This is a genomic window from Paracoccus sp. L-17, assembly GCF_056857655.1.
Map to the genome: position 1 here is coordinate 1 of NZ_JBSXNM010000041.1, position 57671 is coordinate 57671.

Genomic DNA, 57671 nt, shown 5'->3' on the forward strand with positions numbered 1-57671 from the left:
CCATGTTGGTTTTGGTCATCGGGGTCTCCGTAGGGTTCGTGGTTGAAGCGTCGAAACTCCACCTCGACCATACACCTCGATGGCCACCCGGGATTGCACCGATGAAGGCGCAGAAATTACACCACGTCCTCGGACGCTAACTCCTGCATCGTAACGATGTTCTCGACCTCGGACGAGGCCTTTGCCTCCTGCAGGGCCAGGGTGACGATCAGGATACCCTGGTTCGGGATCGTTCTCGCCTGACCCTTCAAGGTGGCCAATGCACTGGAAGCGCGGTTCAAGCTCTTCAAGACCCGCACGGTCTCCAGATCCATGAGACCATCGACATGTTCGATAAATCTGTTTTTCTTAACATGACACGCAGCATATGTTCGCTCAGGCCGGTTTGCGCGAACATGAAAAGAACATGCCTCGCGGAAATGAGACCCGCACCCGTGCCGGAAGGAGAGGCGCATGTTGTCCGACGCTTCCAGCACCACCCTGCCCCCTTTCCGATCTCCGGTTCATCCCCGCACGTGCGGGGAACAGGAGCAACAGCGAGTAACAGGTCTGTAACGGGAGGGTTCATCCCCGCACGTACAGGGAACAGGGCGCCAAGATCGGCTATGTCGATACGGAGAACGGTTCATCCCCGCACGTACAGGGAACAGATGCAATGCGGACATCGGTTTTGGCGATCCCGCGGTTCATCCCCGCACGTACAGGGAACAGACTTCTCAGAACTCCTTGTCAGGAAACGATATTCACGATGTCCCCGGATCCACCGGCATTTCCGACCCTTTGCGCAGCCTATTTCCGGGGGGAAAGGGATACCAGCTTCAACCCGTCGAAATCGACGGGCAGGCGGTTGCGGCCCGGCGTAAGGAAATCGGAACCCTGAGCCTCGGCAGCACTCGAAGGTATCGAGGTCGCGACCATGATCCGCTAGGGTCAGCTGACGCCCGGACTGTGCCCGTTTGCCCAATTCGCCGCGCTGGCCGCATAACCGGCCGAAAACAAAGGCATCATCTGATCGGCGCCGGAGTTTGCGACAAAAGCCATCGGGACGGGGTCTGATGCTCGTGTCATCAGTCTCGGATCGGCCCATCGTCCGGCGACAGAGCCGTGCCGCCCATGGACATGACCGCGCCCAGCGGATCGGTCACGGCGGCAAGCGCCAGACGGGTATATTCGTCGCAGACCTCGACTTCAGACAGCGGGCCATCGGAATCGAACCAGGCGGTCACCCCTGACAGCAGCGACAGGATGCCATAGGCCGCGACGCGAGCATCGGCGCGCCGCATGATGCCGGTTTCGATCCCTTCGCGGATGATGCCGATCAGGACATGTTCATAGATGCCGCGCAGTTTCGTCACGCGGGCATGGTTGTCGGGGTTCAGGCTGCGCAATTCGGAATAGCAGATGAAGACTTCTCGATGACGGCGCAGATGATAGGCCAGATGAAACCGCACGAAGGCCAGGAAACGGGGAAGCGGCGGACCTGCCTCGGGAACATGGCGGCGCAGGCTGGTCAGCAAATCGTCCATGTGCAGGCAGATCAGATCCAGCAGAAGATCCTGCTTGGTCGCGAAATGGCCGTAGAGGGTGCTTTGCCCGATGCCCGCCTTCCGTGCCAGAAGCCGCAACCCCATTCCTTCGTAGCCGCGTTCATAGATCAGTTGCAGGCCGGCCGCGCGGATCTGGTCAATTGTGCGCTGGCGCAGCTTGCCATCCTCGGCTGAAACCTGCGGCAGGCGATCAATCGTTCGCATTTTCCATCGACCCTCCGCCTCCCGACTTCCTTATTGACAGTAATTGGCCCCGCAATCTAGCGTCGGATCGATCAAGTGATCGCCGCGTGGGGCGCGGACATGACCGGTGGGAGGGAGATCAGTCTTGCAGGGACGGGCGATGTCGGCGGCGGAACTGCCGGACTTCGCATGGCGGGTGCCACGGCATTTCAACATCGGTGAGGCGGTCTGCGATCACTGGATCGGCCGCGATCCGGGCCGGGTCGCGATCATCGAGGTCGACGAGGATGGTCACAGCACGCGGCACAGCTATCGCGAACTTGGCCAGCGCGCAGCCCGCCTGTCGCATGTTCTGGCGAGGCACGGTATCGCGCTGCGACGGACGGATGCGCCCGGCGACCGGGTCGGCGTGCTGTTGCCGCAATCGATCGAGACCGCCGTCGCTCATGTCGCGGTGACCCGGATGGGCGGCATCTCCTTGCCGCTGTTCACGCTCTTCGGTCCCCAGGCGCTGTTGCATCGTATGCGCGATTCCGGGGCCCGTGCAATCGTCACCGACGCCGCGCGTCTGGAACTTCTGGCCGGCATTGCCACCGACCTGCCCGACCTGACGCTGATCCTGTGCAAGGGCTTGCCGCCTGACGCGGCCGCGGGTTTCGGAAAGGTCGCGGTCCTTGATCTGGACGATGCCTGTGCCGTCATGCCCGATACTTATCCCGCCGAGCCGACCCTGGCCGACGATCCGGCCATGATCATCTATACCTCGGGGACCACTGGCAGCCCCAAGGGAGCTTTGCACGCACACCGGGTTCTGCTGGGTCATCTGCCGGGAGTCGAGGTCAGCCACAACCTGATGCCGCAGCCCGGCGACCGCTTGTGGACGCCCGCGGACTGGGCCTGGATCGGGGGTCTGCTGGATGTCCTGATGCCAGGGCTCTATCACGGCATTCCGGTCGTCGCGTGCCGGTTTCGCAAGTTCACGGCCCGCGCGGCCTTCGATCTGATGCGCGATCACGGCGTTCGCAATGCATTTCTTCCGCCCACCGCGTTGAAGATGATGCGCCTGGAACCGGACGCCGGAAGGTGGAACCTGACGCTGCGGTCGGTCGCCAGCGGAGGCGAGCCGCTGGGCGCCGAACTGCTGGAATGGGGCCGGCGGGTCTTTGGCACCACGATCAATGAATTCTACGGCCAGACCGAATGCAACATGACGGTTTCGTGCTGCGATGCGGTCGAGCCGGCGGTCCCGGGTGCGATGGGTCGTGCCGCGCCCGGCCACGACGTCGCGGTGATAGACGCGGCCACCGGCAACGTCTTGCCCGACGAAACCGAGGGAGAGATCGCGGTGCGTTGGCCTGACCCGGTGATGTTCCTTCGCTATTGGAACAATCCCCGGGCGACAGAGGCCAAGTTTCTCAGCGCGCCATCGGGACGCTGGCTGCTGACCGGCGACCGGGGCAGGCGGCGTGCCGACGGGCGGCTGCACTTCGTCGGCCGCGACGACGACGTGATCTCGTCCGCCGGCTACCGGATTGGCCCGGCCGAGATCGAGGATTGCCTGCTGCGCCATCCCGCTGTGCATCTGGCGGGCGTGGTGGGGCAGCCCGACCCAATCCGAGGGCACATCGTGGCGGCGTTCGTGACGCTGACGCCGGGCCATGTGGCCAGCGCCGACCTGGCCGACCAGATCTCGGACCATGTGCGGCGGCATCTGGCGGCCTATGAATATCCGCGCGCTGTTCATTTCATCGACGAGATGCCGATGACCACCACCGGCAAGATCATCCGCGCCGAATTGCGTGCCCGCGCCGCGCTGTCGGCGCAGGCGACAAAGCCCGCCGATGGCTGAGCCGATCCTGTTCCAGGTCGATGGCGCCATCGCCACCGTCACGCTGAATCGCCCGGCTGCCCGCAATGCGATCAATGCGGAGCTGAACGACGCGATGACTGCAGCCTTTGACCGGATCGAGGCGGATGACGATATCCGCATCGCGATTCTCGCTGCCAGCGGTCCGGCCTTTTCTGCCGGCCTGGATCTGCGGGCCTTTTCCGAAGGCAAGGCCGGCGCGATTCTGGACGGGCCTTTCGGCTTTGGTGGTCTGGCACGGCGGATGCGCAAGAAACCCCTGATCGCCGCCGTGGCGGGTCCGGCGCTGGCGGGAGGGTTCGAACTGGCACTGGCCTGCGACATGATCGTGGCCGGACCGGGGGCGCGGTTCGGCCTGCCGGAACCGCAGCGCGGCCTGATCGCGGGCGCGGGAGGGGTGTTTCGGCTGGCCGCCCGCATCCCGCAAGCCCGTGCTGCCGAGATTCTCTTGTCTGCGCGCGCTTTCGATCGGGACGAGGCGATGGAACTGGGTCTGATAAGCCTTGCATCCGCTGACGATCCGTTGCCCGACGCGCGGGCCCTGGCGCATCGGATCGTCGCCAACGCCCCCTTGTCCGTGACCGCGACGCTGGCTTTGCTGAATGCCGCCCGGAACAGGGACGAGGCGGAATTGTGGCGCCGCAATGACAGCATCTTCGCGCCCGTCGCCGCCTCGGCCGATGCGAAGGAGGGTGCCTTGGCCTTTGCCGAAAAACGGCCCGCCAGATGGCGCGGATGCTGATAGGGTTCGAATTGCGCGACGCCCTGAAACCGGCGGACCGCATCAACGCAGGGGGAATTACCACATGCCGCTGATCCGCCTTATCGACTCGATAAACGAGGCTGTTGGCCGCGTCGTATCGGTCGTGGCCGTGCTGTTTGCGGGAATCATCATCTATGATGTCGTCATGCGCTATGTGTTCGGGCAGCCGACGCGATGGGCCTTTGACCTGACCAAGCAACTCTACGGGTTCTACTTTATCTTGCTTGGCGGGTATGCCCTTCGCCATCAGGCCCATGTGCGCGTCGATCTGGTCACGGCGCGCTTGCGTCCCGCCCTGCGCCGCTGGGTCGAGATTGCGGGCTACATCATCTTCTTCCTGCCCTTCGCCTGGGTTTTTGCCCGCCGCAGCTGGGATTTCGCCATGACCTCGTGGCAACAGGGAGAGGTGACGTATGGTGCCGTGCAATTGCCGGTCTATCCGCTGAAGATGGCGATGTTCGTGGCGGCGGTCCTGCTGCTGCTGCAGGGTATCAGCGAAATTCTGAAACTGGCCCTGCGCAAGACCGACGATCTTCAACCGATGGAGCCGCTGGATGTCCGGTGAAACGATTGCGCTGGTCATGTCCGGCCTGCTGCTGCTGGGCCTGTTCATGGGCCATCCGCTGGCGCTGGTGCTGGGCGGAACGGCGGTTCTGGGGGCACTGATCGCCGGAAAGCCGATGGTTCTGGGCATCGTCATCAACCGGATCTTCGGAGACGTCCTGGACAATTACGTCCTGATAGCGATCCCGCTCTTCGTGCTGATGGCGCGGTTCCTGTCCGACAGCGGCGTTACCGACAAGATGTTCGAGGCCCTGCGCCACCTGATGGCGCGGGTGACCGGCGGGCTGGGCCTGGCGGTCGTGTTCATCTCGATCCTGCTGGCCGCGACGACCGGCATTATCGGCGCGTCAATTACCGTGATGGGAATGATGGCCCTGCGCCCCATGCTGCAATACGGCTATGACCGCCGCATGGCGTCCGGACTGATTGCGGCCTCGGGCTGTCTGGGCATCCTGATTCCGCCCTCGATCATGCTGATCCTGATGGCATCCTATGCGCCCGGCCTGTCGGTGGGCCAGTTGTTTGCGGGTGCGATGATTCCGGGTATTCTTCTGGGAATGATGTATGCGGTCTATGTCGTCATCATCGCCTGGCTGAAGCCCGAATGGGCTCCGCCGATCCGGGACGAGGAACAGATCAGCCGTAGCGCGATGTGGCGGATGCTGATCGTCGAAGCGGTGCCGCCGCTGATCCTGATCCTGGGCATCTTGGGATCGCTGCTCGCAGGGATCGCCACCGCGACCGAGGCCAGCGCCATCGGGGCCGTGTTGGCCCTGCTGATCGTGATCGCGCGTCGCCGGTTCGGATGGGCGACCTTCTATTCGGCGCTGTTGGAAACCGGCCGGACATCGGCGATGATCCTGTTCATCGTCGTGGGGGCCACGGCCTTCACCGGGGTCTTCAACATCACCGGCGGGCTTCGCGCCAGTCAGGATCTGATGCGCGGACTGGCCAGCGATCCCTATACGCTGATCGCGGCGATGCTGGTCGCGGTCTTCATCCTGGGAATGTTTCTGGACTGGACCGGGATCGTGTTGTTGTCCTTCCCGATCTTCCTGCCTCTGGTGGCCGAGATGAACGTCGATCCCTTGTGGTTCGTCGTGTTGATGGCGGTGGTGCTGCAGACCAGCTTCCTGTCGCCGCCCTTCGGATATGCGCTGTTCTACATGCGAGCCATATCGCCGCCGGAGATCACGACCGGCGACATCATCCTGGGCGTCCTGCCGTTCATCATTCTGATCGTCATGATGTGCGCGCTGATAATCGTGTTTCCGTCGCTGGTCACCTGGCTGCCGGCGGCGATCTATGGCGGCTGACACGCCGCCACCACTTTTTTTCAATGGGAGAGGAATACATGAAAAGACTTCTGACAAGCGCCGCGTTGACGGTTGCAATGGTGGCACCCGCGATGGCCGAGAAATGGACCATGACGTCGGTCTGGCCGTCCAGCCTTGAACTGATCGAGATCGACAAGCACTGGGTCGAGACGGTCAAGAAGCTGGTCGATCCCGACAAGCTGACGATCGAATTCTATGACGGCGGCAGCCTCGTTCCGGCGGGCGAAGTCTTCGGTGCCGTCGAAAGCGGCACGATCCAGGCAGGCGCGGACTGGCCGGGCTACTGGGCCGGGCGCGATGCCGCATTCTCGCCGCTGGCTACCACGTCGAGCCTGTTCAACGCCGTCGATTACATCAATTGGATCACCGAATGGGGCGGCCAGGAAATGTATGATGAGACCTATGGCAGGTTCGGCATGGTCTATCTACCCTATGGCGTGACCAACAACGAATCCGGCTTTCGCACGGTCAACAAGCCGATCAGCAAGATCGAGGATCTGCAAGGCATGCGGCTGCGCCTGTCCGGCCTTGAACAGGGTCGTCTGCTGGAAAAGCTGGGCGGCAGCCAGGTCAGTATCGCCGGTGGAGAGATCTATCAGTCGCTTGAACGCGGCGTGGTGGACGGAGCCGAGTTCTCGACCCCCAACGTCGATTTCTCGGGGGGTTTCCAGCAGGTCACCAAATACTGGTCGACGCCGGGCTGGCACCAGTCATCCTCTGTCTTCGGGGTGATGATCAACAAGGCGGCTTGGGACGCGCTGGACGAACAGACGCAGGAACAGCTGCGCGTTGCCGCCGAATCCACCATGCTGTGGAGCCTGTCATTCACCGAAAAGCGGGCCACCGAAGCCTATGCAAAGTTCCAGGATGCGGGGATCGAGATCACGCGGATGGACGATGCCTCGCTGGAGAAGATTCAGCAAACCGCAAACGAGACCATTCAGGAGGTCGCCTGCGAGAACCCGACCGCAGCCAAGGTGTATGCCAGCCAGATCGAGTATCTGGAAAATTATGCTCTGTGGCGGGACGCCTCGGTTCCGTTCAACCTGGGACGCACGCCGAAGGGACCCGATCTGGCTGCCATTCAGGAATGCGCCAAGTAGCCCTTCCCGTGAACGGGAGGCGCTCGGCACACCGGACTAAATGCTCCGGCGTGCCGAGCGTTGCACCGGATCGATGACGGTCCATGCGGCTTCAGAAGAGGTAGTCCCGGATTTTCGACCGGCTTTCCGCCGGGTCAAGCTATCGTATCGGTTTCATGATCGGCCTCTTTGCCTATCTGCGCCCATCTCGGATCGGCTATGGCATCGGTCGAGGGAGTTTCGCAAAACAGGACCCACTGCCCTGCCAGGGAGTGGGTCATTCCTTCGGTGCCGGACGCCACCGGACGGAATAAGGTGCCTTGAGATATTCGCTTGTCGACGAGTCAGCGAAGCAACAAGCGTTGAATCATGTGCAGCGAAAAAATTCCTGCTGCACACTTGCGCTAGAGTGCAGCAATTATAGCTGTGATGCACACAGACTTGAGGGCGCCCATGACCGTCATATCCGATTCTCGAATCGCGCAGGTGGCCTATCAGGACCTGTGGCGCATGCATCTCGACGAAACTGCTTCCGATCGTAAGCATCCGGCGTGGATCGCACGCGGTCAGCGCGCGCGCTCGCGGTCCATTTCGATGAGCTCTCTCAGGTTTTCGATACCGGACGGGGTGAATGCGATGATGCTGCTGTCGCCAGGGCCATGATCATGCGGCCTCGGCGAGGGACCGGGTTTTCCAGTTCCAGGGCAGAGGTTCAGGCACGCGCGAGACGGGCATGTCAGGCAGCCGGGTGAGAACATCGGCGTGCAGGGTCTACGGGTCGATGTCGTTCATTTTGGCCGTGACGATGGGGGTATGCATGGCGGTGGCCCGATCACCACCGCGTTCGGAACCCGCAAAAAGCCATGACTTTCTGCCCAAAGCCACGCCGCGCAGGGCGCGTTCGGCCGCATTGTTCGTCAGGCAGATGCGCCCGTCATCGAGGAATGCCGTGAAGGCCTGCCATCGGCCGTCTTTCTCGAACATGGAGTTGATGGTCATGTCTCGGAAGTGGTGGAAATTGTTTGGCGGCGCAATCTCCGGGTGACTTGAACCCACCCAACCGGCGGCTGGCACCGCCAGGGAGATTACGCCATGACCAAGATACCAGACACCGACACGCATGCGCTACTGCCCGGTGCGACGGGCTACGATCCGATCGAGGATCGGCTTCGGCAGAACATTCGGGCGACCATCGAGACGCTCTTTGAGGAAGAATCCGAGGCCTTCATCGGGCGCTGCCACTATGGCCGCGGCGGCGGATCAAAGAAGGGCTGCCGCCACGGACATCGCGACCGCCGGCTCACCGCCACATTCGGCACCGGGACGGTGCGCGTGCCGCGCGCCCGGATCGAGGACGATGCGGGCAAGATCAGCGAATGGCGCTCAACCCGGCGCCGCCCGCAGCGCCCAACCACGACATCTCGACCGACACGGCCAACCCACCCTCATTCCAGGTGCTGGACGACACCCGCGCAGGGGCGAGCAATACGCTTGGATACGCTGGTCCCGAACTGGCGGCGGCCCAAGCCGCCGCCTATCCCGACATCGCACCGCTCGCAACAGACCTGCCCGCAGATGCGGCGTATCTGCGCGCTCTCAAAATCGCCGAGGACATGGGCTGGGAAATCGTTGCGAAAGACCCCGAGCGCCTCTGCTTCGAGGCAACAGCCCGAACCCCTGACTTCTACTTCGCGGACGATGTCGTGGTCGTCGTGACGTCACGGGAAGGCGGAAGTCGCGTCGATATGCGCAGCGTCTCAAGGGTCGGGCGCAGCGACCAGGGCGTCAATGCAGCCCGTATCCGCGCCTTTCAGCAGCAGTTCCGCGACTGATCACCGGACTTCCTGATCACCGCTTCATTCAGCCCGAACAATCTTCAAGGTTCGTTTGCCTCGGGTCGAGACCCGATCAGGTCCGGCAGAGACTGCTGGCCGCGATGGCGACGGCGGTTTCGAAGTTTCGGGCACGCTTGTCATGGCGGGTGGCGATGCGGCGCCAGTCCTCACACGGGCTTTTCTGGGTCAAGCGCTTCTTCGTTCGGCTTTTCATTGCGGTCGATCCCTTCGCTGAGCTTGGATGCGGTTCCTGAAGGACGGGCTGAGACCTGGGGAAGCGAGACAGCGCGATTGCAAATCTCAGGCAGGAACACCCCGAGGCCGGCACGACCGAAGGCCGCGGCCCCGTCGGTGCGCGCACCAACACGCTGGCGACGGCGGGGCCGCGGCCAGTGCAGCTTCGTACGCCGGGTCGGATGTCGATGGCTTCAGGCTGCGGGCCTCCGCCCGGCAAGGTCCCGGCGCGCGAGTCACGCGATTTCCCCGCGTCGGCGCATCGCCTGGCGCTTTCTTCGATGCCCTTCGATCCAGGGACGGAGCCCGATTGCATGACGCGGCCCGATGGCCCGGGCACGATCAACCTCACATCCGGTCGCCGCCAGGGACGGCTGCACCAATATCCCGCGTGCGGCGGGCGGGGCTCGGAGGGGGCGACACCCTTCTTGTTAACGGTCCTGTTGTCAGGCCACGGACTGGTACGGCTCGCCCGCCTGGACCGATCCGGGCTGATCAGGCCCGGGCCGGTATTCGACGCATCAATGGGGACGGCAGGCTCAGGGGGTGCTCGGCTTCATGGCGGCACCCTCGATCATCACGCCCGATGTGACGTATTTCCACAGCGCCACCAGCAGCTTCCGGGCCAGCGCGACGATCGCCGTTTTGCGCAGGCGACCGCCATTCTGCTCGACGCGCGCGCGAAACCAGCGGGTGAGCGCCGACTGCGGCTGGTGCCCCAGCCAGAGCCAGGCGAGTTGGATCATCGTGGAGCGCAATCGCGGATTGCCCGCCTTCGACACACCCTGCTCGCGGCTCACCGCGCCGCTCTGCCATGGCGTCGGAGCCAGCCCCGCATAGGCCGCTACCTGCCTTCGGTTGTCGAAATGGCGAAACAGCCCCTCCGACCAGAGAAGTGCGGCGAACTCCGGGCCGATGCCCCTGATGTCCAGCAGCATCTTCGCCGCCGCGGGCGTCTCGCCATCCTGCGGCTCCTCGGCGAGCGCGGCATCGCGCTCGGCCTCCACCGCCTTGATCTGCTCGAGCAGGAGTTCCAGCCGGTCGAGCTCGCGGAGGATCTGCGCCTTCAGGTGGGGCGGCAGATCGCGGCCGTCTCCGGTGCGCAGATCCTCCAACCGCGCGCGCCGGTCCCGGCGCAGCGGCTCGTAGCCGCGGATGCCCTGCGCGAACAGCAGGCCCTTGATGCGGTTGACGTGCTCCACGCGCTCCGCGATCAGCACCTTGCGCTCGCGCGTGATGCGCCGGCGATCCTCGTCCTCGGGGCTCGGTGCGCGGACCATGGCGCAGACCCGCGGCTCGCCGCGCTTGAAGGCGAGCAGGGTCCGGACCAGCGTCTCGCCATCGAGCCGGTCGGTCTTCGCCCGGCGCCTTCGTCGCGACGTGGCAATCGAGGCGGGATCGACAACGTGGCTCTCGACCCCCTCGTTCACCAGCGCGCGGTGGATCCAGAATCCGTCGAGCCCGGCTTCCTGGATCACGATGATCGGGAAATGGCGCCCCGTGCGCGCCTGCGCCTTGTCCCGCAGCTGCGCGAACCGGGCCAGCAGGCCCGCAATGTCGCCGCCCGGGATGCCGTGGCGAGACATCTTCTCGCCGCCGCCCGGCAGCAGCGCGGTGACGACCCAACTCGAACGGCTGAGTTCCAACGAGACGAAGATTGCGCCAAGATCGGTGCGGACGGCGGTCGGTTCGGCGGGGCGGTCGGCGATTTTTTCCATGAGCGTCTCCAGAGTGGTCGGTCCGATGAACAACCCCACTCTGTCAGCGAGCCGGACGCCGTCCACCTGCCCATGGGATCTTGTTGCGGCGAAAGGCGCGCCGATGGCCGGAACCTGCGCCCCACCCTTTTCCGCCGCGCGCGCGGAGCCAAACGCGCACGGCAATGCTGTCCATGCTCAAGTCGTCGGGCAGTTCCGGCCATGCCATTTCAATCGGCTGATCGGGTCTTGACGCTAGCCTTCATCCAGCGACGCGAACAGATCCGGGTTTTCCTCGCCCTCGACCATCAGATATCCCGCCAGACCCTTTTCCGCCCGCGACAACGCATGATCGACCAATACGAACCGTCCGGGAACATCGCATGTGAACTCGACCATCGCCGAGCCGCCGGCCGGCACCGTGACGGTCTGGACATCCTTCAGCGGCGGTGTCTCCAGCGATCCGTGCACATAGACCCGATCGAAGATTTCGCCGATGACGTGGAAGGACGACGTATAATTGGGCCCGCCGACACCGAAGAAGATGCGCACCGTCTCGCCGACCTTGGCCTTGAGAGGATAGTGATCGGTCAGCGCGCCGGTATGGCCGTTGAAGACGAAATATTCGGGACGCTCGTCGACGAGCTTGTCGTAGCTTTCGGTCAGCAGGCCCGGGGTGCCGATGCGTTCCTCGGTATAAAGTTCGCCCTGCATGACATAATATTCCCGATCGACCGGCGGCAGCCCGCCTTCCGGCTCGACCAGGATCAGGCCATACATGCCGTTCGAGATGTGCTGAGCCACGGGCGCGACCGCGCAGTGATAGACGTAGAGCCCGGCATTGAGCGCCTTGAACCTGAAGCTGTAGCTTTCGCCCGGCCCCGGCGAGCCGAGCGCCGCGCCGCCGCCCGGTCCGGTTACGGCGTGCAGGTCGATATTGTGGGCAAACCAGCTATCCTCGTTGTTCTTGAGATAGACCTCGACGGTATCGCCGACCCGGACGCGCGCGAAGGGACCGGGCACCTTGCCGTTGAAGGTCCAGAACCGGTAGCTGGTATTGCCGTCAAGATGCGCCTCGATCTCGATGGTCTCGTATTCCAGACGGATCGTCGCGGGCTCGGTGCGGGTGATCGGCGGCGGGACATTGGCCGGGTTCTCGCTGATATCGGCCATGCTGGGATGGGTCGGGTTCGCGGTATAGAGCCGGTTGCCCAGCATCCCCGGAGCCAGCCCATGCCCGGCCGTCTGGGCCTGTCCGGACCGGACGGACTGCGCGGCGGCGGGCGAATATGCCAGAACGCTTCCCGCAGCCAGGCCGGCCGAGCCGACCAGAAGGCTTCGACGACCGACGCGCAGAGCCTCGTCCCCCGCCGATGCGGCATGGGCTTTCGGGCCCGCGGCCCCTGCCTTGTCGCTGGATATTGTCATGGCGATTTCTCCTTTCCGTGTTGAAATCGGGATGGCCCCGAAGGGCCGCATTGATCAGAAACGGTCCGCCTGGCCGGCCACGAAGACGCGGCCTGCAGGTCTTGATCCATCACAGCCGACCGGCGGCGGATCATCCGTCCGGGGGCGCGGCCTGAAGGCCGTCGCGGTCGCGAGGGGTCCGGATCGGCGGCGCGGACATGCTGTGGACAAGGGCATCCGCGATGTTTCGGCGCACCAGATCCAGGATCGCCGCCGCATCGCGGGGATCAAGGCCCAGGGCCTGGGCTGCCTTCCGGGTCGGCTGGCCTGCAAGATCGACCCGGCGAAACAGCTCGCATGCCATCGTCCCGATCCGGAACCCGACCTCTTCCCCGCAATCGCAGAAGACGTTTGTCAGCAGTTCCGCGACCACCGCGCGGTCGGCCGGTGTCTTTCCGATGGCCTGATTCGATCCGCACAAGCGCGACGGCGTCATTCCTTCCTCCCGCATCAGCATCGAAATGATGACGCCGCGAAAGGCGCTTGGTTACAGGCCGGCCGTCACAGGGCCAGCAATTCATCTTCGCAATCCGTGTCTTCCACGGGATGCGCGCAGCCCGAAGGCGGGCAGGAACAATCGTCGAAGCCGTGGCGACAGCAGGGTCCGCAATGCGCCAGCAACGCCTCGCCTAGCGCGACACGGGCGCGGTGCAGCCGGACGTTCAGGGTTCCGGGCCGCAGCCCCAGATCCGCGGCAACCTCGGCCCGCTGGGTCTCGTCGATGTCGATGCGCCGGATCAGATCGGCGTCGGCCGGGCGCAGTTCGCCCAGCAGCCCCTTGATGCATTGGCAGAGGACATCCATCCCCTCGACGCCATCCTCGACCACCACGGCCGATTTGGCCTCCAGCGCCATCGCGCTGTCGAGGCGCCTTGCCCGGCCCGCCTTCCGGAAGTGATCATTGAGGGTCGAGCGCAGCACCGCATAGAGCCAGGCGTCCATCCGCTCGGCCTCGCGCAATTGATCCCGACGCGCAAGAACCCGGATGCAGAATTCCTGCAGGACATCCTCGGCATCCGGGCGGTTGCCCAATCGCTTCATCAGGAAGCCCAGAAACGTCTTTCGGCTGGTGATCAGCGTCCGCTCCAGCCGCGCGTGGTCACGGCTGGCATGGTCGCGAACGAGGTTTCCGGATTGGTCCATGATCGCTCTCCTTTCTCGCGCGGCTGGAAAACCGGCTATGCGAACAGGACAGGACATTCGCGCGCGCATTTGTTTCGCGCTATGATGTAGATCAAATGCAGGGTGCCAAGACCGGCCAAAAGGCAGAAAAACGAGATATAGGCATAGCGCAGGAACAGGATGTCCACCACGACCACCGCGACGATGGTCAGCGCGAACCAGCGCATGTGCAGATAGGTCGAGATCGCCGGCGGCACGATGATCAGGAAAAGGTAGATCGCATAGGTCATCCAGCGCGGCATCAGGTAGTCAAGCAGCATGGTGCCGTCGTAGGCCAGCGAATCCTGATTGACCGTCACCTCGATCCAGCCGGGATTGACCAGATGCGGCACATAGAGCGCCAGTCCGAAGGCAAGCCCCGCGACCGACATGGCAGCCATCCAGGGCCGGCGCCGGCTGCCGGGCGGCTCCAGCACCCAGGAGGCCAGCGGGATCCAGAACGGCCACATGAACCAGGTGAAGAAGATGAACCCCAGTGCCCCCAGCAGGGTCGCGCCCGGATCGCCGGTATTCACCCCCCACCAGACGTTGCCCTCCATGAATTGCTGAAGTCCGGCAAAGACCGGCATCAGCGCCACCGGCAGATACCGCGGATTGATCGCCCAGGCGCGCGTGACGGCATGACCGCCACCCACCACGAGAAAGGCGCTGGCAGTAAAGCTGACGGTCTGGGAAAGGCACATGGCGAAAATCTCTCCGTGACGGGTCGCGCAACGCCCGTTCACGGTAGCAGGCCTTGCGGCGATTGCCACTGCGCCTGCCGTGCCTTCGGGCGGCGGTCCGGCGCGATGACGTGCAAACGGCGGATCGCCCTCGGGCCGGCCGCACCCTTGATCCCCAGCCGCGTCTTCAAGATTGGCTCGTGCGGATCCGGCCACCGATCAAGTCCGCCAATCCGGCATTGCCCGGTCAAGGATGCCGGCAAAGCTGTCACTTTTGTAAGAACCGGGTAAAAGTGACGGTCGGTGGATATCATATCCTTCCCCTGGACGATGTGCCGACGAGGAAGAAGCAGATGCCGACAGCAGAGCGGAACGTCCTGGTGCTGCAAGGCGGCGGTGCCCTTGGGGCCTATCAGGCCGGCGCCTATGAAAAACTGGCCCAAAGCAGGCTGGAAATCGACTGGGTCGCGGGAATTTCCATCGGCGCCATCAACGCGGCGATCATCTGCGGCAACCCGGTCGAGACGCGGGTCGAGCGGCTTCGCAGCTTCTGGGAACAGATCACCTCGGATCTGACCTACGCCCCCTGGATGTGGGGCCCGAAGCCGCGCCGCATCTATTCGGAAATTGCCGCCGCCGAAGTGGCGCTGGCAGGCGCGCCCGGCTTTTTCCGGCCGCGCCCGCTGCTGGCGCTCTGGCCGTTCGCGGCCCATCCGGCGCTCAGCTTCTATGACACCGCGCCGCTTGCGGCGACGCTGAATGAGACGGTCGATTTCGACTATCTCAACGAAAAGGGTCCGCGCCTCAGCGTTGGCACGACCGATATCGAGACCGGCAACTTCGCCTATTTCGACAGCACCGAGATGCGCCTCGACATGCGGCACATCATGGCCAGCGGCGCCTTGCCGCCGGGTTTTCCGCCGGTCGAGATCGACGGCCATTTCTATTGGGACGGCGGCCTCGTCTCCAACACACCGCTGCAATACGTGATGGAGAACGCCGGCACCGAGGCGCTGTGCATCTTTCAGATCGACCTGTTCAGCGCCCGCGGTGATCTGCCGGTCGACATCGCCGATGTCCAGCAACGCGAGAAGGACATCCGCTATTCCAGCCGGACCCGCCTGACCACCGATCGCTACCGCCACCTGCATGACATCCGGGCTGCGGCCGAACGGCTGGCGGCGAAGCTGCCGAAGGAGATGCAATCCGATCCCGATCTGGCCCTGCTGCGCGACGCCGGTCCCGATTGCCCGGTCACGCTGGTCCATTTCATTCACCGCAAGGAGGGGTTCGAGCGCAATTCCAAGGACTACGAATTCTCGCGGCTGTCGATGACCGAACACTGGACGGCGGGGATCGCCGATGTCGGCCGCACGCTGGCGCACAGGAAATGGAAGAGCCGCGAGATCGGCAAGGACGGCCTGCAGGTCTTCGATCTGGGCTCACGGAACACGTGAAGGGAAACGAAATGAAACCGAGCGATGTCGCCAAACAGGCTTTCGCCATGCCGCTGACAAGTCCCTCCTACCCAAAGGGCCCCTACCGGTTCATCGACCGCGAGTTCCTGACGATCACCTACCGCACGGACATCGATGCATTGCGGGCGGTCGTGCCCGAGCCGCTGGAAATCACCGACCCGCTGGTCAAATACGAATTCATCCGGATGCCGGATTCGACGGGGTTTGGCGATTATACCGAAAGCGGACAGGTCATCCCGGTGACGCTGGACGGCGTTGCGGGCGGCTACGTCCATGCGATGTTTCTGAACGACGAGGCGCCGATTGCGGGCGGTCGCGAAATTTGGGGCTTTCCGAAAAAGCTGGCCGACCCCGCGCTGCGGATCGAGAAGGACACGCTGATCGGCACGCTTGATGTCGGCTCGGTCCGGGTGGCGACCGGCACGATGGGCTACAAGCATCGCGAGTTGGACAAGAACAAGGTGATCAAGGCGCTCGAGGCGCCGAATTTTCTTCTCAAGATCATTCCCCATGTCGATTGCAGCCCGCGGATCTGCGAACTCGTCCGCTACTACACGACCGACATCGCGCTGAAAGGCGCATGGGAAGGCCCCGCCGGGCTGGAACTGCACCATCATGCGCTGGCGCCCGTGGCCGCCCTGCCGGTTCTCGAGGTGATCTCGGCCGTTCATCTCTTGACCGATCTGACCCTCGGATTGGGTGAGGTCATGCATGACTATCTGGAATGATCAGGATGCCGTTCCTGCATTCGCGTCCGGTCTTTCGCAACCTCGACGCCCCCGCAAGGCAGAGGTTTCTCGGAGAAGGGTTCCGTCCATGAGACGCCGCTTGAAATGGTCCGGCCTGATATTTGCCGCCACGACGCTGGGCGCGATCCAGGCGTTTGCAGAACCTTGCCAGCCCAAGGACCGTCCGCTGGCGGCGGGATACAGGATCGGCACCTATTCGGTGCCGTCCATCGACATGAACCCGGCCTCATCCGTCGTCGTGCTCGAGCCAGAGACCGATGAACCTGTATCGGGCCGGCCCCTGCTGGTTCTTCTCCACGGGCTTGGCGGCACAGGCTGCGACTGGGTCCGTCTGGGCCAGGTGGATGCGACACTCGCCGCGATGCCCGATACGGGCGCCCGGCCGATTGTCGTCATGCCGAGCCTGGGAAACAACTGGTATGTCGATGCCGGCCCCGGCCGCGACGCGGAAGCGGCATTTGACGCCATAATCGATTGGGTGGATGCGAAATGGCGGATCGATGAACGCCCCCGGGCCAACTCGATCCTGGGCCTTTCCATGGGTGGATATGGTGCGCTTCGCCTGGCGATGGCAAGGCCCCGTTTCGGCTCGATCGCGGCTTTGTCACCCGCGATCTGGCAGAACGTTCCGCAGGAAGATCTGAATCTGCCGGCCGAAAAGCTCAATCTGATCCGCGATGCGGTCTATTTCGATGTCGAACCCGACGGGATGTTCGAGACCGGTATCGATCTGCCAAATCCGGGACCGCACTTTTCCGGCGCTTTCGGCGATCCCTTCGACGGCCGCCGCTTCAATGCGTTGAACGTGTTCACCCTGCTGAATGACAAGACAAGGCCCGAAACGATGCCCCGTCTCCTTCTTGCCATTGGCGACCACGATTCGCTTGGCCTCTGGCGGGGAACATTTGCGCTGTATCAGACGCTGAAGGCAAGAAACGTCGCTGTTCACCTGCGGGTCGCAGAGGGCGATCACAACTGGAAATTCTGGCGTTCGGCGCTTCCCGACGCGCTGGCCTTCCTTGCTGCGGGCGATCCTCCGCTGCGCTAGGCATGTGGGAGCCGGGGGCGGGGGCGGGCGTTGTGGACATATCTGGAAACGGTCGCGGCGCATCCTTGTCGCCGCGCCATTGGAAAAAGGAAGACGTGAAATGAACCTCAAGGACAAGGTCTGCATCATCACCGGCGCGGCCAGCGGCATCGGCCACGGCATCGCCGAACGCTTCATCGCCGATGGCGCGAAGGTCGTCATCGCCGATCTCAAGCTGGACGCCGCGCAGAAGACGGCCGACGCGCTGACGGCGCAAGGTCCCGGTACGGCGATGGCGGTCGAAATGGACGTGACCGACGAGGCGCAGGTCAATGCCGGCATCGAGGCGGTCGTCACGAAATGGGGCAAGATCGACGTCCTGGTGTCCAATGCGGGAATCCAGATCGTCCACCCGTTGCAGGACTTTCCGTTCGCCGACTGGAAGAAATTGCTGTCGATCCATCTTGACGGCGCATTCCTGACATCCAGGGCCTGTCTGCCGCATATGTACAAGGCCGGATCGGGTTCGATCATCTTCATGGGCTCGGTCCATTCCAAGGAAGCCTCGCCGTTGAAATCGGCCTATGTCACCGCCAAGCACGGGCTTCTGGGCCTTGCGCGCGTGATCTCGAAGGAAGGCGGCGAACGTGGCGTGCGCGCCAATGTGATCTGCCCCGGCTTCGTCAAGACGCCGCTGGTGGAAAAGCAGATCCCCGAACAGGCGCGCGATCTGGGCATCTCCGAGGACGAGGTCGTCAACCGCGTGATGCTGGGCGAGACCGTCGATCAGGAATTCACCACGATCGCCGACGTCGCCGAGGTCGCCCACATCTTCGCCGCCTTTCCCACCAACGCGCTGACCGGCCAGTCGCTTGTCGTCAGCCACGGCTGGTACATGAACTAGCCCCCGAAAGGACAGGAGAACCGGACGGGCGGCGCTTTTCCGGCCGGGCCTCGTGGTCCGGCGCCGCCCGAACCGACACCTCGGGCGATCCTGACGGGCCACAATCGCCATCGCGAAAAGGACGCCTTCCGGCTGGCCGGACACGCCGCCGCTGCGAGGATGCCGATTGGCCGCGATCGGACAGACCCCTCCGGGGTTGAATTTCCCGGCAAACGATAGTCCGCTCGTCATGTCGGCCCGGGCGGCGAAGGATGAGGTATGGCATGATCGACCCGGTTTCCACCCGGACTGCCGGAAAGTCCGTCTGCCACGTCTGCGGACGATCCTTTCCGGCGCCCAGGCTGCGCCCATGGATTTCGGTTCGTCCGGGCGTGTCCGAACTGATCGCCGCCACGGCGCCCGGCTGGGGCGAGGGCAAGCAGATCTGCCAGCCGGACCTTGCACGGTTCCGACGGGATTATGTCGAACGGCTGCTGGCCGACGAACGCGGTGAACTGGCCGATCTTGACCGGCAGGTGATCGCCAGCCTCGAAGCGGGCGAACCGGTATCGCGCAACCCCGAGAACGAGGCAGAGGACACCTACACGTTCGGCGAGAGGCTTGCCGACGGCGTGGCCGAATTCGGCGGCAGCTGGACCTTCATCCTGTCCTTTCTGGCGGTGCTGATCTTCTGGATGCTGCTGAACGTTCTGTTCCTCGGCGCCAGGCCGTTCGATCCCTATCCCTTCATCCTGCTGAACCTCGTCCTGTCCTGTCTGGCCGCCCTTCAGGCGCCGGTGATCATGATGAGCCAGCGCCGGCAGGAGAAAAAGGACCGTCTGCGGGCCGAGAACGATTATCGCGTCAACCTCAAATCCGAACTGGAAATCCGGCAATTGCACGAAAAGATCGACCATCAGCTTGCCCACCAATGGGAAAAGCTGGTCGAATTGCAGCAGATCCAGATCGAACTGCTGGAGGAAAACGCCGATGGCCGCCGATGATAAAGGATGCTCAACGCTGTATCCCGGTGAACCGCTGCCGCTCAAATCATCCGGAGGGATTGACCTTGAACTGCGCGGGCATGTTCTTCGTCTTTCAAGGCCGGTACCGAACCGGGCCGCAGGAATTGCATGGAAAAACCCGAGATCCTGAGGCGGTTGCGGGACTGGGCTGGTCTGGTAAAGCGCGATGTCGTGGCGCTCTACCTGGCGGCCCGCGATCCCCGTGTTCCGTGGCTTGCGAAGGTTGTCGCCGTCGGCGTCGTCACCTATGCACTCAGTCCGATAGACCTGATCCCGGATTTTATTCCGGTGCTGGGCTATCTCGACGATGCCATTCTCGTTCCGCTTGGGATTTTGCTGGCTGTCCGCCTGGTGCCGGGTGACGTGATGGACGATCTCAGGGCCAAGGCGGACAGACTGGCAGCCCTGCCCAGAAGTCGCGCGGGTGCAATCGCGGTCGTTGGGATCTGGGCTGCCGCCCTTGCTGCCATCGCCTGGTGGATCGGCCCCTTCTAGAACCGTCGCCAAGGGCGATTTCCTCCGTTCTGGGGCCGATCGCCCCCGGCCCGCAGCGCCCTGAAAGCAGGCGGCGAGCAGAAGCCCGGCCTTACAAATTTGCAATATGGCGGACAGATCCCGCGCAGATCCGCGATCTATAAACATCGGTGAAAGGGCAATCGGCCGCTACAGTTTCCGGTCATCGTTGCGGTTTCAACCTGTCCTAGATGGTTGCGCAGAGAAACCGGGACGCAGCCAGGCAAGCCCCGGCAGAAAGGAAACAGAATGACGAACCGTCGAAAAAACCTTGTGACGACCGTTCTTGCGGCAAGCACCATCATGGCGTCGCTGGCGATCCCGATCAGCAGCGTCGCGCAGGGTGCGCCGCTGGCACCGCGCGAGACCGCCGTCGCCCCCGAGACCAATCCGCCGGGCGACATTCCCGACAATCAGGTCTTCATCGATTATACCGCGCCCGCAGGTTTCTCGATGCAGGTGCCCGAGGGCTGGTCGCGCAGCGACACCGCCACGGGGGTCAGCTTCGCCGACAAATACGGCACGATCGACATCGCCACGGCCAAGGCCGACAAGGCGCCCACGCCGCAGTCCATCCAGCAGCGCGAAGTCCCCGATCTGGTCGCCGGCGGGCACGCGGTCGAGGTGACCGATGTCCGGGCCATGACGCTGCCCGCCGGGGAAGCGGTCGCGCTGGACTATCTGTCGAACTCTGCGATCAACCCGGTCACCAACCGCCGGATCCGGCTGGAAAACCGCCGCATCTATCTGTTCCATGCCGGGCAGGAGGCAATCGTCACCTTTTCGGCCCCCGCCGGCGCCGACAACGTCGATGCGTGGAAGATGATGGCGGAATCGCTGCGGTGGCCGTCGTGACCCTGCTTGTCGCCGAAGACCTGTTCCGGTTCTACCATGTCGGCGACGCCGAGATCCGTGCGCTCAAGGGCGTCAGTCTGCAAGTTCGCGCGGGCGAGATCGTGGCCCTCACCGGTCCTTCGGGCAGTGGCAAATCGACGCTGCTGTCCTGCCTGTGCGGGCTGGACGACCCCGATGGCGGCACGGTCGAGATCGACGGCCGCCGAATGACCCGGCGGCCCGAGGCGGAAAAGGCGGCGATCCGGTCGTCGTTGCTGGGCATCATGGCGCAGCGCGACAACCTGTTCGCGCATCTGACAGTCGCCGAAAACGTCGCCTTTGCCCTGTCTCGCAGACAGGGCGCGGAGCTGCCCGAAATCGGGGCCATCCTGCAATCCGTCGGCATGAACGCCCGCGCGGCCGCCTATCCCGCCACCCTGTCGGGGGGCGAGATTGCGCGCGCGGGGCTGGCGGTCGCGCTGGCGCTTGATGCGGCCCTGCTGGTGGCGGACGAGCCGACCGCAGAGGTCGATGCACAGACCGAACGGCTGATCCTGGACATGCTGGTCGCACGCAGCCGCGCCGGTCGCGGGGCGTTGATCGCAACGCATAGCCGCGCGGTCGAAGCCATCGCCACGCGCGTCCTGCACCTGCGCGACGGACGGCTGTCCGCGCGCCCCGCGCCCGATGGCGGTCAGGCGGTCTCGCCCGATGCAGAGCGGGCGGCCAGCCCGACCTTGCGCGCGCCCCTGCGATCCTCCGCCGGGGACAATGCCGCGCTGATCGAGGCGCGGCATGTAAGCCGGATCTACCATCCGGGCGGCGATCCGGTCCATGCCGTCGAGGATGCCAGCATGGACCTGCACCGGGGCGCCCGGATCGCCGTCACCGGCCCGTCGGGCAGCGGCAAATCCACTCTGCTGAAGATGCTGGCGGGGATCGAACGGCCAAGCTCGGGCGGGTTGTCGTGGTTCGGCGCGGCCAAACCCGACATGCTGCGCCCCCGCCGGATCGGCGTCGTGTTCCAGGAACCCAGCCTGATCGCGTCGCTTACCGTGCGCGAGAATGTCGAACTGCCGCTGCAATTGGCGTCGTTCCTTCCCGCCCGCCCGCATCCGGGCGCCGATGATGCGCTGCGCCTGCTGGATCTGTCCGATCTGGCCGACAAGCTGCCCGACGAATTGTCGGGCGGGCAGATGCAGCGGGTCGCCTTTGCCCGCGCCCTCGTCACCAATCCCGAAATCATTCTGGCCGACGAGCCGACCGGACAGCTTGACCAGCCGACAGGGCGCGCGGTGATGCAGGCCGTCCTGAAGGCCCTCGACCAGGCTGATGCCGCGCTGCTGATGACGACCCACGACGCGGCTCTTGCCGCCACCATGCCGACCCGGTTCCACATGGATCACGGCCGCCTGGTGAATGCCGCCTGAAAGGAGGCCCGACATGTTCCCGCTATGGATCAAAGGCGTGCTCAAGCACCGCCTCGTGCAGATCGCCCTGGCCTATTCGGGCGTCGCGATCGCCATCACCCTGGTCGCGCTGATCGGCGTCTTCTCGGTCATCAGCGCCTCGACGATGACCGATCGGGCGGTGTCGCAGGTCGTCGTGGACTGGCAGGTCCAGCCCAGGCCCGGAACGGACAATGCCGGGATCGGGGCGGCGTTGGCCGCCCTGCCCGACCTTCGCAGGGTGCAGAAGGTCGGCTATGGCGATGTCTCGGCGCTCAGCGCGAATACGGGCGGCACGGTCCAGACCACCGGGGCGGCCAAGGTGCTGGGGCTGGATCCCGGCTACCGGACGGATTTCCCGGAACAGATGCGTCTGCTTCTGGGCCGCTATGACGGCCCGCTTCTGGCCCAGCAGACGGCCGCGAACCTGCATGCCGGGATCGGCGACACCATCATTGTCAAGGCCGCCGGCGGCGACGTTCCGGTGACGATCGCCGGGATCGTCGAACTTCCCAATGCCGACGCGCTGTTCCAGACCGTCGGCGCCCCCGCCGGGGCCGGGCCGACCGCCCCGCCCGACAACGTCGTCATCCTGCCGATGGCTCAGTGGACCAGCCTGTTCGCGGCCGATCCGGCCCGGACGACCACGCAGTTCCATGCCGGGTTCACCCATGCCGCGCTGCCCCGCCAGCCCGATCAGGCCTATATCCAGGAGGCCCGCAGCGCCCGCAATTTCGAGGCCGGGATCGCGGGCGCCGCGCTGGTCGGCGACAATCTGGGCGCGCGGCTGGATGCGGTGCGGGGCGACGCGATCTATGCCCGCGTCATCTTCCTGTTCCTCGGCCTGCCGGCGGCGATGCTGGCGATCCTGCTGACCGTGTCGCTGTTGTCGGCGGACCGTGAAAGCAAGGGCCGCAGCGAGGCGCTGCTGCGGATGCGCGGACTGGACCGGGGGTCGATCCTGCGGCTCGTCGCGTCTGAAGAAACGATCGGCGCGGTCGGGGCCGCTGTCTTCGGCGCGCTGGCCGCCCTGGCGCTGGCGGTCGTCCAGTTCGGCGGCGCGGCGCTGGCGCCTGCCGCCCTGGCCTGGATCGGTCTGGCCGGGCTCGGCGGTTTCGCGATCGCCCTTCTCTGCGGTCTGCTGCCCGCCCTGTCCCGCTTGCGCGACCAGACCATCGTCGGCGGCCGGAGCTATTTCACCAGGGGCAAGGTGCCGCTGTGGCAGCGGCTGTGGCTGGACGTGATCTGCCTGGCCGCCGCCGCCGTCATCTTCCTGCGATCGGCAAGCTCCAACTACCAGGTCGTGCTGGCTCCGGAAGGGGTCACGGCCACCGCCGTCGATTACACCGCCTTCCTGTCGCCGCTGCTGTTCTGGACCGGGGCGGTGCTGCTGACGATCCGGCTGACCTCGTGGCTGATCGGCCGGTCTTCGGGCGGCCTGGCGACGATGATCGGCCGCAGCGGTCTGGCCTCGGGCACGGCGCCCAGCATCGCCGCCAGCCTGTCGCGGCAGAACCGGCGGCTTGCGGGCGGGATCGCGCTGGTATCGCTTGCCTTTTCCTTCGCCTTCGCCATCGCGATCTTCAACCTCACCTATAACGGCCAGACCCGGGTCGATGCCCTGCTGACCAACGGGGCGGATGTGACGGTGACCGGATCGACCTCGACGCCGGTCGAGCCGGTGGTGACAAAGGTCGCGGCCCTTCCCGGCGTCGCGGCGACCGTGCCGATGCAGCATCGCTTCGCCTATGTCGGCAACGACCTGCAGGACATCTACGGCATCGACCCCGCCACGATCACAGATGCCACGTCGATCGTCGACGCCTATTTCGCCAATCGCGATGCGGCGGCCACGCTGAAGGCGCTGGCCGCGACACCGGACGGCGTTCTGGTGTCGCAGGAAACCGTGAACGATTTTCAGCTCGCGCTTGGCGATACCGTGAACCTGCGGCTTCAGGATGCCACCACCCACCAATACAAGGCGATTCCGTTCACCTTCGTGGGCGTCGCGCTGGAATTTCCGACCGCACCCAAGGATTCCTTTCTGGTCGCCAACGCGGCCTACATCGCCGCGCAGACCGGCACCCCCGGCCACGAGGTTCTGCTGATCCGGGGCAAGACCGATCCCGGAACGCTGGCCGCTGATATCCGCAACACCCTGGGGCCGGCCTCGGGCTACAAAGTCTCGGATCTTCAATCCGCGTTCCACATCATCGCCTCCAGCCTGACCGCCGTCGATCTTGGCCGGCTGACCAATGTCGAGATCGCCTTCGCGGTCCTGCTGCTGGCGGCGGCGACGGGAATGCTGCTGTATCTGGGCTTTGCCGAGCGTCGCCGGGCGGCGGCCATTCTCTTGGCGCTCGGCGCGTCGGGATCCGAGATCGCGGGATTTCTGTGGAGCGAGGCGCTGATCATCCTCGTTCCCGGCGCCGTCATCGGCGCGGCGATCGGCGTCGCCGCGGCCGACATGCTGGTCAAGCTTCTGTCGGGCATCTTCGATCCGCCGCCCGATGCCCTGTCCTATCCCGTGACGGCCCTGGCCGGGTTCGTCATCGTCAGCATCCTTGCCACATTCGCCGCCGTCCGCATCGCGCGGCACCGGCTGTCGCGGACCCGTGTCGGGTAGACCCGGCGCTGGCGATGCGGATGGTGGTCCCGCCTATCGCGCCCTTCGCCGCGACAGGCGGGTTTCCAGTTGAACCATCGCGTCATAGATCAGCACCGCGAACAACCCCACGATCAGCCCGCCCTGCAACACATAGGCGGTGTTGTTCGTCAGCAGCCCCGAGATGATCACCTCGCCCAGGGTCCTGGCCGCGACGGTCGAGCCGATCGTGGCCGTGCCAAGAGAGATGACCACCGACAGCCGGATGCCCGTCAGGATGACCGGCAGCGCCAGCGGCAATTCCACCCGGACCAGCCGTTGCCGGCGGTTGAGGCCGATCCCGCGCGCGGCCTCCATCGTGGCGGGCGGCAGGGTCAGAAGCCCGGTCATGGCGTTCTCGAAGATCGGCAGCAGGCCATAAAGGAACAGCGCCACGACCGTCGGCCCGGCGCCGAAGCCAAGCGAGGGCACCGCCAGCGCCAGAACCGCGACGGGCGGGAATGTCTGGCCCATGTTGGTGATGGTGCGCGACAGGGGACGGAAGGCCGCCCCCGCCGGCCGCGTGACCAGGATCGCCAGCATCACCGAAACCAGCGTCGCCGCCGTGGATGCCAGCGCCACGAGGCCCAGATGGCTCAGCGACAGCGACAGCAGCGACGAGCGATCGTAGATGACCGGCCCGCCCTCGGGCGCGAAGGGCGCGAAGACCGGCGTGAACCAGACCGGACGCAGGACCAGGGCCAGAAGCAGCGCGATCAGCGCCCCCCGCAAGAGGTTCTGCCACCTCATGTCCGGCCTTCGGCCCGCGCACGGATCGCGTCCAGGGTGATCCTCTGCTGGCCGGCCCCGTCGCGGGTCACCGGCAGCGCCTCGCGGCCGGTCCACAGGCAGATTGCCAGGGCGTCGCGCAGGCTGGTCTCCGCCGCCACGGCCTCGCCCTCGGCGGATCCGTTCTCGACCACATCGGAGACCGGGATCAGTGACAGCAGGCGCAGCGGACGTTCGACGCCGCCGACCATTTCCGCCACGAAATCCGTCGCCGGCTGCCGGATGATCTGCGCCGGCGTGCCGTGCTGGACAAGGCGGCCCTTGTCCATCACCGCGATCCTGTCGCCCAGATGGATCGCCTCTTCCATGTCATGCGTGACCAGCATGATGGTCGATCCCAGGGCCTGCTGGATGCGGCGCAGATCCTGCTGCGCGCGCGCCCGGATGATCGGATCCAGCGCCCCGAAGGGTTCGTCCATCAGCATCAGATCGGGACGCGAGGCCAGGGCCCGCGCAACGCCCACCCGCTGCTGCTGCCCGCCGGACAATTCATAGGGAAAGCGGTCGCGGAACCGGGCCGGCTCCATCGAGAACAGGTTCAGCAATTCGTCCACGCGGGCGCTGATCTTCTGGCGGGGCCAGCCCAGCAATTCGGGCACCGCGCCGATATTGCGCGCGACGGTGTGATGCGGGAACAATCCGTGACCCTGAATGGCATAGCCGATGCGCCGCCGCAGCACGTGTTTGTGCAGGCTGGACGTAGGCTCGCCATTGATCCGGACCTCGCCCGAGCTGGGCTCGACCAGCCGGTTGATCATGCGCAGCAGCGTGGTCTTGCCGGATCCCGACGTGCCCACGATGACGGTGATCGTGGCTTCCTCGACCGTCATCGAGACGGAATCCACCGCCGGGCGCCCGTCATAGAGTTTGGTGATCCGGTCGATTTCGATCATGATCCGCCCTCCGGTATCGGTCGGGCCAGTTCGACCAGGATGTCCATCACGATCGCCGCCACGAGCGCCAGGGCGACGGTGGGCAGCGCGCCCAGCAGAATCAGGTCGGTTGCGGTCTGGTTCAGGCCCTGGAAGACAAAGGTGCCAAAGCCGCCGCCGCCGATCAGCCCGGCGATCACCGCAAGGCCGATATTCTGCAACAGCACGATCCGCATCCCGGCAAGGATGACCGGCAGGCCAAGCGGCAGGTCGATCCGAATAAGGCGCTGCCGTTCCGTCATGCCCATGCCGCGCGCCGCCTCTTGCGCGGCTGGCGGAGTGCTTTGCAGGCCCGCGACGGTATTGGCGACGACGGGCAGCAGCGAATACAGCACAAGCGCCAGAAACGCGGGGGCAAAGCCGATGCCGGCAATGCCCATCGCGCGCGCACCCGGCACGCTGTCGCCGACCCAGCCCAGCAGCGGGATCATGATCCCGAACATCGCCAGCGAAGGGATGGTCTGCAAGAAGCTCAGCACCGGCAGCAGGGCGGCGCGCAGCCTGGCGCGACGGTAACATGCCAGGCCCAGCGGCAGGCCGATCACCGCCGCCGCCGCCAGCGAACCGAACGCAAGGCCAAGATGGCGCAGCGCCGCATCGCGGAACGCGCCCTGCCGGCTGGCATATTCCTGCATCACCGACAGGTCCGACAATGCCCCCGATCCAAGCAGCAGCGCCAGCAAAGCCAGAACCGCGGCAAGCAGGCCCGCCCGTGCCAGCGGGCCCGGTGAAAGGCCGTTCAGCGCGTCCGCCGCCAGAAGCGCCAGGATGACCAGCAGCGACCAGAATCCGGCACCGGGCGAGACGCGCGCGTATTGGCCCGCGCCCGCCAGCAGCGTGGCGGCGCCCTGCGACAAAAGCCAGGGCAGCGCCGCAAGCCCCAACGCGGCGCCCAGCAGGCGAAGGACCGGGCGGATCTGCAGCACGCCAAGCGCCAGCCCCGCCGACAGCGCGGCCAGGCCCGGCAGCGTCACGCCCGGCCCGGCCGATTGCCAGATCGGAACCCCCTCGCCGGCCACGATACGGTTGGCCGCCAGCGTCATGAAAGGCGCCAGGAACGCGCCCAGTCCAAGCACCATGAACAGAAGCCCCGGCGCCGACAGCGCCGGCCAGCCGACGCGCGTCTGTGTCGCGGCGCGGATCAGTCCAGCACTCCGGTCCGGGTCAGGTAATCGCGCGCCACGGCCTCGGCAGGCTCTCCGCCGACCTGGATGCGGCCGTTCAGATCCTGCAGCGTCTTCAGATCAAGGCCGCTGAAGATCGGGTTCAGGACATCCGCGATGGCCGGGTATTCGCCCAGCACCTCTTCGCGGACGATGGGCGTGGGCTGATAGACGGGCTGCACGCCCTTGTCGTCCTCCATCACCACAAGCCCGGTCGCCCCGACGCCGCCATCGGTGCCATAGACCATCGCCGCGTTCACGCCCGACGTGCCCCGTGCCGCGGCCTGAATCGTCGCAGCAGTATCGCCGCCCGACAGGATCACCGTCTGATCGGGCGACAATTCGAAACCATAGGTCTTCTGCATCGCGGGCAGCACCGCGGGCGATGACACGAACTCGGTCGAGGCGGCCAGCTTGACGTCACCGCCGCCGGCGACCCAGGCGCCGAAATCGGTCATCGTGGCCAGGCCGTTCTGCTCGGCCACCGGGCCCGTCACCGCGATGGCCCAGGTGTTGTTGGCGGGCGCCGCGTCCAGCCAGATCACCTGGTTTTCAGCCGCGTCCAGTTCTGCCGCGCGGGCATGGGCGGCCTCGGGGCTTTTCCAGACATCGCTGTCGGCCTCGTTGAAGAAGAAGGCGGCGTTGCCGGTATATTCGGGATAGATGTCGATCTGACCCGCCAGCAAAGCCTCGCGCACGACCTGCGTGCCGCCCAGTTGCAGCCGCCGTTCGACCGGCAGTCCCGCATCCTCCAGCGCCAGCGCGATGATATTGCCAAGAAGTCCGCCCTCGGTGTCGATCTTCGACGAGACGGTGATATTGGCCAAGGCGGGGCTGGCCAGCGCGCCCGCCAGTCCGACAGCCGCAAGAACGAGATTGGTTTTCATGGTGAGGTAGGCTCCCTAAAATTGCCTGCGCTTGGGTTGGCCGAAACCGTGGACGTGAAACCGTGACGGATTCAAGGCCGCTGCGGGGTCGGCGGGTCTGCTCCTGCGGGGCCCTTGGCCGGCATGACCGGCCGAGGGCGACGAATCGTGTCGTATTGAACGCCCGGACAGGGGCCCGGTTCCCTTGCCGTGCAGGGCTGGCGCCAGCGACCACGCCAATTCCCGCGGCCGGCCGCCAAACCGTTTGCCTCCCCCGGTTGCTTTTGCTTTAATCAAGGGAAATCAGGCCCCGCCGCTGCCATTCTCCGGCACAAGGTTCCGGAAATGCCAGCGCGCCCTGCCCCGTTCCGCGACCGACAGGAAACCCCTTCATGACCGATACATCCCCTGGCTTTGACACATTGGCCGTTCACGCGGGGGCCGAACCGGATCCGGCCACGGGTGCAAGGCAGGTTCCCATCTATCAGACCACCTCCTACGTGTTCAAAAACGCCGATCACGCGGCGCGCCTGTTCAATCTCGAGGAACAGGGCTACATCTATTCGCGCCTGACCAACCCGACCGTGGCCGCCCTGGTCGCGCGCGTGGCCGCGCTGGAGGGCGCGGTCGGCGGCGTCGGCTGTTCGTCGGGACATGCCGCCCAGATCATGGCGCTGTTTCCGCTGATGGGGCCGGGCTGCAATATCGTGGCCTCCTCGCGGCTCTATGGTGGCACCATCACCCAGTTCGGCCAGTCCATCCGCCGGTTCGGGTGGACCGCCAGCTTCGTCGATACCGACGATCTGGACGCGATCAAGGCCGCCATCGACGACAAGACCCGCGCGCTGTTCTGCGAAACCATCGCCAATCCCGGCGGCTATGTCACCGATCTGGACGCGATGGCCCGGATCGCCGAGGAGGCGGGCATTCCGCTGATCGTCGACAACACCACGGCCACGCCCTGGCTGTGCCGGCCGATCGACCACGGGGCCACGCTGGTCGTGCATTCCGCGACGAAATATCTGACCGGAAACGGGACCGTGACGGGCGGAATCCTTGTCGATTCCGGCAATTTCGACTGGTCCGCGTCCGACAGGTTCCCGTCGCTGTCGCAGCCGGAAAGTGCCTATCACGGCCTGACATTCCACAAGGCCCTGGGGCCGATGGCCTTCACCTTTCACTCGATCGCCGTCGGCCTGCGCGACCTGGGCATGACGATGAACCCGCAAGGCGCCCATTACACGCTGATGGGAATCGAGACGCTGGGCCTGCGCATGGAACGGCACGTGAGGAACGCCATGGCGGTGGCCGAATGGCTGGACAGGGATCCCCGGATCGAAAGCGTCAATTATGCGGGACTTCCGTCATCCCCGTCGCATGAACGGGCGCAGCGGATCGTGCCCAGGGGCGCGGGGGCGCTGTTTACCATGTCGGTCAGGGGCGGCTATGATGCCTGCGTCCGACTGGTCGACAGCCTCAGGCTGTTCAGCCATGTGGCCAATCTGGGCGACACGCGCAGCCTGATCATCCACCCCGCCTCGACCACGCACCGCCAACTGAGCGAGGATCAGCAGATCAGCGCAGGCGCGGACCCGGATGTGGTGCGGTTATCCATCGGCATCGAGGATCTGAAAGACATCATCGCCGACCTGGATCAGGGGCTGACCGCCGCCACGGCGTAGACCGGGCCACCGCGACGCGCAGGATGGGGCGATCGTCGCACTCGATGCAGGTGGCACGCAAGGCGGCGGTTCCGGCGGCCGGACATGCCCCCGACCGCGCCGCCCGGCTGGCTGGCCGGCCGCGACGGCCTTGCGCGCGCGCCGGATTGCCGGCGCTGATCGGGCCTCGCCGGCTCAGCCGATTGTTGCGCCGGCCGCGACACCGGTGCCATCGACACGGATCCGCAGCTCGCCATCCTCGCCGTCGCGATCGACGGCGATGCGGCGGGTCTTGCCGTCAAGGCACAGGGTCGCCTCATAGCCCGGCCATTCGTCGGGCAGGCGCGGATCGACCGCGAAACCGCCGGGCCTGCGGGCAATGCCCAGAACTCCCTCGACCGCCGCGCGATACATCCAGCCAGCCGATCCGGTATACCAGGTCCAGCCCCCGCGACCCAGCTTGTCGCGCGCGCCGTAGACATCGGCGGCGACGACATAGGGTTCGACGCGATAGACCTCGGCGGCGCTCGGGTCGTGCGAATGCGTGATCGGGTTCAGCGCGTCGAACAGCCCATGGGCGCGGTTGCCGTCGCCCGACAGCGCCAGCGCATAGACCATCCAGGCCGCCGCATGGGTATATTGCCCGCCATTCTCGCGGACGCCGGGCGGATAGGACTTGATATAGCCCGGCTCGCGCGGCGTGTCGCGGAAGGCCGGCGTGAACAGCCGCATGATCCGCGCCTCGCGGTCGAACAGATGCGACAACGCCTGGGCGACACCCTGCTGCGCGCGATCCTCGCGCCCCGCGCCCGAGATCAGCGCCCAGCTTTGGGCAATGCTGTCGATGCGGCATTCGTCGCTGTCGGCGGATCCCAGCGGCGTGCCATCGTCGAAATAGCCGCGCCGATACCAGGCGCCATCCCAGCCGGCCTTGTCCAGCGCCGCCGCGACCGATTGGCGATGCGCCGACCATGCCGCCGCACGCGCCGCGTCGCCGCGCGCCTCGGCCAGCGGCGCGAAGGCATCGATGGTGGCGCACAGGAACCAGCCCAGCCAGACGCTTTCGCCCTGGCCGGCCTCGCCGACGCGGTTCATGCCGTCATTCCAGTCGCCGCCCAGGATCAGCGGCAATCCGTTGCGGCCGGTGCGCGCGACCGCCAGATCCAGCGCCCTGGCACAATGGTCATAGAGCGGGGACCGCAGGCCGGAGGAATCGGGCACGAAGAAGCGGTCATGTTCGCCCTGCTCCAGTTCGGGGCCCGAAAGGTACTCCACCGGCTCGTCCAGGATCGCGCGGTCCCCTGTCGCGGCAATATAAAGCGCGGTCACATGGCCCAGCCAGACCACATCGTCCGAGATCGTCGTGCGCACACCGGCGCCCGTTCGGGGCAGCCACCAATGCTGCACATCGCCGCTGGTGAACTGGCGCCCGGCCGCGTTCAGGATCTGCCTGCGACACAGGGACGGGTCCTGCAGGATCAGCGCGCTGGTATCCTGCAACTGGTCGCGGAACCCGAACGCCCCCGATGCCTGGTAAAAGGCGGTCCGCGCCCGGATCCGGCAGGCCAGCGCCTGATAGGGAAGCCAGGTGTTCACCAGCAGGTTCAGCTTGTCGTCCGGCGTGTCGATCTGCAGCGTTCCCAGAACGCTGTCCCATTCGTCCCGCGCGGCGTTCATCGCCGCATCGAACGCGCCGGGGCTGCGCGCGGCGGCAAGCACCCGGGGCAGCGTTTCGGCGTCGCCATTGGCCAGGATCAGCGTGGTCTCGGCGGTCTCGCCCGGCGCCACGGACAGCGGCCAGCGGATGGCGGCGCAGGGATCGCCCGCCGCCTCGACGTCTTGCGCGCCGCCGCCGCCCTGCGCGGCAGGACGGGGCCATGATTCCAGCGCCGCCGGATAGGAAATCGCGCCCTCGCGGCCCAGAAAGGCAGTCCGGGAACCGCAATGGGCGTCCACCTCGCGATCGCAGGCCAGCGCGGTGATCCGATCGGCGAAATCCGCCGAATAGGGATTGCGCCCGATGGCGGCCGCAAGCCCGGTATCAAAGCCGGTCCGGACCATCGGGCCCGCAACCGCCGCGTCGGTGCCAAGGACAAGCTGGGCATAGGCGACGCCGCGCAGCCGCAGGTGTCGCCTGGTCCGGTTGGTGACCCGCAGCCGGGTCAGCCGCGCCGGAACGTCGCGGGCCAGCGTCATCACCGCCTCGACCACGACCCAGCCATAATCGGCGGTAAAGCGCGAATATCCCAGACCATGCGCCGCCTCGAAGACCGCGTCGCCCGGCTCGGACGTGGCCAGGAAGGGGCTGGCGACGCAGCCGGTCTCGGGGTCGTGGACAAGGATCGTCTCGCCCGGCGCATTGATGACCGGATCGTTCGTCCAGGGCGTGATCCGGTAATCGCGAGAATTGACCGCCCATGTGTAGGACGCCCCTTCGGCCGAGACGTGGAAGCCGAAATCGTCACGCGCGATCACGTTGATCCAGGGATGGGGGGTCTGCCGGTCATGGGTGATGCGCAGCACATATTCGCGACCGTCGGATGCGAACCCGCCAAATCCGTTCCAGAATTCCAGCTGCGAACGGGACGCAGGCCTTGGCCGGGGATCGTCGCGCCGTCGTTCGCCACAGCCCCGAAGGCGCGCCGGAGCCGGCGGCGTCTCGCGCAGCCGCGCCAATTGTTCGAAAAGCTTGCCGTTGCGGGTGTGCAGCATGATCCGCGCCGCCGATATCAGCGTGTCGAAGCTGCCCTGGCTTATCTGATCGCGACGCACGGCATGGGCATGATGGGGGCCGGACTGGCCGGCCGCGTGGACGGCGGCATCGACCAGGGTCTGAATTCCGTGCTGCAGATCCTGGGCATAGCTGGTCGGGCGTTCGTTGAGGATCACCAGATCATGCAAGACGCCCCGGCTTTGCAGGAAGGTATGCATGCGCATGGCATTTCGGATGATCGGAAGATCGGCCTCGTTGTCGATCCGCAGCAGCAGGATCGGAACATCGCCTGAAATTCCCATCGGCCACAATTCGTTCTGCCGGCCGATGTCCCGGCGCCGCTGCGGCGTCGCGGCAAGACGCAGATCGGGCCAGATCAGCAGGCTTGCGAATTGCCGGTACAGCTTCGCCTCATCCAGCGAAACCCCGAGATGGCGCAGCTGGACCTGCGAATAGGTCCATGCCAGCCGCAACTCGTGTTCGAAACAGCCGGGGCGGGTAAAATGGGTGGCCAGCCGGGCGCAGTCCTCGGCGCTGTCGGCGATCAGCGTCCAGAAGGTGATCGAGGCGGATTTGCCGGCCGGCACGCGGATATGCCTGCGAATGGCGAAGATCGGATCCAGCGTATGGCCCTGGCGCCCCGACAGGGTCGCGCCGCTCTTCATCGCGGCGGCGTCGGCCAGGCTGCGACCGCGGCCAAGAAAGGCGCGCCGGTCGGTTTCGGCCTCGGCGGCCGGGGTCAGCGCACCATCCGGCCCGGTCACCAGATGGGCCATATACAGCGACTGGCCGCGCGGATCGCGGGGCCGGCGCCGCGCCATGATCAGCGCGCCCTCGTCGCGGATCTCGGTTTCGACGAACATCTTGGAAAAGGCGGGATGGGCCCGGTCCGAGGCCGGATCGTCCAGCACGATCTCGCCATACGAGGTCACCTCGATGGTCCGGTCGCGCCCCGACAGGTTGCGCAGGGTCAGGCGGCGTCCATCGGCATTGCCTTCGGTCGCCGCGATGATTTCCAGCCGGCTTTCGATCGCGTTGGCGGTCTTGAAGAATTCGGCCTTGTGATCGGAAAAGATCACCGTGCTGCGTTCGTCGGCCCCGCTGCACGGGGCGTGGGTCGCCGACCACCATTCCCCCGACTGGATGTCGCGCATGAGCAGATGGATACCGCCATCGTCCCGGGTCGGATCGGCGGACCACCGGTTCAGGGCGATATTGCCCAGCATGGCGCGCCCGGCGCCGGTCGAGGACACGAACATGGTGAAGGCGCCGGTCGACATCAGGGCCACCTCGCGTTCGGCCCGGCCCGGATCGTTGACCACGGTCAGGGTATCGCCGCTGCTCAGCAGCGTGTCCCGCCCCGGTCCGAAAGCCGTGGTCGCGCGCGTCACCGGCGTGATGTCGCGCGGCGACTTTTCCTGCAGCAGCAATTCGGATGCGCGCACGACCGGATCGGCGTGGAACCTTTCGCGATGAATGCCGTCGAGAACGGCGTTTCCGATCGCCAGCATCGACATGCCGTGATGATGGGCCATGACGTTCTTCACGACGCTGTGATTGGCGCCCTCGCGCTGGCGGCGTGGCGAGAAATCGACCGCGTCATAGAACCCGAAGCGGCCCTCGGCGCCCAGTTCGCGCAGCGCGGCCAGGTTCCTGATCGCCGCCTGCGGGTCGATCTGTGCCGCCAGGATCGAGGCATAGGGCGCCACCACGTAATCGCCGCCCGAACGCTTCAGCGCCAGGTTGGGAACGCCGAAGGCGTAATATTGATAGTTCATGTCCCGGTCGCGGGCGTTGAACGCGCTTTCCGAGATGCCCCAGGGCAGGCCGTGCGACCGCCCCCATTCCATCTGGATCGCGACCGCCATCTTGTCGGCGAGGTTGAGGATGCCGCCCTGACGTTCCTTCAGCAGCAGCGGCGGCATCAGGTATTCGAACATGCTGCCCGACCAGGACAGAAGCGCGCCGCGATGGCCGACCATCGCGAAGGGCCGGCCCAGACGCGACCAATGTTCCTTGCCCAGATCGCCCTTGGCGATGGCCAGGAAACTGGTCAGCCGCGCCTCCGAGGCCAGCAGGTCATAGCGGCTGCCGTCAAGCGCCTGCGCATCGGTGCGATAGCCGATCGACATCAGCGACTTTTCGCGATCGACGAACAGGCTGAAATCCATCCCGAAGGCAAGGTTGCGCGCCCGCTCGGCCAAAAGCCGGGTCTGCAGGACGAACTTGTCCAGCGCCTCGGGCCGGGTTGTGACCGGGTTCAGGACATCGGCGGTGTCGCGCACCAATGCCGTGGACCAGGCCAGGATCTCGGCCGCGTCGCCGCGCGGGGTCGCCGCGTGCAGATCGCCCGCCAGTCGCCGGATGGTCGCGGCGCGGCTGATCAACTGCCCGGCCGCGACCGGATCGGCCAGCGATCCGGGCAGGCTGTGCGCCACCGACCGGGCATAGCCGTCGATCGCCTCGCTCATCGCGCCGTGCAGGTCGCGCAGCGCACGGCGATCGTCGCGCAGCAGCTCCAGCTCGGCGCGCAGGATGTCCAGCGTGTCGCGCAGCCCCGCCGTGGCGGGCACGCGCACCGAAGGCGCGTGCGCCGCCCAGCCCCGCAGACCGGAGGACAGCGCGATCAGCATCCCGGCAAGATTGCCGCTGTCGACCGAAGACAGATAGGGCGCGGGCAGCACCGACAGCGTTCTGGTGTCATACCAGTTGAAGAAATGCCCGCGAAACCGCTGCATCCGTTCAAGCGTGGCGATGGTGGCCTCGATCCGTTTCAGCGCCGTGTCCAGGCCGATCCAGCCGAAATCATGCGCCGACATGACCGACATGAGATACAGCCCGATATTGGTCGGCGAGGTGCGTTCGGCCAGTTTCGGGGCTGGCAGTTCCTGATAATTGTCGGGCGGCAGATGGTTGGTCGTCTGGTCGACGAATTCGTCGAAATAGCGCCAGATGCGGCGGGCGATGCGCCGCAACTCGGCCTTGTCCTCGGCCGAGATCTGCAACTGGTCGACCGTTTCCAGCGACCGCGAGGCGCGAAAGGTGATCCAGGGCGCGGCGATCCACAGCGCGGCGAAAATCACCGCGACCGGAAGGGCGGATGGATTGACCGCGGCAGAGGCCAGGATCGCGCCGCCGCCGATCAGGGGCGACACGATCATCCGGCGATATTCGGCCGCAAGCCGGGGGTCGTCCCTGTCGCCGATCAGCTGCGATGGCGTCCATTCCAGCAGGTTGCGCCTGCTGACGGCCAGCCGCCACAAGGTCCGGAAGATGGCGTCCGCCGTCGACCAGGCCCGATCCGCGACCGTGGTCAGCCGCAGCCCGAACTGGGTGAACGAGATGCGGGCGTCGCGCAGCACCTGGTGGATGTGATACCCCCATGACACGCCATACTGGCGCCGAAGGACGTTGGTATCGATCTGAAGGATCGGCACCAGCACCATCAGCAGGATCAGCGCCAATTGCCACAGCGCCGCCGCCGATCCCGGCAGCAGCAGCCAGCCCGCGACCGAGGTCGCAAGCCAGCCCGGCGCGACCAGGGACCGGCGAAGATTGTCCAGCATCTTGAACCGCGCCAGCCCGTTCAGTCCGTTTCCCGGCGTGACGATCAGCGGCAGCAACTGCCAGTCGCCGCGCATCCAGCGATGCTGGCGGCTTGCCTCGTTCGCGTAGCGGGTGGGGAAATTCTCGACCACCTCGATATCCGATACCAGCGCCGCGCGGGCCAGGCTGCCTTCCAGCAGGTCGTGGCTGAGAATGGCGTTTTCGGGCACGCGGGCGGTCATCGCCGCCTGAAACGCATCGACGTCGTAGATGCCCTTGCCGGTGAAGCTGCCCTGACCGAACAGATCCTGGTAAAGATCCGAGACGGCGAACACATAGGGATCAAGCCCCCGGTTCGCGGAAAATGCGCGCTGGAAGACCGAGGCTTCGGCCCCGGTCGTCAGGGAGGGCGTGACCCGCGGCTGCATGATCGCATGGCCCCGGATCACCAGACCCTTCTCGTCGCTGACCGGAAGGTTGACGGGATGGGCCATCTTGCCGGCCAGGGCCGCGACGGTGTCGCGTGGCAATCGGGTGTCACTGTCCAGCGTCACCACATAGCGCACCCCCTCGGGCGGGGTCGGGCCGGTCGCCAGAAAGCTGGTCCCGGTCTGACCGCGCAGCAGCATGTTCAGCTCGGTCAGCTTTCCGCGCTTGCGTTCCCAGCCCATCCAGACGCGGTCCGTCGCACTCCACTGACGGCGCCGATGCAGCAGGAAAAAGCGCCGGACCCCGCCGTGGTTGTAATGTTCGGCCAGCGCGTCGATGCGCTGGCGGGCGTGATCCAGCAGCGCCTGATCACGCGGAAGCGTTTCGGCATCGGCGTCGGCCCAGTCGCTGAGAAGCGCGAAGAATATCTCGGTCTGCGGATTGGCAAGGTAATGCGATTCCAGCGTGTCCGCCAGTTCGTCGATGGCGTCCATGCTGGTGATCATGCAGGGGATGACGACCAGCGTCCTCGCCTCGGGGGGAAGGCCGGTCCGGAAATCATAGCCCGCAAGGCAACGCGGCGCCAGCCATCGCGCCGCCAGAAATGCCAGGGCCTGCATCGCGGTCTCGCTGGCCGGGACCAGCGCCAGCGCCAGCAGCAAGCCGACCTGCCACCGGGGCAGGCCGGCGGGGATCGTCCAGGTCATCACCGCCAACAGCAGGACGGTCAGGACCAGCAAGGGCAGTTGCAGCGACAACCATCCAAGCCGGCGTATCAAGATGCCCAGCATTTCGTAGGCTGTCCTGCGGCACCCTGCCAGCCGCTGCAGCCGGAACCGGTCCTCGCCGACCAGCAGGTGCCCGACCTCGACGCGCCCGTCCAGCCGCGGCTCCCGGAGGATGCCCCGATCGGCGGCACCTTCGGAATCGCCGGCAGCGGTCTCCAGCGCCAGCCGGGCGACCTCTGTCTCGCTCAGCCTGGATCGGCGCGCCGTCCGCTCGACCGCGGATCGATAGGCCGCGCGGGTTGCCTGGTCCAGGCGGACGAATTCGGAATCCCCGACCAGCATCCTGTCGACATGGCTGACGCCCTCGAACCATGTCAGCCAGTCGATATCCCCCATCCGGCGCAGGCTGCTGATGACGTTGCCGACGGTGACGTTGCCGGCCGATTGCTGGGCGTATTCCCGCTGCACCGCGCGTTCCAGCGCCGGCTGTCCGCCCCATCGCCGTTCCAGCGCCGCCAGCGCCGCCTGCGCGTCCGCGGTGCCCTCGCGAAGGCGATACAGCAACTGGACCGCGACGGTATCCCGGAAGATCAATTCGCCCCGGCCCTCGACGATGGCCGAGATGTTGTCGGGATCGCTTGCGACCAGATCGGCGATGGCGTTGGCGGTATTGCGGTACCGGCGCGCTGTCACCACCCGGTCGGACATCCGGCGAAGATTTTCGACCAGAACATAGCGCAGAAAGGTCGGGACGGCCCATAGCTCGGCGATATCCAGCGTCGAGACCGACTGGAAACCGCGAAGAAAGTCGGACAGGTCGTCGGCCTTGACCTCGGAATTGGTCAGCGCGACGAAATACCACGCGATCAGCAGACTGCGCGGCGCCTGTCCGCCCCCGGACAGCGCCACTTTCCGCTGATGGCGCAGGAACGAGCGTCCGAAACCCTGGCGCAGCTGGCGCAGGTTCTCTTCGACCATGTGGTAATTGTCGATCAGCCATTCCGCCGCCGGCGTGATCAGTTCGTCGCGTTCTGCCGCCATGACGGTATCAAGATAGTTCGTCCGGATCGCATCCTGATTGTCGGTCAGCCGCCGGATCGGGGCGGCCGGCGCATCGTTGAATTCCGGAAACCGCGTCGCCGCCAGTTCCCTGCCGGCTTCGAACAGCGATTTCGCGGTCCATAATTCGACCCGGATCGGCGCCGAACCATCGGGCGACCGCTGGTCCGCGGTCCACGAACTGGGCTTGATCCGGCTGAACAACGACGAGTCTCCCTTCAAGGCCGGCAACACCAGAGGAACGGTATCACAAGACGCGGCCGAAACAGCGCCGGAATCGCGGTTGCGCGGCAGACGGGCCGCATCCGGCATTCACCCGCGTGGAGCCGATCGGATATTGTCGGGCAGCCAGGTGGCGAGGTCGGGAAAGAGGATCAGGACGAAGACCATCAGAACCATCAGCAGGAACATCGGGAACGCCGCCTTGGAAATGAAGCTCATCTCGTGGCCCGTCATGCCTTGCAGCACGAACAGGTTGAACCCGATCGGCGGCGTGATCTGCGCCATCTCGACGACCACGACGATGAAGATGCCGAACCAGATCATGTCGATCCCGGCATCCCTGACCATGGGCTCGACCACGGCCATGGTCAGCACCACCGAGGAGATCCCGTCCAGGAACATGCCCAGGATGATATAGAACACCAGCAGCACCATGAGAAGTTCGAAGCGCGACAGGTTCCAGCCCGCGATCAGGTTGGCCAGCCCGCGCGGCAGCCCGGTAAAGCCCATGGCAAGCGACAGGAACGCGGCACCCGCAAGGATCAGCGCGATCATCGCCGATGTGCGCGTGGCCCCCAGAAGGCTTTCGGTAAAGCTTTTCCACGTCAGCGATCGCTGAAGCGCGGCAAGGGTCAGGCCGCCAAGAACGCCGAAGGCGGCGGCCTCGGTCGCGGTGGCGAAACCCAGATACATCGAGCCGATGACCACCAGGATCAGACAGATGACCGGCAGCAGGAAGCGTGAATTCACCACGCGGTCGCGAAACGACATCGGCGCGTCCTCGCGCGGGGTCCAGTGGCGCGAGGTTTGCGAACGGATCGCCACATAGGCCATGAACAGCAGGGCCAGCACCAGCCCTGGCAGGACACCCGCGAAGAACAGCTTCGATATACTTTCGTTGATCGTGACGCCATAGACGATCAGCGTCAGCGAGGGCGGGATCATCAGGCCCAGCGTCGCCGCCCCGGCCAGCGTGCCGATCACCATCGATTCCGGATAATTGCGGCTGCGCAGTTCGGGGATGGACATCTTGCCGACGGTGGTCAGTGTCGCGGCCGATGAGCCGGACACCGCGGCGAAGACCGCGCAGCCGACGATGTTGGTATGGACAAGCCCGCCCGGCAGCCCCGCCATCCAGGGCGAGAGCCCGCGGAACATGTCTTCCGACAATCGGGTCCGGTAGAGGATCTCTCCCATCCAGATGAACAGCGGCAGCGCGGTGAGGGTCCAGGATGACGAGGCCGTCCAGATCGTGGTCAGCATCACATCGCCGACCGGACGCGAGGTGAACAGCTCCATGCCCACCCAGGCGACCCCCATGAGCGCGAGCCCGACCCAGACGCCGCTGCCCAGAAGCGTGAACAGGACAAAGAGAAACAGGATGATGATGTAGAGGTTTTCCATCGCGCTACTCTCCGAAGCTCTGGTCGGAAAGATTCTGCCTGATCCGGTGCTTGCCGGTGGCGATGACGTGGATCAGGTGATCGGTCAGGGCGATGGCCAGGATGACGGCACCAAGCAGCATCGCGCTCTGGGGAATCCAGAGGGGGGTGGCATCCTGTCCCTGGCTGACATCCCCGAACTTCCAGGACCAGTAGACGAAGCGCCATCCATACCAGACGAAATACCACATGACCGCCGCGCCGATCGCAAAGCACCAGACGTCAAGCCATCTGCGAACCTTCCGGGGAACGGCGTTCAGCACGATGGAGACGCGGATATGCGCGCCGTGATTCAGGGCATAGGCAAAGGCCAGAAAGCTTGCCGCGGCCATCATGTATCCGGCATAGGCGGTCGCGCCGATCAGGACGCCGCCGGTCCAGCGGGCGGCCATCTGGGCCACGATCAAGGCGAGAATGCCGATCAGGCACAATGCGGCAACGCCCCCCGCCAGATTGTAGATTGCATCGCAAACCGTTCTGACGCCGCGCAACTTTCCCACGATCATTCCCCCGTCCAGGTGCAAGAGGCCACGGAAGCGCCGGACGACGGCGAAGGCCGTCCGGCGAAAGGATCACTTTTGCATGGCCCGGAACTTGTCCACGATGGCCTGACCGGGTTCGCCCGCCGTCTCGAGCCATTCCGAGGTCATGGTTGCCCCGATGTCCTTCAGTTCCGCCTTCATCTGATCGCTTGCCGGCTCTACCGTCATGCCGCCCTCGCGCAGCCCGTTCAGCGTGAACTGGGTGTATTCCTTCGCGCGCCAGGTTCCCGCATATTCCGCCAGCGCGCCACAGGCGTTGATCACGTTCCTGTTCGCCTCGGAGGTCTTGGCCCAGACGTCCGAGTTGATCAGGACGTAGTTGCGCGGCAGCCAGGCGTCCACCTCGTAGAAATAGTTCAGGCTTTCCCAGACCTTGCGGTCGTAGCCGGTCGCGCCGGAGGAAATCATCGCATCCGCCACGCCGGTGGCGAAGGCCTGACTGATCTCGGCGGCCTCGATCTGGACCGGAAGCATGCCCGTCAGTTCGGCCAGCCGCGCGGTCGCGTTGCTGTAGGACCGGAACTTGACCCCCTTCATGTCGGCGATCGATTTCGTCTCGTTCTTGAAATAGAGACCCTGCGGCGGCCACGGCACCGAATAGACCAGGGTCATGTTCTGCTTGGCCAGCAACTCGGTCAGCGCCGGTTTCGCGGCTGTCCACAGATCGGCGGCCTGATCGAAGGAGGTGGCGAGAAACGGAATGGAATCGACGCCGAACAGCGGATTTTCATTCTCGTGCGCCGACAACAGGCGCTCTCCGATCGGAACCTGGCCGGTCTGGACGGCGCGCTTGATGTCGTTGCCCGCAAAGAGCGAGCCCGAGGGATGCGTCTTGATCTCGATTTCGCCACCCGTTCCGGTCGTCACGCAATTGCCGAATTGTTCGGCCGTCACCGAGTGGTAGTTGGTCGCGGAATAGGCCAGTGGCATGTCCCAGACTTCCGCGAAACCGGGGGCCGCGACGCCGGCAAGTGCGGTCGCGGCAAGAAGCGTGGTCAGTTTAGTCATGTCGATCTCCCTGCTTTTTCTATAGTTTCAGTCCTGTCGTGCGTTTCCGGCCATCGCGAAACGTGCCGGAGAGTAAGGGCCCATGTCGATATTGGGGCGCCTGCCCGAGATAAGCTGGGCCAGCAGACGGCCGGTTTTTGGCCCACCGGTCAGTCCGACATGGTGGTGACCAAAGCCGAGATAGGCGCCGCTGACGGTCGGCGACGCGCCGATGATCGGAATGGAATCGGCCGGTGCCGGACGGTGCCCCATCCATTCGCGCGTTTCCTGCGCGGCAAGGCCGGGAAAGGCCGCGACGGCCTGCCGCCTCAGCAGGGCAAGGGGCGCCCGGGACGCAGGCGGCTCCAGTCCGCCGAATTCCACCGTGCCCGCGACCCGCAGCCGCCCCTCCATCGGCGTCGCCACGAATTTTCCCGAGGCTACCATGACCGGTGCCTTCGGCGCCATGTTCGGCGCGACGAACTCGACGTGATAGCCGCGTTCGCTTTCCAGCGGAACGTCGATGCCCAGCTTGCGGGCCAGCGGGCGCGACCATGCGCCGGTGCAGAAGACCGCCGTATCGCAGGGCAGGATTTCGCCTGTGGCGCGCAGACCGGTCACGCGCCCGTTCTCTTGCACGATGTCGCTGACATCAGCCCTCAGGACGCGCCCGCCGAGGGATTGGAAATGGGCCGCCAGGTCCTTCACGTAGCGGCCCGGGTCGGTTATGCGGCCGTGACCCGGCAGACGCACGGCAAAGCCCAGATCCTCGGACAGAGCCGGGTCGAAATCCCGCAGCGCGCGGCCTTCCAGCTCGTCCCAGGCAAAGCCGTTCGCCGCACGGATGCCCCAGCCGAATGCGTCGGCCTCGAAATGCCTGCGATCCCTGTAGGCATAGAGATAGTCACATGGGGTGATCCGGTGCCGGGCCGGGGTTCCCGCGGCCAGTTCCTGATGGTCCGACAGGCTGGCGCCGAGGATCGGTGTCAGCGCGCGGGCGATGCGGCGCACGTCCGGATCGTTGGCATGGCCCATATATCGGCGAAGCCAGGGCAGAAGCCTGGGCACATGGCGCCATTTCAGAAACAGGGGTTGTTCGGGATGGAACAGCATGTGCGGGGCCTTGCGCAGCAGGCCCGGAACGGTCACCGGAACGACGGCACAGGCCGCAAGCACACCGCCATTGCCGAAGCTGGTGCCTTCTCCGGGTCCGGCACGATCCACGAGCGTGACCTCATGCCCGTCGCGACGAAGCCAGATCGCGGCCGAGACGCCGACGATGCCTGCGCCGACAACGATGATATGACGCGTGCCCTGCGTCATGCGGCGCGGCCGATGCTGGATCGCAGGGCGAATCGTTCCAGGATTTCGGCCGAAGGCGACATGCCCAGCCCGGGCGCATCCGGCACCACGACGGCACCGTCCCGCAGGGGAAAGGGTCCGTCGAGAATGTCCTGCCTCAGGTAGTAATGCGCCTGATAGAATTCGCAGCCCAGCGTGATGGCGGGGGTGGCGGCGATCATGTGCGCCCCGGCCAGATGGGCCAGTCCGGTCTCGAACATGTCGCCGCCATAGGCCGTCAAACCCGATGCTGCCGCCATCTCGGCCTTCTGCCGGGCGCGCGAAAGGCCGCCGGCCTTCATGATCTTGACGGAAACCCCGTCGCAGATGCCTTCGCGGACGGCCCGCAGCATGTCCTCGGGGCCAAAGACGCTTTCATCGGCCAGCAGCGGCACGTCGATCGCATCGCGGATCCGCGCCATCAGGGTGAACTGGCCGGCGCGCACCGGTTGCTCGATGAAGCCCGGCGCCATTTTCGCGACATCGCGGACCCGCGCCACGGCGTCTTCCGGGCCCAGCCCCTGGTTGAAGTCCACCCGGATCTCGATGTCGGGATGATCGGCGCGGATCCGCTCCAGCCGCATCATGTCAAAGCGATGCCCGCGCACGCCGGCCTTCAGCTTCACGATGCCCACGCCGTCCGCGGCCAGCCGGTCCACGAGCGCCAGATCGGCCTCGAAATCCGGGTCCGCAAGCGAGCAGGACAAGGGGATCGTATCGCGGCACTTTCCGCCCAGCAGCGCCCAGACCGGCACGCCGGCGATCCGCGCGCAAAGATCGAGCAGCGCGGTTTCAAGCGCGGCCTTGGCTTCCGTGGCATGGGCGACCGCGCCCGCGGCATCGGCCATGATCGCGCCCACATGACCCACCGGCCGATCCAGGACATGCGGGCGGATATAGCGGTCCAGCGCGGCAAAGCCTGCCTCGGCAGAGCCGGTGAACGGCGCCCAGGTGGCGGCTTCGCCGTAGCCTCGTTCGCCGCCCTCGGCCGTCAGGCGCAGGATGACGCTTTCGCACGACCCCGACACCGCGCCAAGACCGTGATCGCGCCGCGAGACGACGGGCAGCCGCAGATGCCACAGATCGAAGCCGGTGACGCGCTGAAGAAGATCGGGGCCGGCCCGGACGATGACCTCCGGGCGGTCCGGATTGTCTTCGTCTGCGTCGTCCTTCGGGCCGGTGCTGGGTCGCATGGCTTCGTCCGACATCACCAAGAACCTCGCGTTGCCGTGCCGGCCCGTGCCCCGTCCCGCTGCACTTTCGCGGGGCACCATTCCCGTTGCGCGAATGCTGCGGGACATTTGAAGACCGCGCGCCCGGATGCGTCAACCTGAAATCCGCAGCCATCCCGGCCCGCCAGCGCCGGTTCCCGGCTTGGCGCGGCCCCTGGGGGTATCATCGGGGGCGGCATCATTGCTTCACCAGCAATCGGCGGGGCGATTGCGCGAAACACTCGGCGCCTGTCCCGGTGACCGCGAAGGTTTCGGAAATGGTCATGCCATAGCTCTCGCGCCAGATCGAGGGGATGCAGTGAAAGGTCATCCCGGCCTCGAGAACGGTCATGTCCCCGATGCGCAGACTGGCCGTCAGCTCGCCCCAGGTGGGCGGATAGCCCAGTCCGACGGGATAGCCGATCCGGCTGTCCTTCTCGACGCCGTGCCTGGTGATCACGCGCTGCCAGGCCTCGGCCAGTTCGCCGCATGTGGCGCCGGGACGGACGGCGGCCAGGACAGCCTCCAGCCCCTCGGCGATGACGTCCGACAGGCGCCCGAGCTCGTCGGGCGGCGTGCCAAGATAGATGCAGCGCGACAGGGGGCTGTGATATCGGTGCCGAACGCCGCCAAGCTCGATATAGAAGATGTCGCCCTCGGCCAGCGGATCGTCCGTCCAGGAAAGATGCGGGGCCGAACACATCTCGTTTGCCATCGCGTTTGGCGGCTTGCAGGGAAAGGTGCCGCCGAATTCCGGCAGCCCCGAAGTCGTCACGCGATAGACCTCGGCCATGACGTCGCATTGGCGCACGCCCGGTTCCGCGGCCTCGAAGGCGGCCCGTTGCGCCGCGGTCGCGATCTGCCCGGCCTGGCGCATGTAGGTCAGCTCCCGCTCCGACTTTACCATGCGGCAGCGGTTCACCAGGAGAAAGGCGTCCTCGAAGCGGGCCTTGTCCAGACGCGCGCGCAGGATGTGGTCCCAACGCGCGGTGTAGTAGTAATCATCGGTTTCAACCCCGATGCGGCCCTTCTCCAGCCCCATCGCGATCAGCGTGTCGGCCACGAAGTCCATCGGGTGAAGACTGTCCGATCCGACGAACCGGTCGGGATAGGGGACGACATTCTCGGCGGCAAGATAGGCGGTGAATTTCGCGCCGACCGCATCCATCTTGCGGCCGATCCAGACCGGTTCATCCAGATCCGCGGCGACAACGACCATCTGCGGCGTGTAGAACGACCATCCGTCATATCCGGTCAGCCAGTTCTGGTTGGCCGGTGACGCGACCAGCAACAGGTCGATGTCCCGGTCGGCCATCGCGCGCTTGACCAGCCGAAGGCGCGACAGAAACTCGGATCTCTCGAAAAGCGGCATGATCTGACTCCTGTTGCGACATTCGGGTTTCGGGCGGCCGGTCGGTGTCATCTGTCTCCAAGATCGAAAGCGCGCGTGATGTCGCGATCCAGCAGACCCTTGCGGATGCGTTGGCTGGGCGTGCGTTCGAACCGCTCGACCCGTTTCCAGTATCGCGGCACATGCGGCCGGGGCAGGTTCTCGCGGCTCCACGCGGCCAGTGCCGCCGGATCGTAGTCGACCCCCTCGCACAGCAGCACATGGCACAGGATATCATGGTCCCCGATCCGCGATGGCACGCCGGTGACGGCAATCTCGGCGATGTCGGGATGGGCGGCCAGCGCCGTCTCGACCTCCCAGGCCGAGATATTCTCGCCCCGGCGGCGCAGCGAATCCGTCGTCCGCCCCAGAAAGTAGAGATGTCCGTCACGATCCCGCCGGGCCAGATCGCCGGTAAACAACCGGCCATCCTTCAGCAGTTTCGCGCTCGCCTGCGGATCTCCGAGATATCCGGGCGTCAGCAGCCCGGCCTGACGTTCGCGCACCACGATCTGGCCGGTGGCCGCGCCGTCGAGGACATGGCCCGAGGCATCGTGCAATTCGACATCGAACCAGGGAACGGGCGCGCCGATGGCCCCTTCGGTGCCGTCCAGGTTGATGGTGGCAAAGCTGGATGCCTCGGTCATGCCATAGACTTCGCGCAGGGGAACCCCGAAACGGGACTGGAATGCGCGCCGGATATCGGCCCGGCAGCCGCCCCCGAAGCCAAGTGTCACGGCGTGGTTCCGGTCCCCGGCCGATGGCGGCGCCCGCAGCAGGATCTCGGGGATGCCGCCCAGATAATGGATCCGGGTCACGTCGTGGCGGCGCACCTGATCCCAGAACCGGCTGGCGCTGAACCGGGGCACCAGCACCAGCCGCGCCTGACAGGCAAGCGCGGCGATCAGCAGTTGCGGCCCGCCGATATGGTGCATCGGCTCCCACATCAGATAGCCGGCGCCGACCGAGCAGTCGCTGGCGATCGCGCAGCCCGCAGCCGAGGCCAGAAGCATCCTCTCGGTCACGATGACGCCCTTGGGCGGTCCGGTCGTGCCCGAGGTGAACAGGATTGCCCGATGCGCATCGGGATCGTCCGGCGGTTCCAGGGCCGGTGGATCGGTGGGAACGCCGCCCCAGCCGCTTGCGTCGAATTCCACGATCCTGCCTGTCTGCCCCGTGTCGGCGGCGCGCAGATTGGCCACGGCCCCGGCACCGGCCAGGATCAGCTTCGGCGTCGCCACCGCCAGCGCATGGACCAGCGACGGTCCGCGGGCCTCGGGCGACAGCGGGATCCAGACGGCGCCGGCCAGGGCCAGCGCCAGGACCAGCGCGACATGGTCCGGACCGGGGTCGAGCATCGTGACCACGCGGTCGCCGGCGGCGATGCCCTGCGCGCCCAGATCGGCCGCTTGCTGCAAGGCGGCCGCGGCGAGGGCGCCGACGCTGATCGCCGCGCCCCGATGGATCAGCAGCGTGCTGTCGGGTGCCGCAAGGGCGCGGTCGCGCAGCAGGGTGCCAAGGGTGCCTGCGAAAGGGGGCTGCAACGGGGCGGGGGGTGCGGACATCTGTTCAGCCCTTGCCGCGTTTGCCCAGAAACTTTCGCGTCCCGGCATGCATCTCGCCGGATTCGAAGGACAGCCGGTGATACCGCTTTGCCGCGGCGATCGCTTCATCCAGTCCGGGCTCGAGGACTTCGAAAAGCCGTTGCTTGATCAGGCTCATCGCTGTCGGGGGCTTCGCGCCAAGCTCTTGCGCCACGGCGATGGACCGTTCCAGCACCTGGTCCTGTTCGACGATCTCATGGATCGCGCCCAGGCCAAGCGCCTCGTCGGCCTTCATCAGTCGCCCGCTCAGCGTCAGTTCGACCGTCCGGGACAGGCCCAGCATCTCGCGCATGATCCAGGGCCCGGTGATGCTGGCGATGCCAGAGTTGATTTCGGGCTGCCCCATGCGGACACCCGAATGGCCGATCCGGATATCCGTCAGAAGCACGAACTGAAAGGCCGACCCGGCCGCGACACCGTTCAGCGCCGCGACCACCGGCACCCGCAGCGATCCAAGCGCGCGGTAAAGTCGGGCGAAGCCGTCGATCCATTCCTCGGCCCTGCCGGTATCGAATGTGCCCAGCTCGTCCAGATCCTGCCCGGCGCAGAAGGCCCGGTCGCCGGCGCCGGTCAGCACCACCGAGCGCACGCCGCGATCCGAAGCCGCCGCCGTCAGCCGTTCCACCAGCCGGGCGCGCATCGCTTCGGTCCAGGCGTTCAGGCGTGCCGGGCGGTTCAGCGTCAGCACCAGACACCCCTCCCTGCGGGTTTCCATGATGTCGTCGTCAGCCATCGGGCTCGGGCTCCTTCCTGCGGGTCGTCGCGCTCATGCGGGCGCTTTCGGCGCGGTGCTGAAATCGCGTGGCCGCAGCCCCGCGTGGAACCATGTGACCAGGGAATAGATGTCGTAGACCGGCAGTCCGGTGGCCGCCCGGACCGCGGTGCTGTAGGGCGACATGTTCGTGCATTCCAGGACGATGGCGCCGACTTCGGGATGTCGCGCGACAAGGTCTTGCGCAGCCGCGACGACATCCGCGCAGGCCAGCGCCAGATCGAGATCCTGCTTTTCGGCCCTGATGATGGTGCGAAAGAACTCGGTGCCGTTCTCGGTGCCGCGGATCGGAGTATCGGCCGGCACCCCTATGCCCTCCAGATGCGCGATCGTCAGGCCCGGCGCATTGATGGTCACAATCCCTGCGCGCCTGCCCGGTGGCAAAGCCGCATCGATCCACGGCACCTGCATCATCGCCGAGGTTGCGACGGGCACCCGGACCGCCTCGACCAGTTCCTTCTGAAAGATCGAAAGGAAGCCGCAATTCGTCGTGATGCCCTCGGCGCCAAGATCGACAAGATCGCGGGCGGCAGCGATGAAGTCGTCCAGAAGACCACGGGCTGCGTCGCAGACCACGCGGTCCGGGGTGGCGCCCCGCACGATCCGGTACATCACCGGGAACGGCCAGGTCAGGGCGTTGCCCATCTCTCCGTAGACGCGCGGAAAACGCGCCTCCAGCATCAGGATGCCAAGGGGCGCGCCATAGATGGCCTTGCCGCCCGTCGCGAGATGGGTTCCGGGCGCGCCGAACGGTCGGATCGGGTCGGACATCAGCGAAATCCCTTTGCGCCGAAGAATGCAGGATCGTCGCCCGCAACCAGCCGGGTCGCAAGCCCTCGCCCGCGCGTCCGGCCCAGAGGCCGGTCAGCGGCCGCCGTGACATCAGCCTTCATCCCGTCCTCCTTTCGCTCAGCCCCCGCCGATCGCGCGATGTTGCCGTCTCGGCCCGGTCGGCCAGACCCTCATCCCATCCACCGGCGCACCGGCGCGTTCGATTCCTCCAGCGGCTGCACGACCACATCGACAAGCGTCGGACCGTCATGCGCCACCGCTTTGGCCAGCACGGATTCCAGATCGGCGGGGTCTTCCACCCGCCAGGATTTCACCCCATAGGCGGCGGCCACCGCGGCCTGATCCACGCCGCTGAAATCGACGTTGTAGTAGCGGCCGCCCTTGTCATCCTTCTGGCTTGCCTTGATCCAGCCGTAGCTTGCGTTGGAAAAGACGACGAAGGTGATGGGCGCGCGCGACCGGCAGACCGTCTCCAGTTCGCCGCAGGTGAATCCGAACGACCCGTCCCCCATCAGCGCGACCGTCTTGCCCGATGGCCGGCCGAACCACGCGCCCAGCGATGCCGACAGCGCATAGCCAAGCGCGCCATGCGCGCGGTTGGTGATGAAACGGCGACCCGCCAGCGATTGTCGGTAATAGGCCGATGCATAGGGACACGACGTTCCGGGATCCGAGACGACCGTCGCATCCGGGGCAAGCACCTTCATCAGGGCGGCGATCACGCGCTCGGGGCGGATCGGTCGGGCGTCCTCGGCGGCGATCCTGTCAAAGATCGCGAATTTGCGGCGCTTGATGTCGGCCACGGCCGCCGCACCGCCAAAGGTCGCGCCGCCCTGCCCGCGGCGGTCAAGCTGGGCATTGGCCATGGCCAGCGCCACCCGCAGATCCCCCACGACGCCGACCTCGGTCGGAAGGTTGGCCCCGATCGCCATCGGATCGACATCGAAATGGACGATCCGCGTGCCCGGCGACGGGGCCTCCCAGCGGGCGGTGGTCGTCGAACCCGCGCGGCACCCCATGAAAACGACGAGATCGGCCGATTGCATCATTTCCCAGGTCTCGTCGGTGCCTCCGTTCGAGCCCACGACGCCAAGCGCGCAATCATGCGTGTCGGCCAGCGAGCCCTGACCCGAAATCGACGTGGCCACGGCGATGTCCAGACGCCCCGCAAGACGGTCCAGTTCGTCCATCGCGCCGGAAACGACAACGCCACCGCCGCAGACGATCAGCGGTTTGCGGGCCGAAAGGATTGCATCCACCGCCGCTTCGACGGCCTCGGCCTCGGGACCCGTGCGATAGGCGGGATAGGTCGCAAGCCCGCGATCCGCCCAGATGTCCGACGAATCCACCGGATCGTATTGAATATCATAGGGCAAACCCAGATGCGCCGCACCCGGCCGGCCCGTCGTCATCGCACGAAACGCCGCCCGGACCATGCGGGGGATGTGTTCGGCCTTCCGGATGACGGTATTCCACTTGGTCAGGGGGCGCATCAGGGCCTCCTGATCCACTTCGGTCAGCGGGTATCTGCCGTAGGTCGAGACCGAAATATCGCTGGTGATGGCCAGCGTCGCGATGGAGCTTTCGGAAGATTCGATCAGTCCCGGCAGGATATAGGTGGCGCCGCCGCCCGATGGACCTTCGCAGATGCCGGGGCGGCCCGTCACCCGGGAATAGCCATCGGCCATGTACCCCGCGCTGCGTTCGTCGCGGGTCAGGACATGTTCGATATCGTGGTCAAGCAGATGCATCGCGTCATAGAACGGCAGGCTGGTATCGCCGCATAATCCGAAGATGTGCCTGACATCGTGGGCCTGAAGCATCCGGACCATCGCCTCGGCACCATTCAGCTTGTTGTCCAGGACCGTCCCTCCGCTTCCACCCGCCGCGCCGCTTGAAGCCTTCGTTGTATACATCTATGTCTACAAGACACCATGCACAGCCGGTTTCATCGGGTCAAGCCGCCCTCTGCGGGCATGGCGCCCGGGGATGCTCTGATGCCATGCGTATCGTCCCCCTCGGGCGGCGGATCCCATCTTGCCGGGCCGGCTGCGCTAGCCGGTCGAAAGCGTGTAGACATGCCCGTAGGCCGCCTTGATCGCGGCAAGGATGTCTTCGTTGCGATGCAGAATGTGTTCTCTCATTCCTGCCATCGCCGCCCGGTCATCGCGGGCCTGCATATGGTCGAGGATCCGGCGGTGTTCGGCCTGTGTGCCCTGACGCCGGCCTTCCATGGCGATCCAGCGGATAAGGTGAATACGGTCGTTGAGGTTGCAGAGGGTCTGTCGCAGCACCTTGTTGCCCGCCAGCTTGGCGATGGTGTCGTGAAAATGCAGATCCAGCTCGATCAGCCTGTCAACCGACGCATCGGGCGATTCCGCCATGCTCAATTCGAGAAAATCGGACATGCGGGCAAGGTCCGCGTCCGTGGCGCGTTCGCAGGCCATTCGGACCGTGGCGCATTCGATTTCCAGCCGCGCCTCGAACAGGTCGAAAACGACCTCCGGCTCCAGGCCGGGAATGGAAAGGCCGCGGCCGCTGCTGACCAACAGCCCCTCGGCCGCGAGGCGGTTCAGGGCTTCGCGCAACGGCGTCCGGCTGATCCTCAGCTCGTCGGCCAGCAGATTTTCGTTTATCTTCTGGTTCGGCATGAACTTGAAACGCAAAAGCCGGTCGCGCAGCATGTCATAGGCGCGATGCGATGCCGAGGCCGTGACCTTGCCTTTCGACGGCTTGCTGGGTGTGGTCATGGCGGCGCCCCTCGCATCTGGCGGTCATCTGATGTCTTCTGCCGATCGCGGAACAGGCAGGATGATCCATCGCGGCGTCTCTGTGTCGGTCCGAAGCGCGGACCTGGCCGGCCCCCGGTCATCGCCCGTGGCGATCCGGTCCCCGCACCTGGAAGCCGAGACCTAAATTGACGCGCCCTGGTTGTCGATAGGCTGCCGCGCCGGTGCCCCTACCCGGCCAGCACCCGCACCTGTGCGACCGAGGCATCGGCGCGGCGCACCGCCATCTGCAACCGGCCCAGCAGATGCGTGCGCACATAGGTCGCGTGAAAGCGGCTGGGCGCGGTCAGGATCAGGCATCCGGCCTCGACCCCGCCATCGGCCAGCCCCGCCAGCCAGGCCTGGAACAGGGCCGGATCCTCGGCCGCCAGGATTTGCCGCGCCCTGCCCCACAGATCACCCGCCGGCGCCGTCCGGCCGCGCCGGAACGGCACCACCGTCTCGTCATGCGGATCGCCGGCCGGCAAGGGATCGCCCGCCTTCGCGCCCCCTGCCCTTTCGACGAAATCCGGCCCGATATGGTCCCAGACCGGGCGCGTATCCAGCATGATCCGGTCCAGATCCAGCCCCAGCACCGAAACCCGGCCGCGCACGCCCTGCCGCTTGACCACCACCCAGCCAAGCGCGCGCAGCCGCGCCATGTCGCGCTTGACGGTGCGTTCATCCACGCACCACAGCCGCGCCATCTCGCGCTGGCCCATGGTCAGTTCGTCGCGCTGCCAGTTATATCGGGTGGTGATCAGCGCCATCAGCCGCAGCACCAGCCGCTGCCGGTTCTGATCGCCGGCCAGCGCATGGGCCATCATCGCGGAAAGAAGATCGTATTTCCTCGCCGCCGCCTCGCGGCCAACGGGACGTATCACCTGCATCGCTGCCCTCGCCCGCCGGTTCGCCCGGCCTGATTCGCGCCTCTCGGGCGATGCGTCGGGTCCGGTTGGTCCGGACATGATCCGATGATCTTGTGTCACCGCAAACGCTTTTCGCCATCCTTGCCGTATTTGCGTCCGCATTTCCGATTCTGTCAAGCATCTTCATCATCCGTTGCCTTTCCGGCCCTGTTTCGAACAGAAAGAATGGTAGGACTTGGTATTGGGGGACGCCCTGAATGTCCCGCAATCCGGCCGGGATGTCCCCCAATCGCTGGTGTTGCGCCGCGCGGCGTCCCCCAATCCGTTGCGCGCGCGGCGCAAGGCGCAACGCACGCCGGCCGGCCGATTCGCGCAACGGGGGCGGGTTTGCGCTAAACTCCGGCCCCAGAAGAAATGCCTTTTGCCAAAAGCGCAAATCCGGCGTAAAAGCGGAACTGACAGTGATTTGCGTCCGGACAGACAGGCACAACATGTATACCCACGACGACCTTGCGCGGCTGCAAAGCCAGTCGCTGAAGATGCAGGGCTGGATCCGCCGGCAGACCTTCAGCCCCGAGCTGGAAAAGACCCTGCGCCGGTTCTCCAGCTGGGAGGTGGCCGAGCTGATCTTCCGCATCAACCAGTCCACCTTCCGCGGCAAGCTGGCCGCCGACCCGAACCTTCCCCTCGGGGAAGTCGAGGAGGACGGGCGCCAGCGCTGGTTCAGCCTGGACGAGATCAACGAATTGCGCCGCCGCATCCGGGTGGGCAAGAAATCCCTGCTGCCGCCGCGCCCGGCCGGCAAGCGCGCCTTCCGCGCCGCCATCGCCAATTTCAAGGGCGGCGCCGGCAAGTCCACCGTGGCGCTGCACTTCGCCCATGCGGCGGCGCTGGACGGCTATCGCATCCTGGTCGTGGATTTCGACCCGCAGGCCACCCTGTCCCATTCCATGGGCCTGACCGATATCGGCGAGGATCACACCGTCTGGGGCATCATGGCGCGCGACCTGGAACGCGAGACCGACCGCATGAACGCGGCCTCGGCCGGCGCCGAATCGGGGACCGCCCTGCCCCATCGCAAGCTGCCGGCCTCGATCCGCGACATGGGCCTGGGCTCGCTGCGGCCGTCCGACTTCATCAAGCCCACGGCCTGGTCCACGATCGACATCGTGCCCAGTTGCGCCAATGCCGCCTTCGTCGAATTCGCCAGCGCCCAGTATCGGCACCTGAACCCGGAATGGACCTTCTTCGGCGCGGTGTCGCGCTTTCTGGATGCGCTGGCCGACGATGCCTATGACCTGATCCTGTTCGATTGCCCGCCCGCGATCGGCTATCAGTCGATGAACGCGGTCTTCGCGGCCGACATGCTCTATATCCCGTCGGGCCCCGGATACTGGGAATATGACAGCACGACCAGCTTCATCGGCCAGCTGGCCGAGGCGCTGGAAGACCTGTCGCACGGCTTCGAGGACTTCCCCACGGGGAAGATCGCGCTGCCCAAGGCCTTTGCCGATGTCCGTTTCCTGATGACCCGGTTCGAGCCCTCGAACGACCTGCACCGCGCCATGTTCGACGCCTTCGGCCAGGTCTTCGGCGACCGGATGGCGCGTCACCCGATCGAGATGACCCGCGCCGTCGAACAATCGGGGCGCTTTCTCAGCTCGATCTACGAAATCGATTATCGCGAGATGACGCGCGGCACCTGGCGCCGCGCGCGGGCCAGTTTCGACCAGGCCTACGAGGAATTCAGAACCCATGTGCTGACCGCCTGGGAGCAGTTGGAGACCGCCACATGAGCCGCAAACGCCGCATGTTCGAGATCGAGATGCCCGAGGACAACGACCCGGCCGAGACCTTCCCCGTGGGGAAGGCGGATAGGCCGGCCCCCGCCGCGCCGCGCCGCGGGCCGATGGCCGCCGCCATCACCGAGACCGCCGAATCCAGCCGCGACCGCGCCCGCATCGCAGCCGGGATCCGGGCCGAAAACGATGCCCTGGCCCAGGAACATGTGCGGCTGAAACGCGCCGGCCTGATCACCGACCTGATCCCGCTGGAGACGATCGACACCCACAAGCTGATCCGCGACCGGGCCAAGGGGGGTGATTTCGAACTGGCCGAACTGGTCGCCTCGATCCGCGATATCGGCCTGTCGAATCCGATCCGGGTCGAGCCGGCGGCCGAGGGGCGCTATGAACTGATCCAGGGCTGGCGCCGCCTGTCGGCCTATCGCGCGCTGCTGGAGGAAACCGGCGACGCCGAGACCTGGGGCCGGATTCCGGCGGGGATCGCGGCGCGCGGCGACGGGCTGGACCAGCTTTACCGCCGCATGGTCGACGAGAACATCGTCCGCAAGGACATCTCTTTCGCGGAGATGGCGCAGCTTGCCGTCCATTATGCGATGGACCCGGCGACCGAGGAACACGACGCCGAAAAGGCCGTGGCGATCCTGTTCAAGTCCGCCGGCTACCAGAAGCGCAGCTATATCCGCAGCTTCATCCCGCTGGTCGAACGGCTGGGCGAGGTGCTGCTGTATCCGCAGGAGATTCCGCGCGCCCTGGGCCTGGCGCTGGCGCAGCGGCTGGACGAGGTGCCGGGCACGGCGGCGGCGATCAAGGCCGAGTTCCAGGACTGGGATACGCGGTCGGTCCGCGACGAGCTGGACATCCTGCGGCGCTTTGCGGGGCAGGGGGGTGACGAGGGGCAGGACGGTTCGGACCGGGGCCGGAAGGCGGCGCCGGCGCCGGTGCCCGCGCAGCCGGGCAAGGCCAAGACCACCTTCCAGATCGCCCGCCCCCAGGGCAGCGCCAAATGCACCGCCGCCAATGGCCGGCTTGAAATCCGCCTGCCGCGCGACTTTTCGACCGTGGACCGGCGGCGGCTGGAACGCGCGGTGGCGGCGCTGCTGGACCAGATCGAGTGATCTTCCCCGCGGGGAAGGTGCACGCAGATTGGGGCCGTGGGGCAGGGGGCTTGCGCGCGCCGGCCGGACAGACTAGATTGCAGGCCAGTTTAATGGGGATGCGATCATGCGGGAAATCGGCGCCTTCGAGGCCAAGACCCACCTGTCGGAACTGCTGGCCGCGGCCGAGGCGGGCGAATCGGTGCTGATCACCCGCCGCGGCGCACCGGTGGCGCGGCTGGTTCCCGCCGGCGGCGACCGCGATGCGGCCCTGCGGCGCCTGTCCGCCCTGCGCGACCGGCTGGCGGCGCGCGGCGTGACGCTGCGGTCCGACGAAATCCTGTCGGCGCGGGACGAGGGCCGGCGCTGATGCTGATCGTCGATGCCTCGGCGCTGATCGGCTGGCTGATGCCCGACGAAACCGGCCCGGATCTGGAGCCCGCCCTGCGCGCGGCCGAGGATCCGGTCGCGCCCTGGCTGATATGGGTCGAGTTGCGCAACATCCTGATGGTCAGCGAACGCCGGGGGCGGCTGCCGGCGGGCATGGCCGACCAGATCGCGGAGACCATCGACGATCTGAACATCCGGCTGGACGTGACGCCCTCTGGCCCGGTCGTGATGGACCTGTGCCGCCGCCACAATCTGACCGCCTATGACGCGCTGTATCTGGAAGCCGCCCTGCGTCATGGCGGCCGGCTTGCCAGTCTCGACCGGGCGCTGTTGCGCGCGGCCGAGGCGGAAGGCGTCGCAACCCTGGCCTGAGCCGGTTCCGCAAGCCGGCAGGGCAGGGCGCCCCGACCAGGACCGATCTTGCCGCGCCATGCCGGTTCAGAGGCCCGGAGGGCAAGCCGGGCGGGATTCGGGTTCGGGTCATCGCGGAACCTGCTTCAAGACCGATAAGCCGACCTTATCGGGGGTGATGGCGCAATAAGATCGTTACGTCAGTGCGCCGCAGATAGGGGCTATTTTGCGGATATCGGTGATCCCGAAGAAGACTGGTTGATTCCCTGCAGCGCCGTGATCCGGCCCTTCCACCCTTGCTGCGGGCGGATCACCACCCGCTCCCGAATCTCGGGGCCTGGCGCGCGGCTGAGGCTACCTGCGCGGTGGTACTCGCCCACGCGGCCCGGGCCATCGGCAGGCTGGAGGCCTTTTGGCGGCGCTGGAAGACGGGGCCGCGCGCCGGCCTGATCGCCCGGTTGGCGCTGCGCGAGGTTCGAGGCGATGCTCTGGGCCGCCGGCACGCCGATTGCCCAGGACGTGCTGATCCGCGACCTGGCCGATGCCCCTGCGGCCACCGATCTCGACGCAGAAACCCCGTCAGACGGCCTCCGCCGGAGGGATACAGCCATCGCCGCCGGTTGGACGAAGCGTTCGCAAGCGCAGGTCAGCCGGGGGTTCTCGGGCGGTTGGAGCTACGATGTGAAGGTTTCTGGGTCGACGGGGACAAGCGCGCCCTTGAGGACGAGGATCGCGCCGCGGGGGAACGATAGCACGCCGACCGCGTCTTCGCGTCGTGCCGGCCGGTCAAGGCGTGCTTCTGCGCGCTCAACTCAATAGTTCCACATCGTGCCGTCTTCCAGCCGGACGACCGGGTGGCTGCCTGGGGTTTCGTCGTATCGTCCGGCCTCATCCTCGTCAAAGTCGACGCCAAGGCCAGGCGCTTCGCTTACATGCATCAGTCCGTTCTCCATCCGGTGCTCCGAGGGAAACAGCGCGTTGCATTCGGACGTGCCGAGCACGAGGTATTCCTGGATACCGAAATTTGGCGCCCAAGCGTTCAGATGCGCCTGTACCGCCATGCTGATCGGGGAATGACTGGGCGCGCCGTGAAATCCGGTACGCACGTTGTGCAGCCCCGCCAGATCGACAATCCGCCGCACATGGGTGATGCCTCCTGCATAGGTGACGGCGACACGGATGAA

General features: G+C 65.9%; 47 protein-coding genes and 2 pseudogenes (1 of these 49 running past the window's edge). 23 read left to right on the forward strand and 26 right to left on the reverse strand.

The genetic code is table 11. From position 1 onward, the window contains the following. Positions 1-116 precede the first annotated feature (116 nt). Together AC13CR_RS11900 and AC13CR_RS11905 are read right to left on the reverse strand one after the other, a co-directional pair. Entirely contained in the window at positions 117-455 is a 339-nt protein-coding gene (locus tag AC13CR_RS11900; RefSeq protein ID WP_482900885.1) for a Fic/DOC family N-terminal domain-containing protein, read from the reverse strand. Positions 456-1067: 612 nt separating this feature from the next. Then, positions 1068-1751: a TetR/AcrR family transcriptional regulator gene (locus tag AC13CR_RS11905; protein ID WP_293015236.1), complete on the reverse strand. Its 684-nt coding sequence runs from the start codon at positions 1749-1751 to the stop codon at positions 1068-1070. A gap of 139 nt (positions 1752-1890) precedes the next feature. Between AC13CR_RS11905 and AC13CR_RS11910 the strand changes: the two genes are divergently transcribed. The 6 genes from AC13CR_RS11910 to AC13CR_RS11935 all read left to right on the forward strand — a co-directional run bounded on the left by AC13CR_RS11910 (position 1891) and on the right by AC13CR_RS11935 (position 8006). Continuing rightward, a complete protein-coding gene (locus AC13CR_RS11910) occupies positions 1891-3579 on the forward strand; it encodes an AMP-binding protein (protein WP_446235224.1) in 1689 nt (562 codons plus the stop codon). Further along, complete coding sequence (locus tag AC13CR_RS11915) at positions 3572-4339, forward strand: enoyl-CoA hydratase-related protein (RefSeq protein ID WP_293768215.1); 768 nt, start codon at positions 3572-3574, stop codon at positions 4337-4339. The genes AC13CR_RS11910 and AC13CR_RS11915 overlap by 8 nt, the downstream gene beginning before the upstream one ends. A gap of 64 nt (positions 4340-4403) precedes the next feature. Continuing rightward, positions 4404-4925 carry a TRAP transporter small permease subunit gene (locus AC13CR_RS11920; RefSeq protein ID WP_293768212.1) on the forward strand — a complete coding sequence of 174 codons (522 nt, stop codon included), beginning with the start codon at positions 4404-4406 and terminating at the stop codon, positions 4923-4925. Then, complete coding sequence (locus AC13CR_RS11925) at positions 4915-6240, forward strand: TRAP transporter large permease (protein ID WP_293015248.1); 1326 nt, start codon at positions 4915-4917, stop codon at positions 6238-6240. The genes AC13CR_RS11920 and AC13CR_RS11925 overlap by 11 nt, the downstream gene beginning before the upstream one ends. Before the next feature lie 38 nt (positions 6241-6278). Beyond that, positions 6279-7364: a TRAP transporter substrate-binding protein DctP gene (dctP, locus tag AC13CR_RS11930; protein WP_293015251.1), complete on the forward strand. Its 1086-nt coding sequence runs from the start codon at positions 6279-6281 to the stop codon at positions 7362-7364. A gap of 432 nt (positions 7365-7796) precedes the next feature. Further along, on the forward strand, positions 7797-8006 hold the full coding sequence (locus tag AC13CR_RS11935; protein WP_293015253.1) for a hypothetical protein: 210 nt from the start codon (positions 7797-7799) through the stop codon (positions 8004-8006). Here the strand turns inward: AC13CR_RS11935 and AC13CR_RS11940 are convergent. Beyond that, positions 8007-8309, reverse strand: a pseudogene (locus AC13CR_RS11940) (IS66 family transposase); the annotation flags it as partial. A 126-nt stretch (positions 8310-8435) separates the two neighbouring features. Here AC13CR_RS11940 and AC13CR_RS11945 point away from each other — a divergent pair. Together AC13CR_RS11945 and AC13CR_RS11950 are read left to right on the forward strand one after the other, a co-directional pair. Next, positions 8436-8729, forward strand: a pseudogene (locus AC13CR_RS11945) (transposase); the annotation flags it as partial. After that, positions 8720-9175, forward strand: a complete 456-nt coding sequence (locus AC13CR_RS11950; protein ID WP_446236309.1) for a DUF1499 domain-containing protein — start codon at positions 8720-8722, stop codon at positions 9173-9175. The pseudogene AC13CR_RS11945 and the gene AC13CR_RS11950, both read left to right, overlap by 10 nt. Before the next feature lie 776 nt (positions 9176-9951). On the opposite strand, the gene AC13CR_RS11955 is transcribed toward AC13CR_RS11950, so the two are convergent. The 5 genes from AC13CR_RS11955 to AC13CR_RS11975 all read right to left on the reverse strand — a co-directional run bounded on the left by AC13CR_RS11955 (position 9952) and on the right by AC13CR_RS11975 (position 14483). Next, entirely contained in the window at positions 9952-11130 is a 1179-nt protein-coding gene (locus AC13CR_RS11955) for an IS110 family RNA-guided transposase (RefSeq protein WP_446232298.1), read from the reverse strand. A 234-nt stretch (positions 11131-11364) separates the two neighbouring features. Then, positions 11365-12537, reverse strand: a complete 1173-nt coding sequence (nirK, locus tag AC13CR_RS11960; protein WP_292952776.1) for a copper-containing nitrite reductase — start codon at positions 12535-12537, stop codon at positions 11365-11367. Between the two features lie 130 nt (positions 12538-12667). Further along, positions 12668-13012 (reverse strand): hypothetical protein, encoded by a 345-nt coding sequence (locus tag AC13CR_RS11965; RefSeq protein ID WP_292952779.1) that lies wholly within the window; start codon positions 13010-13012, stop codon positions 12668-12670. Between the two features lie 65 nt (positions 13013-13077). Next, on the reverse strand, positions 13078-13719 hold the full coding sequence (locus tag AC13CR_RS11970; RefSeq protein ID WP_292952782.1) for an RNA polymerase sigma factor: 642 nt from the start codon (positions 13717-13719) through the stop codon (positions 13078-13080). A gap of 35 nt (positions 13720-13754) precedes the next feature. Next, a complete protein-coding gene (locus tag AC13CR_RS11975; protein ID WP_482919995.1) occupies positions 13755-14483 on the reverse strand; it encodes a DUF6629 family protein in 729 nt (242 codons plus the stop codon). 290 nt (positions 14484-14773) lie between these two features. Here AC13CR_RS11975 and AC13CR_RS11980 point away from each other — a divergent pair, with 290 nt between their 5' ends. The 10 genes from AC13CR_RS11980 to AC13CR_RS12025 all read left to right on the forward strand — a co-directional run bounded on the left by AC13CR_RS11980 (position 14774) and on the right by AC13CR_RS12025 (position 25003). Beyond that, positions 14774-15877 (forward strand): DUF3734 domain-containing protein, encoded by a 1104-nt coding sequence (locus tag AC13CR_RS11980; protein ID WP_292952788.1) that lies wholly within the window; start codon positions 14774-14776, stop codon positions 15875-15877. Between the two features lie 11 nt (positions 15878-15888). Continuing rightward, positions 15889-16626, forward strand: coding sequence for an acetoacetate decarboxylase (locus tag AC13CR_RS11985; RefSeq protein WP_292952791.1), 738 nt, complete (start codon positions 15889-15891; stop codon positions 16624-16626). A gap of 88 nt (positions 16627-16714) precedes the next feature. Beyond that, on the forward strand, positions 16715-17695 hold the full coding sequence (locus AC13CR_RS11990; protein WP_482900878.1) for an alpha/beta hydrolase: 981 nt from the start codon (positions 16715-16717) through the stop codon (positions 17693-17695). A gap of 100 nt (positions 17696-17795) precedes the next feature. Next, complete coding sequence (locus AC13CR_RS11995) at positions 17796-18578, forward strand: 3-hydroxybutyrate dehydrogenase (RefSeq protein ID WP_292952797.1); 783 nt, start codon at positions 17796-17798, stop codon at positions 18576-18578. A gap of 263 nt (positions 18579-18841) precedes the next feature. Continuing rightward, positions 18842-19561, forward strand: coding sequence for a DUF1003 domain-containing protein (locus AC13CR_RS12000; RefSeq protein WP_446232422.1), 720 nt, complete (start codon positions 18842-18844; stop codon positions 19559-19561). Further along, the gene (locus AC13CR_RS12005) at positions 19548-19712 is read left to right on the forward strand and encodes a hypothetical protein (protein WP_482900879.1); all 165 of its coding nucleotides are present in this window, start codon (positions 19548-19550) and stop codon (positions 19710-19712) included. Before AC13CR_RS12000 ends, AC13CR_RS12005 begins: the two co-directional genes overlap by 14 nt. After that, positions 19691-20077: a YkvA family protein gene (locus AC13CR_RS12010; protein WP_293015264.1), complete on the forward strand. Its 387-nt coding sequence runs from the start codon at positions 19691-19693 to the stop codon at positions 20075-20077. Before AC13CR_RS12005 ends, AC13CR_RS12010 begins: the two co-directional genes overlap by 22 nt. Positions 20078-20344: 267 nt before the next feature. After that, the gene (locus AC13CR_RS12015; RefSeq protein ID WP_292952805.1) at positions 20345-20950 is read left to right on the forward strand and encodes a hypothetical protein; all 606 of its coding nucleotides are present in this window, start codon (positions 20345-20347) and stop codon (positions 20948-20950) included. Beyond that, positions 20911-22359, forward strand: coding sequence for an ABC transporter ATP-binding protein (locus AC13CR_RS12020; RefSeq protein WP_292952808.1), 1449 nt, complete (start codon positions 20911-20913; stop codon positions 22357-22359). The genes AC13CR_RS12015 and AC13CR_RS12020 overlap by 40 nt, the downstream gene beginning before the upstream one ends. 13 nt (positions 22360-22372) lie before the next feature. Beyond that, the gene (locus tag AC13CR_RS12025) at positions 22373-25003 is read left to right on the forward strand and encodes an FtsX-like permease family protein (protein ID WP_446232139.1); all 2631 of its coding nucleotides are present in this window, start codon (positions 22373-22375) and stop codon (positions 25001-25003) included. 33 nt (positions 25004-25036) lie between these two features. Here the strand turns inward: AC13CR_RS12025 and AC13CR_RS12030 are convergent, their stop codons facing one another. From AC13CR_RS12030 to osmF, 4 genes are all read right to left on the reverse strand, one after another. Then, on the reverse strand, positions 25037-25771 hold the full coding sequence (locus AC13CR_RS12030; protein ID WP_292952814.1) for an ABC transporter permease: 735 nt from the start codon (positions 25769-25771) through the stop codon (positions 25037-25039). After that, the gene (locus tag AC13CR_RS12035) at positions 25768-26703 is read right to left on the reverse strand and encodes an ABC transporter ATP-binding protein (protein ID WP_482900880.1); all 936 of its coding nucleotides are present in this window, start codon (positions 26701-26703) and stop codon (positions 25768-25770) included. The genes AC13CR_RS12030 and AC13CR_RS12035 overlap by 4 nt, the downstream gene beginning before the upstream one ends. Beyond that, a complete protein-coding gene (locus AC13CR_RS12040) occupies positions 26700-27821 on the reverse strand; it encodes an ABC transporter permease (protein ID WP_482900881.1) in 1122 nt (373 codons plus the stop codon). The genes AC13CR_RS12035 and AC13CR_RS12040 overlap by 4 nt, the downstream gene beginning before the upstream one ends. A gap of 62 nt (positions 27822-27883) precedes the next feature. Further along, positions 27884-28792: a glycine betaine ABC transporter substrate-binding protein OsmF gene (gene osmF / locus AC13CR_RS12045; protein WP_292977962.1), complete on the reverse strand. Its 909-nt coding sequence runs from the start codon at positions 28790-28792 to the stop codon at positions 27884-27886. A 371-nt stretch (positions 28793-29163) separates the two neighbouring features. Here osmF and AC13CR_RS12050 point away from each other — a divergent pair, with 371 nt between their 5' ends. Next, positions 29164-30453, forward strand: a complete 1290-nt coding sequence (locus tag AC13CR_RS12050; protein WP_292952826.1) for an O-acetylhomoserine aminocarboxypropyltransferase/cysteine synthase family protein — start codon at positions 29164-29166, stop codon at positions 30451-30453. Positions 30454-30627: 174 nt separating this feature from the next. Here the strand turns inward: AC13CR_RS12050 and AC13CR_RS12055 are convergent, their stop codons facing one another. From AC13CR_RS12055 to AC13CR_RS12115, 13 genes are all read right to left on the reverse strand, one after another. Further along, a complete protein-coding gene (locus AC13CR_RS12055) occupies positions 30628-39111 on the reverse strand; it encodes a GH36-type glycosyl hydrolase domain-containing protein (protein WP_482900882.1) in 8484 nt (2827 codons plus the stop codon). Positions 39112-39219: 108 nt separating this feature from the next. Continuing rightward, positions 39220-40533: a TRAP transporter large permease gene (locus AC13CR_RS12060; protein ID WP_292952832.1), complete on the reverse strand. Its 1314-nt coding sequence runs from the start codon at positions 40531-40533 to the stop codon at positions 39220-39222. Between the two features lie 4 nt (positions 40534-40537). Further along, positions 40538-41077 carry a TRAP transporter small permease gene (locus AC13CR_RS12065; RefSeq protein ID WP_292952835.1) on the reverse strand — a complete coding sequence of 180 codons (540 nt, stop codon included), beginning with the start codon at positions 41075-41077 and terminating at the stop codon, positions 40538-40540. Positions 41078-41143: 66 nt separating this feature from the next. Further along, positions 41144-42121, reverse strand: coding sequence for a TRAP transporter substrate-binding protein (locus AC13CR_RS12070; RefSeq protein ID WP_292952838.1), 978 nt, complete (start codon positions 42119-42121; stop codon positions 41144-41146). Between the two features lie 27 nt (positions 42122-42148). Continuing rightward, positions 42149-43423, reverse strand: a complete 1275-nt coding sequence (locus AC13CR_RS12075; RefSeq protein WP_446233604.1) for an NAD(P)/FAD-dependent oxidoreductase — start codon at positions 43421-43423, stop codon at positions 42149-42151. Continuing rightward, a complete protein-coding gene (locus tag AC13CR_RS12080; protein WP_482900883.1) occupies positions 43420-44649 on the reverse strand; it encodes an enolase C-terminal domain-like protein in 1230 nt (409 codons plus the stop codon). The genes AC13CR_RS12075 and AC13CR_RS12080 overlap by 4 nt, the downstream gene beginning before the upstream one ends. Before the next feature lie 202 nt (positions 44650-44851). Next, positions 44852-46024, reverse strand: a complete 1173-nt coding sequence (locus AC13CR_RS12085) for a M24 family metallopeptidase (protein WP_292977966.1) — start codon at positions 46022-46024, stop codon at positions 44852-44854. A 47-nt stretch (positions 46025-46071) separates the two neighbouring features. Then, complete coding sequence (locus tag AC13CR_RS12090) at positions 46072-47607, reverse strand: AMP-binding protein (RefSeq protein ID WP_446236720.1); 1536 nt, start codon at positions 47605-47607, stop codon at positions 46072-46074. A gap of 4 nt (positions 47608-47611) precedes the next feature. After that, complete coding sequence (locus AC13CR_RS12095) at positions 47612-48379, reverse strand: enoyl-CoA hydratase/isomerase family protein (RefSeq protein ID WP_292952852.1); 768 nt, start codon at positions 48377-48379, stop codon at positions 47612-47614. A gap of 33 nt (positions 48380-48412) precedes the next feature. Continuing rightward, entirely contained in the window at positions 48413-49189 is a 777-nt protein-coding gene (locus AC13CR_RS12100) for an aspartate/glutamate racemase family protein (RefSeq protein ID WP_335662327.1), read from the reverse strand. Between the two features lie 191 nt (positions 49190-49380). After that, entirely contained in the window at positions 49381-51126 is a 1746-nt protein-coding gene (locus tag AC13CR_RS12105) for a thiamine pyrophosphate-binding protein (RefSeq protein WP_446235121.1), read from the reverse strand. Between the two features lie 138 nt (positions 51127-51264). Further along, the gene (locus tag AC13CR_RS12110; RefSeq protein WP_292952861.1) at positions 51265-51960 is read right to left on the reverse strand and encodes a GntR family transcriptional regulator; all 696 of its coding nucleotides are present in this window, start codon (positions 51958-51960) and stop codon (positions 51265-51267) included. Positions 51961-52169: 209 nt separating this feature from the next. After that, positions 52170-52868, reverse strand: a complete 699-nt coding sequence (locus tag AC13CR_RS12115; RefSeq protein ID WP_446232329.1) for a hypothetical protein — start codon at positions 52866-52868, stop codon at positions 52170-52172. A gap of 470 nt (positions 52869-53338) precedes the next feature. On the opposite strand from AC13CR_RS12115, the gene AC13CR_RS12120 reads away from it, so the two are divergent. From AC13CR_RS12120 to AC13CR_RS12135, 4 genes are all read left to right on the forward strand, one after another. Then, positions 53339-54643, forward strand: a complete 1305-nt coding sequence (locus tag AC13CR_RS12120) for an AAA family ATPase (protein WP_293014354.1) — start codon at positions 53339-53341, stop codon at positions 54641-54643. Further along, positions 54640-55767 (forward strand): ParB/RepB/Spo0J family partition protein, encoded by a 1128-nt coding sequence (locus AC13CR_RS12125; protein WP_446236721.1) that lies wholly within the window; start codon positions 54640-54642, stop codon positions 55765-55767. Before AC13CR_RS12120 ends, AC13CR_RS12125 begins: the two co-directional genes overlap by 4 nt. A gap of 106 nt (positions 55768-55873) precedes the next feature. Then, positions 55874-56116, forward strand: coding sequence for a type II toxin-antitoxin system Phd/YefM family antitoxin (locus tag AC13CR_RS12130; protein WP_292952870.1), 243 nt, complete (start codon positions 55874-55876; stop codon positions 56114-56116). Beyond that, complete coding sequence (locus AC13CR_RS12135; RefSeq protein WP_292952873.1) at positions 56116-56508, forward strand: type II toxin-antitoxin system VapC family toxin; 393 nt, start codon at positions 56116-56118, stop codon at positions 56506-56508. Before AC13CR_RS12130 ends, AC13CR_RS12135 begins: the two co-directional genes overlap by 1 nt. A gap of 791 nt (positions 56509-57299) precedes the next feature. On the opposite strand, the gene AC13CR_RS12140 is transcribed toward AC13CR_RS12135, so the two are convergent. Next, positions 57300-57671, reverse strand: part of the annotated coding region (locus AC13CR_RS12140) for an enolase C-terminal domain-like protein (protein ID WP_482900884.1) (this coding region is incomplete at its 5' end). Its footprint extends 11 nt past the window's final position; 372 of its 383 annotated nt are in view.

Coding starts and splice junctions, on each gene's coding strand:
- AC13CR_RS11900 (WP_482900885.1), bottom strand. CDS start 455: ATGCGCCTCTCCTTCCGGCACGGGTGCGGGTCTCATTTCCGCGAGGCA.
- AC13CR_RS11905 (WP_293015236.1), bottom strand. CDS start 1,751: ATGCGAACGATTGATCGCCTGCCGCAGGTTTCAGCCGAGGATGGCAAG.
- AC13CR_RS11910 (WP_446235224.1), top strand. CDS start 1,891: ATGTCGGCGGCGGAACTGCCGGACTTCGCATGGCGGGTGCCACGGCAT.
- AC13CR_RS11915 (WP_293768215.1), top strand. CDS start 3,572: ATGGCTGAGCCGATCCTGTTCCAGGTCGATGGCGCCATCGCCACCGTC.
- AC13CR_RS11920 (WP_293768212.1), top strand. CDS start 4,404: ATGCCGCTGATCCGCCTTATCGACTCGATAAACGAGGCTGTTGGCCGC.
- AC13CR_RS11925 (WP_293015248.1), top strand. CDS start 4,915: ATGTCCGGTGAAACGATTGCGCTGGTCATGTCCGGCCTGCTGCTGCTG.
- dctP (WP_293015251.1), top strand. CDS start 6,279: ATGAAAAGACTTCTGACAAGCGCCGCGTTGACGGTTGCAATGGTGGCA.
- AC13CR_RS11935 (WP_293015253.1), top strand. CDS start 7,797: ATGACCGTCATATCCGATTCTCGAATCGCGCAGGTGGCCTATCAGGAC.
- AC13CR_RS11950 (WP_446236309.1), top strand. CDS start 8,720: ATGGCGCTCAACCCGGCGCCGCCCGCAGCGCCCAACCACGACATCTCG.
- AC13CR_RS11955 (WP_446232298.1), bottom strand. CDS start 11,130: ATGGAAAAAATCGCCGACCGCCCCGCCGAACCGACCGCCGTCCGCACC.
- nirK (WP_292952776.1), bottom strand. CDS start 12,537: ATGACAATATCCAGCGACAAGGCAGGGGCCGCGGGCCCGAAAGCCCAT.
- AC13CR_RS11965 (WP_292952779.1), bottom strand. CDS start 13,012: ATGACGCCGTCGCGCTTGTGCGGATCGAATCAGGCCATCGGAAAGACA.
- AC13CR_RS11970 (WP_292952782.1), bottom strand. CDS start 13,719: ATGGACCAATCCGGAAACCTCGTTCGCGACCATGCCAGCCGTGACCAC.
- AC13CR_RS11980 (WP_292952788.1), top strand. CDS start 14,774: ATGCCGACAGCAGAGCGGAACGTCCTGGTGCTGCAAGGCGGCGGTGCC.
- AC13CR_RS11985 (WP_292952791.1), top strand. CDS start 15,889: ATGAAACCGAGCGATGTCGCCAAACAGGCTTTCGCCATGCCGCTGACA.
- AC13CR_RS11990 (WP_482900878.1), top strand. CDS start 16,715: ATGAGACGCCGCTTGAAATGGTCCGGCCTGATATTTGCCGCCACGACG.
- AC13CR_RS11995 (WP_292952797.1), top strand. CDS start 17,796: ATGAACCTCAAGGACAAGGTCTGCATCATCACCGGCGCGGCCAGCGGC.
- AC13CR_RS12000 (WP_446232422.1), top strand. CDS start 18,842: ATGATCGACCCGGTTTCCACCCGGACTGCCGGAAAGTCCGTCTGCCAC.
- AC13CR_RS12005 (WP_482900879.1), top strand. CDS start 19,548: ATGGCCGCCGATGATAAAGGATGCTCAACGCTGTATCCCGGTGAACCG.
- AC13CR_RS12010 (WP_293015264.1), top strand. CDS start 19,691: ATGGAAAAACCCGAGATCCTGAGGCGGTTGCGGGACTGGGCTGGTCTG.
- AC13CR_RS12015 (WP_292952805.1), top strand. CDS start 20,345: ATGACGAACCGTCGAAAAAACCTTGTGACGACCGTTCTTGCGGCAAGC.
- AC13CR_RS12025 (WP_446232139.1), top strand. CDS start 22,373: ATGTTCCCGCTATGGATCAAAGGCGTGCTCAAGCACCGCCTCGTGCAG.
- AC13CR_RS12030 (WP_292952814.1), bottom strand. CDS start 25,771: ATGAGGTGGCAGAACCTCTTGCGGGGGGCGCTGATCGCGCTGCTTCTG.
- AC13CR_RS12035 (WP_482900880.1), bottom strand. CDS start 26,703: ATGATCGAAATCGACCGGATCACCAAACTCTATGACGGGCGCCCGGCG.
- AC13CR_RS12040 (WP_482900881.1), bottom strand. CDS start 27,821: ATGGTGCTTGGACTGGGCGCGTTCCTGGCGCCTTTCATGACGCTGGCG.
- osmF (WP_292977962.1), bottom strand. CDS start 28,792: ATGAAAACCAATCTCGTTCTTGCGGCTGTCGGACTGGCGGGCGCGCTG.
- AC13CR_RS12050 (WP_292952826.1), top strand. CDS start 29,164: ATGACCGATACATCCCCTGGCTTTGACACATTGGCCGTTCACGCGGGG.
- AC13CR_RS12060 (WP_292952832.1), bottom strand. CDS start 40,533: ATGGAAAACCTCTACATCATCATCCTGTTTCTCTTTGTCCTGTTCACG.
- AC13CR_RS12065 (WP_292952835.1), bottom strand. CDS start 41,077: ATGATCGTGGGAAAGTTGCGCGGCGTCAGAACGGTTTGCGATGCAATC.
- AC13CR_RS12070 (WP_292952838.1), bottom strand. CDS start 42,121: ATGACTAAACTGACCACGCTTCTTGCCGCGACCGCACTTGCCGGCGTC.
- AC13CR_RS12075 (WP_446233604.1), bottom strand. CDS start 43,423: ATGACGCAGGGCACGCGTCATATCATCGTTGTCGGCGCAGGCATCGTC.
- AC13CR_RS12080 (WP_482900883.1), bottom strand. CDS start 44,649: ATGTCGGACGAAGCCATGCGACCCAGCACCGGCCCGAAGGACGACGCA.
- AC13CR_RS12085 (WP_292977966.1), bottom strand. CDS start 46,024: ATGCCGCTTTTCGAGAGATCCGAGTTTCTGTCGCGCCTTCGGCTGGTC.
- AC13CR_RS12090 (WP_446236720.1), bottom strand. CDS start 47,607: ATGTCCGCACCCCCCGCCCCGTTGCAGCCCCCTTTCGCAGGCACCCTT.
- AC13CR_RS12095 (WP_292952852.1), bottom strand. CDS start 48,379: ATGGCTGACGACGACATCATGGAAACCCGCAGGGAGGGGTGTCTGGTG.
- AC13CR_RS12100 (WP_335662327.1), bottom strand. CDS start 49,189: ATGTCCGACCCGATCCGACCGTTCGGCGCGCCCGGAACCCATCTCGCG.
- AC13CR_RS12105 (WP_446235121.1), bottom strand. CDS start 51,126: ATGTATACAACGAAGGCTTCAAGCGGCGCGGCGGGTGGAAGCGGAGGG.
- AC13CR_RS12110 (WP_292952861.1), bottom strand. CDS start 51,960: ATGACCACACCCAGCAAGCCGTCGAAAGGCAAGGTCACGGCCTCGGCA.
- AC13CR_RS12115 (WP_446232329.1), bottom strand. CDS start 52,868: ATGCAGGTGATACGTCCCGTTGGCCGCGAGGCGGCGGCGAGGAAATAC.
- AC13CR_RS12120 (WP_293014354.1), top strand. CDS start 53,339: ATGTATACCCACGACGACCTTGCGCGGCTGCAAAGCCAGTCGCTGAAG.
- AC13CR_RS12125 (WP_446236721.1), top strand. CDS start 54,640: ATGAGCCGCAAACGCCGCATGTTCGAGATCGAGATGCCCGAGGACAAC.
- AC13CR_RS12130 (WP_292952870.1), top strand. CDS start 55,874: ATGCGGGAAATCGGCGCCTTCGAGGCCAAGACCCACCTGTCGGAACTG.
- AC13CR_RS12135 (WP_292952873.1), top strand. CDS start 56,116: ATGCTGATCGTCGATGCCTCGGCGCTGATCGGCTGGCTGATGCCCGAC.